At 67.7% G+C, this 53,877-nt stretch carries 58 protein-coding genes and 2 pseudogenes (2 of these 60 running past the window's edge); 34 read left to right on the forward strand and 26 right to left on the reverse strand.

Annotated elements, in window-relative coordinates; translation table 11 throughout:
• A protein-coding gene (locus ACE3T8_RS08085) for a TonB-dependent receptor (RefSeq protein WP_374608302.1) crosses the window boundary here: on the reverse strand, positions 1-1,449 show its 5' portion. It extends 1,041 nt beyond the left edge of the window; only the first 1,449 of its 2,490 coding nucleotides appear in the window; it begins with the start codon at positions 1,447-1,449; the stop codon falls past the left edge of the window.
• 44 nt (positions 1,450-1,493) lie between these two features.
• Positions 1,494-3,521: a sulfotransferase gene (locus tag ACE3T8_RS08090; protein ID WP_374608304.1), complete on the reverse strand. Its 2,028-nt coding sequence runs from the start codon at positions 3,519-3,521 to the stop codon at positions 1,494-1,496.
• A gap of 145 nt (positions 3,522-3,666) precedes the next feature.
• On the opposite strand from ACE3T8_RS08090, the gene ACE3T8_RS08095 reads away from it, so the two are divergent.
• Positions 3,667-3,963, forward strand: a complete 297-nt coding sequence (locus tag ACE3T8_RS08095) for a hypothetical protein (protein ID WP_374608305.1) — start codon at positions 3,667-3,669, stop codon at positions 3,961-3,963.
• A 6-nt stretch (positions 3,964-3,969) separates the two neighbouring features.
• Here the strand turns inward: ACE3T8_RS08095 and ACE3T8_RS08100 are convergent, their stop codons facing one another.
• Entirely contained in the window at positions 3,970-4,851 is an 882-nt protein-coding gene (locus ACE3T8_RS08100) for a DUF2785 domain-containing protein (protein WP_374608307.1), read from the reverse strand.
• A 138-nt stretch (positions 4,852-4,989) separates the two neighbouring features.
• On the reverse strand, positions 4,990-5,343 hold the full coding sequence (locus ACE3T8_RS08105) for a GFA family protein (RefSeq protein WP_374608308.1): 354 nt from the start codon (positions 5,341-5,343) through the stop codon (positions 4,990-4,992).
• A gap of 94 nt (positions 5,344-5,437) precedes the next feature.
• On the opposite strand from ACE3T8_RS08105, the gene ACE3T8_RS08110 reads away from it, so the two are divergent.
• The 3 genes from ACE3T8_RS08110 to ACE3T8_RS08120 all read left to right on the forward strand — a co-directional run bounded on the left by ACE3T8_RS08110 (position 5,438) and on the right by ACE3T8_RS08120 (position 9,324).
• The gene (locus ACE3T8_RS08110; RefSeq protein WP_374608310.1) at positions 5,438-7,639 is read left to right on the forward strand and encodes a M1 family metallopeptidase; all 2,202 of its coding nucleotides are present in this window, start codon (positions 5,438-5,440) and stop codon (positions 7,637-7,639) included.
• Between the two features lie 10 nt (positions 7,640-7,649).
• On the forward strand, positions 7,650-8,543 hold the full coding sequence (locus tag ACE3T8_RS08115) for a hypothetical protein (protein WP_374608312.1): 894 nt from the start codon (positions 7,650-7,652) through the stop codon (positions 8,541-8,543).
• A gap of 82 nt (positions 8,544-8,625) precedes the next feature.
• On the forward strand, positions 8,626-9,324 hold the full coding sequence (locus ACE3T8_RS08120) for a PleD family two-component system response regulator (RefSeq protein ID WP_374608314.1): 699 nt from the start codon (positions 8,626-8,628) through the stop codon (positions 9,322-9,324).
• A gap of 75 nt (positions 9,325-9,399) precedes the next feature.
• On the opposite strand, the gene ACE3T8_RS08125 is transcribed toward ACE3T8_RS08120, so the two are convergent.
• A complete protein-coding gene (locus ACE3T8_RS08125) occupies positions 9,400-11,049 on the reverse strand; it encodes a serine hydrolase (protein WP_374608316.1) in 1,650 nt (549 codons plus the stop codon).
• Between the two features lie 128 nt (positions 11,050-11,177).
• Between ACE3T8_RS08125 and ACE3T8_RS08130 the strand changes: the two genes are divergently transcribed.
• From ACE3T8_RS08130 to ACE3T8_RS08145, 4 genes and pseudogenes are all read left to right on the forward strand, one after another.
• Positions 11,178-11,615, forward strand: coding sequence for a VOC family protein (locus ACE3T8_RS08130; protein WP_374608318.1), 438 nt, complete (start codon positions 11,178-11,180; stop codon positions 11,613-11,615).
• Positions 11,612-12,457: pseudogene (locus ACE3T8_RS08135) on the forward strand (DUF72 domain-containing protein). The gene ACE3T8_RS08130 and the pseudogene ACE3T8_RS08135 overlap by 4 nt, the downstream one beginning before the upstream one ends.
• Before the next feature lie 95 nt (positions 12,458-12,552).
• Positions 12,553-13,524 (forward strand): aldo/keto reductase, encoded by a 972-nt coding sequence (locus tag ACE3T8_RS08140; protein WP_374608320.1) that lies wholly within the window; start codon positions 12,553-12,555, stop codon positions 13,522-13,524.
• 7 nt (positions 13,525-13,531) lie between these two features.
• Positions 13,532-14,830 carry an NTP/NDP exchange transporter gene (locus tag ACE3T8_RS08145; protein ID WP_374608322.1) on the forward strand — a complete coding sequence of 433 codons (1,299 nt, stop codon included), beginning with the start codon at positions 13,532-13,534 and terminating at the stop codon, positions 14,828-14,830.
• A 49-nt stretch (positions 14,831-14,879) separates the two neighbouring features.
• Here ACE3T8_RS08145 and ACE3T8_RS08150 read toward each other — a convergent pair whose 3' ends face one another.
• On the reverse strand, positions 14,880-15,254 hold the full coding sequence (locus ACE3T8_RS08150; protein ID WP_374608324.1) for a TfoX/Sxy family protein: 375 nt from the start codon (positions 15,252-15,254) through the stop codon (positions 14,880-14,882).
• A gap of 31 nt (positions 15,255-15,285) precedes the next feature.
• On the opposite strand from ACE3T8_RS08150, the gene ACE3T8_RS08155 reads away from it, so the two are divergent.
• The 3 genes from ACE3T8_RS08155 (at position 15,286) to ACE3T8_RS08165 (ending at position 18,556) form a co-directional block, all read left to right on the forward strand.
• Positions 15,286-16,236 (forward strand): DMT family transporter, encoded by a 951-nt coding sequence (locus tag ACE3T8_RS08155; protein ID WP_374608326.1) that lies wholly within the window; start codon positions 15,286-15,288, stop codon positions 16,234-16,236.
• 66 nt (positions 16,237-16,302) lie between these two features.
• Positions 16,303-17,913 (forward strand): AAA family ATPase, encoded by a 1,611-nt coding sequence (locus tag ACE3T8_RS08160; protein WP_374608327.1) that lies wholly within the window; start codon positions 16,303-16,305, stop codon positions 17,911-17,913.
• Between the two features lie 4 nt (positions 17,914-17,917).
• Entirely contained in the window at positions 17,918-18,556 is a 639-nt protein-coding gene (locus ACE3T8_RS08165) for a general secretion pathway protein GspB (protein ID WP_374608329.1), read from the forward strand.
• A 3-nt stretch (positions 18,557-18,559) separates the two neighbouring features.
• On the opposite strand, the gene ACE3T8_RS08170 is transcribed toward ACE3T8_RS08165, so the two are convergent.
• Positions 18,560-18,934, reverse strand: coding sequence for a VOC family protein (locus ACE3T8_RS08170; RefSeq protein ID WP_374608331.1), 375 nt, complete (start codon positions 18,932-18,934; stop codon positions 18,560-18,562).
• A gap of 62 nt (positions 18,935-18,996) precedes the next feature.
• On the opposite strand from ACE3T8_RS08170, the gene ACE3T8_RS08175 reads away from it, so the two are divergent.
• From ACE3T8_RS08175 to ACE3T8_RS08200, 6 genes are all read left to right on the forward strand, one after another.
• Positions 18,997-19,215, forward strand: a complete 219-nt coding sequence (locus ACE3T8_RS08175) for an RNA-binding S4 domain-containing protein (RefSeq protein ID WP_374608333.1) — start codon at positions 18,997-18,999, stop codon at positions 19,213-19,215.
• Between the two features lie 84 nt (positions 19,216-19,299).
• Positions 19,300-19,818 (forward strand): RNA polymerase sigma factor, encoded by a 519-nt coding sequence (locus ACE3T8_RS08180; RefSeq protein WP_374608335.1) that lies wholly within the window; start codon positions 19,300-19,302, stop codon positions 19,816-19,818.
• A gap of 41 nt (positions 19,819-19,859) precedes the next feature.
• A complete protein-coding gene (locus ACE3T8_RS08185) occupies positions 19,860-20,507 on the forward strand; it encodes a hypothetical protein (protein WP_374608337.1) in 648 nt (215 codons plus the stop codon).
• Positions 20,508-20,649: 142 nt separating this feature from the next.
• On the forward strand, positions 20,650-21,846 hold the full coding sequence (locus ACE3T8_RS08190; RefSeq protein ID WP_374608339.1) for an acyltransferase family protein: 1,197 nt from the start codon (positions 20,650-20,652) through the stop codon (positions 21,844-21,846).
• A 41-nt stretch (positions 21,847-21,887) separates the two neighbouring features.
• On the forward strand, positions 21,888-22,496 hold the full coding sequence (locus ACE3T8_RS08195; RefSeq protein WP_374608341.1) for a hypothetical protein: 609 nt from the start codon (positions 21,888-21,890) through the stop codon (positions 22,494-22,496).
• A gap of 106 nt (positions 22,497-22,602) precedes the next feature.
• Complete coding sequence (locus ACE3T8_RS08200; protein ID WP_374608342.1) at positions 22,603-23,313, forward strand: alpha/beta fold hydrolase; 711 nt, start codon at positions 22,603-22,605, stop codon at positions 23,311-23,313.
• A 76-nt stretch (positions 23,314-23,389) separates the two neighbouring features.
• On the opposite strand, the gene ACE3T8_RS08205 is transcribed toward ACE3T8_RS08200, so the two are convergent.
• Positions 23,390-24,628 carry a hypothetical protein gene (locus ACE3T8_RS08205; RefSeq protein WP_374608344.1) on the reverse strand — a complete coding sequence of 413 codons (1,239 nt, stop codon included), beginning with the start codon at positions 24,626-24,628 and terminating at the stop codon, positions 23,390-23,392.
• 127 nt (positions 24,629-24,755) lie between these two features.
• Between ACE3T8_RS08205 and ACE3T8_RS08210 the strand changes: the two genes are divergently transcribed.
• Positions 24,756-25,889 carry a sterol desaturase family protein gene (locus ACE3T8_RS08210; RefSeq protein ID WP_374608345.1) on the forward strand — a complete coding sequence of 378 codons (1,134 nt, stop codon included), beginning with the start codon at positions 24,756-24,758 and terminating at the stop codon, positions 25,887-25,889.
• Here the strand turns inward: ACE3T8_RS08210 and ACE3T8_RS08215 are convergent.
• Genes ACE3T8_RS08215 through ACE3T8_RS08225 form a run of 3 tightly spaced genes read right to left on the reverse strand, consistent with a single transcriptional unit; the run spans position 25,865 to position 27,810 of the window.
• Positions 25,865-26,287: a hypothetical protein gene (locus ACE3T8_RS08215; protein ID WP_374608346.1), complete on the reverse strand. Its 423-nt coding sequence runs from the start codon at positions 26,285-26,287 to the stop codon at positions 25,865-25,867. The genes ACE3T8_RS08210 and ACE3T8_RS08215 overlap by 25 nt on opposite strands.
• Positions 26,242-27,069 (reverse strand): hypothetical protein, encoded by an 828-nt coding sequence (locus tag ACE3T8_RS08220; protein WP_374608348.1) that lies wholly within the window; start codon positions 27,067-27,069, stop codon positions 26,242-26,244. The genes ACE3T8_RS08215 and ACE3T8_RS08220 overlap by 46 nt, the downstream gene beginning before the upstream one ends.
• Before the next feature lie 60 nt (positions 27,070-27,129).
• Complete coding sequence (locus ACE3T8_RS08225) at positions 27,130-27,810, reverse strand: GNAT family N-acetyltransferase (protein ID WP_374608350.1); 681 nt, start codon at positions 27,808-27,810, stop codon at positions 27,130-27,132.
• A 112-nt stretch (positions 27,811-27,922) separates the two neighbouring features.
• Between ACE3T8_RS08225 and ACE3T8_RS08230 the strand changes: the two genes are divergently transcribed.
• The 3 genes from ACE3T8_RS08230 (at position 27,923) to ACE3T8_RS08240 (ending at position 29,606) form a co-directional block, all read left to right on the forward strand.
• A complete protein-coding gene (locus ACE3T8_RS08230; protein WP_374608351.1) occupies positions 27,923-28,279 on the forward strand; it encodes a DUF1428 domain-containing protein in 357 nt (118 codons plus the stop codon).
• Between the two features lie 50 nt (positions 28,280-28,329).
• The gene (locus ACE3T8_RS08235; RefSeq protein ID WP_374608353.1) at positions 28,330-29,010 is read left to right on the forward strand and encodes an MliC family protein; all 681 of its coding nucleotides are present in this window, start codon (positions 28,330-28,332) and stop codon (positions 29,008-29,010) included.
• Positions 29,011-29,081: 71 nt separating this feature from the next.
• Positions 29,082-29,606 (forward strand): hypothetical protein, encoded by a 525-nt coding sequence (locus ACE3T8_RS08240; protein WP_374608354.1) that lies wholly within the window; start codon positions 29,082-29,084, stop codon positions 29,604-29,606.
• A 9-nt stretch (positions 29,607-29,615) separates the two neighbouring features.
• Here ACE3T8_RS08240 and ACE3T8_RS08245 read toward each other — a convergent pair whose 3' ends face one another.
• The 3 genes from ACE3T8_RS08245 to ACE3T8_RS08255 form a co-directional block, all read right to left on the reverse strand.
• Positions 29,616-30,713 carry a DUF1615 domain-containing protein gene (locus ACE3T8_RS08245; protein WP_374608355.1) on the reverse strand — a complete coding sequence of 366 codons (1,098 nt, stop codon included), beginning with the start codon at positions 30,711-30,713 and terminating at the stop codon, positions 29,616-29,618.
• A gap of 60 nt (positions 30,714-30,773) precedes the next feature.
• Positions 30,774-31,277 carry an MgtC/SapB family protein gene (locus ACE3T8_RS08250; protein ID WP_374608356.1) on the reverse strand — a complete coding sequence of 168 codons (504 nt, stop codon included), beginning with the start codon at positions 31,275-31,277 and terminating at the stop codon, positions 30,774-30,776.
• A 71-nt stretch (positions 31,278-31,348) separates the two neighbouring features.
• Positions 31,349-32,779, reverse strand: a complete 1,431-nt coding sequence (locus ACE3T8_RS08255) for an MATE family efflux transporter (RefSeq protein ID WP_374608357.1) — start codon at positions 32,777-32,779, stop codon at positions 31,349-31,351.
• A 175-nt stretch (positions 32,780-32,954) separates the two neighbouring features.
• Between ACE3T8_RS08255 and dbpA the strand changes: the two genes are divergently transcribed.
• From dbpA to ACE3T8_RS08280, 5 genes are all read left to right on the forward strand, one after another.
• Positions 32,955-34,337 carry an ATP-dependent RNA helicase DbpA gene (dbpA, locus tag ACE3T8_RS08260; protein WP_374608359.1) on the forward strand — a complete coding sequence of 461 codons (1,383 nt, stop codon included), beginning with the start codon at positions 32,955-32,957 and terminating at the stop codon, positions 34,335-34,337.
• Positions 34,338-34,412: 75 nt separating this feature from the next.
• Positions 34,413-34,754 carry an ArsR/SmtB family transcription factor gene (locus ACE3T8_RS08265; protein WP_374608361.1) on the forward strand — a complete coding sequence of 114 codons (342 nt, stop codon included), beginning with the start codon at positions 34,413-34,415 and terminating at the stop codon, positions 34,752-34,754.
• A complete protein-coding gene (locus tag ACE3T8_RS08270) occupies positions 34,751-35,239 on the forward strand; it encodes an ArsI/CadI family heavy metal resistance metalloenzyme (protein ID WP_374608363.1) in 489 nt (162 codons plus the stop codon). The genes ACE3T8_RS08265 and ACE3T8_RS08270 overlap by 4 nt, the downstream gene beginning before the upstream one ends.
• A 25-nt stretch (positions 35,240-35,264) precedes the next feature.
• Positions 35,265-35,759, forward strand: a complete 495-nt coding sequence (locus tag ACE3T8_RS08275) for an arsenate reductase ArsC (RefSeq protein ID WP_374608365.1) — start codon at positions 35,265-35,267, stop codon at positions 35,757-35,759.
• Positions 35,756-36,436, forward strand: coding sequence for an aquaporin (locus tag ACE3T8_RS08280; RefSeq protein WP_374608367.1), 681 nt, complete (start codon positions 35,756-35,758; stop codon positions 36,434-36,436). Before ACE3T8_RS08275 ends, ACE3T8_RS08280 begins: the two co-directional genes overlap by 4 nt.
• Here the strand turns inward: ACE3T8_RS08280 and ACE3T8_RS08285 are convergent.
• Positions 36,422-37,093 (reverse strand): annotated as a pseudogene (locus tag ACE3T8_RS08285) (MBL fold metallo-hydrolase); the annotation flags it as partial. The gene ACE3T8_RS08280 and the pseudogene ACE3T8_RS08285 sit on opposite strands and share 15 nt — an antisense overlap.
• 48 nt (positions 37,094-37,141) lie before the next feature.
• Complete coding sequence (locus ACE3T8_RS08290; RefSeq protein WP_374608368.1) at positions 37,142-38,122, reverse strand: hypothetical protein; 981 nt, start codon at positions 38,120-38,122, stop codon at positions 37,142-37,144.
• Between the two features lie 129 nt (positions 38,123-38,251).
• Between ACE3T8_RS08290 and ACE3T8_RS08295 the strand changes: the two genes are divergently transcribed.
• The gene (locus ACE3T8_RS08295; protein ID WP_374608370.1) at positions 38,252-38,602 is read left to right on the forward strand and encodes a hypothetical protein; all 351 of its coding nucleotides are present in this window, start codon (positions 38,252-38,254) and stop codon (positions 38,600-38,602) included.
• A gap of 33 nt (positions 38,603-38,635) precedes the next feature.
• On the opposite strand, the gene ACE3T8_RS08300 is transcribed toward ACE3T8_RS08295, so the two are convergent.
• The 3 genes from ACE3T8_RS08300 to ACE3T8_RS08310 form a co-directional block, all read right to left on the reverse strand.
• Positions 38,636-39,115, reverse strand: a complete 480-nt coding sequence (locus ACE3T8_RS08300; protein ID WP_374608372.1) for a hypothetical protein — start codon at positions 39,113-39,115, stop codon at positions 38,636-38,638.
• A gap of 226 nt (positions 39,116-39,341) precedes the next feature.
• Complete coding sequence (locus ACE3T8_RS08305) at positions 39,342-39,992, reverse strand: DsbA family oxidoreductase (RefSeq protein WP_374608373.1); 651 nt, start codon at positions 39,990-39,992, stop codon at positions 39,342-39,344.
• Positions 39,989-40,876: a RimK family alpha-L-glutamate ligase gene (locus tag ACE3T8_RS08310; protein WP_374608374.1), complete on the reverse strand. Its 888-nt coding sequence runs from the start codon at positions 40,874-40,876 to the stop codon at positions 39,989-39,991. The genes ACE3T8_RS08305 and ACE3T8_RS08310 overlap by 4 nt, the downstream gene beginning before the upstream one ends.
• A gap of 168 nt (positions 40,877-41,044) precedes the next feature.
• On the opposite strand from ACE3T8_RS08310, the gene ACE3T8_RS08315 reads away from it, so the two are divergent.
• The gene (locus tag ACE3T8_RS08315) at positions 41,045-41,914 is read left to right on the forward strand and encodes a bile acid:sodium symporter family protein (RefSeq protein ID WP_374608375.1); all 870 of its coding nucleotides are present in this window, start codon (positions 41,045-41,047) and stop codon (positions 41,912-41,914) included.
• Between the two features lie 27 nt (positions 41,915-41,941).
• Here the strand turns inward: ACE3T8_RS08315 and ACE3T8_RS08320 are convergent, their stop codons facing one another.
• Entirely contained in the window at positions 41,942-42,448 is a 507-nt protein-coding gene (locus tag ACE3T8_RS08320; protein WP_374608377.1) for a YgjP-like metallopeptidase domain-containing protein, read from the reverse strand.
• Between the two features lie 74 nt (positions 42,449-42,522).
• Between ACE3T8_RS08320 and ACE3T8_RS08325 the strand changes: the two genes are divergently transcribed.
• Both ACE3T8_RS08325 and ACE3T8_RS08330 read left to right on the forward strand, forming a co-directional pair.
• The gene (locus ACE3T8_RS08325) at positions 42,523-43,077 is read left to right on the forward strand and encodes a DUF2058 domain-containing protein (protein WP_374608379.1); all 555 of its coding nucleotides are present in this window, start codon (positions 42,523-42,525) and stop codon (positions 43,075-43,077) included.
• A 108-nt stretch (positions 43,078-43,185) separates the two neighbouring features.
• Complete coding sequence (locus ACE3T8_RS08330; protein WP_374608380.1) at positions 43,186-44,784, forward strand: SDR family NAD(P)-dependent oxidoreductase; 1,599 nt, start codon at positions 43,186-43,188, stop codon at positions 44,782-44,784.
• A gap of 43 nt (positions 44,785-44,827) precedes the next feature.
• On the opposite strand, the gene ACE3T8_RS08335 is transcribed toward ACE3T8_RS08330, so the two are convergent.
• Together ACE3T8_RS08335 and ACE3T8_RS08340 are read right to left on the reverse strand one after the other, a co-directional pair.
• Positions 44,828-45,046 (reverse strand): polyprenyl synthetase, encoded by a 219-nt coding sequence (locus ACE3T8_RS08335; RefSeq protein ID WP_374608382.1) that lies wholly within the window; start codon positions 45,044-45,046, stop codon positions 44,828-44,830.
• A gap of 54 nt (positions 45,047-45,100) precedes the next feature.
• Positions 45,101-46,444 carry an MFS transporter gene (locus ACE3T8_RS08340; protein WP_374608383.1) on the reverse strand — a complete coding sequence of 448 codons (1,344 nt, stop codon included), beginning with the start codon at positions 46,442-46,444 and terminating at the stop codon, positions 45,101-45,103.
• 183 nt (positions 46,445-46,627) lie between these two features.
• Here ACE3T8_RS08340 and ACE3T8_RS08345 point away from each other — a divergent pair, with 183 nt between their 5' ends.
• The 3 genes from ACE3T8_RS08345 (at position 46,628) to ACE3T8_RS08355 (ending at position 48,404) form a co-directional block, all read left to right on the forward strand.
• Positions 46,628-47,707 carry a hypothetical protein gene (locus ACE3T8_RS08345; RefSeq protein WP_374608385.1) on the forward strand — a complete coding sequence of 360 codons (1,080 nt, stop codon included), beginning with the start codon at positions 46,628-46,630 and terminating at the stop codon, positions 47,705-47,707.
• 66 nt (positions 47,708-47,773) lie between these two features.
• Positions 47,774-48,181: a hypothetical protein gene (locus ACE3T8_RS08350; protein WP_374608386.1), complete on the forward strand. Its 408-nt coding sequence runs from the start codon at positions 47,774-47,776 to the stop codon at positions 48,179-48,181.
• Complete coding sequence (locus ACE3T8_RS08355) at positions 48,138-48,404, forward strand: DUF2256 domain-containing protein (RefSeq protein ID WP_374608387.1); 267 nt, start codon at positions 48,138-48,140, stop codon at positions 48,402-48,404. The genes ACE3T8_RS08350 and ACE3T8_RS08355 overlap by 44 nt, the downstream gene beginning before the upstream one ends.
• A 27-nt stretch (positions 48,405-48,431) precedes the next feature.
• Here the strand turns inward: ACE3T8_RS08355 and ACE3T8_RS08360 are convergent, their stop codons facing one another.
• The 4 genes from ACE3T8_RS08360 to hutU all read right to left on the reverse strand — a co-directional run bounded on the left by ACE3T8_RS08360 (position 48,432) and on the right by hutU (position 53,394).
• On the reverse strand, positions 48,432-49,115 hold the full coding sequence (locus ACE3T8_RS08360; protein WP_374608389.1) for a GAF domain-containing protein: 684 nt from the start codon (positions 49,113-49,115) through the stop codon (positions 48,432-48,434).
• A 148-nt stretch (positions 49,116-49,263) separates the two neighbouring features.
• Positions 49,264-49,980, reverse strand: a complete 717-nt coding sequence (locus tag ACE3T8_RS08365) for a hypothetical protein (protein ID WP_374608390.1) — start codon at positions 49,978-49,980, stop codon at positions 49,264-49,266.
• 97 nt (positions 49,981-50,077) lie between these two features.
• A complete protein-coding gene (locus ACE3T8_RS08370) occupies positions 50,078-51,733 on the reverse strand; it encodes an SWIM zinc finger domain-containing protein (protein WP_374608392.1) in 1,656 nt (551 codons plus the stop codon).
• Entirely contained in the window at positions 51,730-53,394 is a 1,665-nt protein-coding gene (gene hutU / locus ACE3T8_RS08375) for a urocanate hydratase (protein WP_374608394.1), read from the reverse strand. The genes ACE3T8_RS08370 and hutU overlap by 4 nt, the downstream gene beginning before the upstream one ends.
• Before the next feature lie 103 nt (positions 53,395-53,497).
• Between hutU and ACE3T8_RS08380 the strand changes: the two genes are divergently transcribed.
• Positions 53,498-53,877: the start of an ectonucleotide pyrophosphatase/phosphodiesterase gene (locus tag ACE3T8_RS08380; RefSeq protein ID WP_374608396.1), read on the forward strand. The gene runs 841 nt beyond the window's last position; 380 of the gene's 1,221 nt are visible here — the first part of the coding sequence; the start codon lies at positions 53,498-53,500; the stop codon falls past the right edge of the window.

A 53,877-nucleotide genomic window follows, 5' to 3' on the forward strand; every position in this document is an offset into this window, starting at 1 on the left:
GAACACCGCCTCGTCGCGGTCCTTGCGCTGCTGCGCGGTCAGCCAGATGGTGTCGTCCCAGCCGTTGACCTGGATGTCCGACGACAGGCCATCGACCTTGTAGCGCTGGAAGATGTCGTGGCTCTGCTGCTGCCAGAACAGGCCGGCGACCATGCGCAAGCGGTTCTCCTGCGGCGAGGACACGCGCAGTTCGTGGCTTGTGCGCTTGTAGCCATCGGTAGCCTGGATGTACTGCGCTGGGCTGACGAACGTCGACGGATCGCAAGTGAAGGTGTCCAAGTCGATATCGCCGCAGAAATACGCGCCGTAGCCGGCCAAGGTGTCGTACCAGAAACCGTAATCGCTGTAGTCGGATTCGGAATCGACGTCGCGCTTGAGCTGCGAGAACACGTAGGTCAGGTCGAAGTTGCCGATCTTGCCCTCGACCGTCAGTGCCGCCTGGTGCCAGCGGTCGTCGGAGGATTCGGGGTAGAAGTGCTTGACCGCCATGTCGCCGCTGGCCACGTCGTAGCCCATGGCCGGGTTGCCGGTGTTGGGGTCGATGCCGGCGCTGCCGTAGGCCTTCTGCTTCTGCGCGATCAGCTGCGGGGTGATCGTCCAGTTTTCGTTGAGGTTGAAGCGCAGCGCGCCGCGCAGGCCCATGGTGTCGGCGGTGTTGTAGTCGTCCTCGGCCACGTCCGCGTTGTCGTCGGTGATGCCGGAGGTCGGATAGGTGCGGGTGCCGCGGATGTTGTCCACGTAGCCGGCGTCGTGCTTCTGCCAGCCGACCAGGCGCACCGCCGCGCGGTCGCTGACCGGGATGTTGACGAAGCCTTCCAGCACGTGGCCGAAGCCGCCGCCGTCGATGCCGTTGGCTTCCACCGAATAACCGGCGGAGAACGCCTCGGGATCCGGCTTGCGGGTGATGATGCGCACCGTGCCGGACTGCGAGCTGGCGCCGTACAGGGTGCCCTGCGGGCCGGCCAGGGCCTCGACGCGCTCGATGTCGTACATGTGGATGTCCAGGGCGCCCTGGATCGTGGTGATCGGCTGGTCGTCCAGGTACATGCCGGCGCTGGGTTGCGAACCGGAGTGGTTGCCGTCGCCGCCACTGGCGACGCCGCGCATGTACACCTGCACGAAGCCGGGGCCGGAGAACACGCCGCCGCCGGCGGTGCCGTAGGTCAGGCTGGGGATCAGCTTGGCGTAGTCGTCGAAGTCGGAGATGTTCTGCTGCTCGAGCTGGGTATTGCCCAGCACCTGCAGGCTGATCGGCACCTTCTGCAGGTTTTCCTCGCGCTTCTGCGCGGTCACCGTGATCGTGTCGAGGGTGCGCGCGTCCTTCTTCTCGCCATCCTGGGCGGCGTCCTGCGCCCAGGCCTGCGGCGCGCACATCACCATCGCCACCGCGACTGCCAGCGGCAGGCGGCGGAGCGGACTGGGCGGGACGGTCTTGCGGTTGCTGTACATGGTTTCTTCCCCGGGTTGGTGGCTGCGAATGACGGTGGTCCGCCTTATGGTTGTGGAACGCCCGGCGGCGGTGCCGGGTAATGCTGCAATGCCGGGCCGAGCGCTGTGGCCAGCGGCTCGAGCCAGGGCTCGAAATGCCGCCACTGGTCCAGCCCCTCGCGGTAGATCGGCTGGCGCACCTGCTCGGAACTGGCGGTGCGCACCGGGCGGTCGTTCTCGAAGAAGCGCAGGCAGCGTTCGTCGAAATCCAGCCCGCAATAGTCGAGCAGCGCGCGCACCTGGGTTTCGGTGTCGGCCACCATGTCCTCGTAGATGACGCGATGCACGCGGCCGGGCATGACCGCGTCGAAATGCGCCATCAGCGCCACGTAGTCGGCGTAGTAGCGCCCCATGTCCCCGAGGTCGTAGCTGAAGGCCTGGCCGCGGGCGAAATGCTGCTTGAAGTTGGAGAAGCAGCAGGCCATCGGGTGGCGACGCGCATCGACGATCTTCGCGTTCGGCAGGATCAGCTGGATCAGGCCGACGTGGGCGAAGTTGTTCGGCATCTTGTCGATGAAGAACGGCCGGCCCAGCTTGCGCTGCACCCGCGAGGTCTCCAGGTAACGCTGGCCCAGCGCGCGGAACTCGATCGGATCCAGTTGCTCGACGATGTCGTGGTACGACGTGATTTCCGGCTGCGGGGTGCGCGCGCGCAGGTCGCGCACGATCGCGATCAGGTCGGGCAGCTCCATCGTCGCCTCGACCTGCGGGTGGCTGGACAGGATCTGCTCGACCAGGGTCGAGCCCGCGCGCGGCATGCCGACGATGAAGACCGGTGCCCGATCGGGATCGCCGCTGCCGGCGCGTTCGCGGAAAAACGCCGGCGTGTACACCGACTGCGCGCGGCGCCGGCGCTGGGTGGTCTGGCCGGCGTCATAGGGCAACTGCTTGCGACGAAGCAGGTTGCCTTGCCGGTAATGGGCAAACGACGCCTGGTAATCCCCGGCATCTTCCAGCGCCTTGCCCAGCGCGAACGCCACCTGCAGGCGCTGCTCGTCGGCCAATCCATTGCGTTGCAGTTGCGCCTGCATGGCGGCGATGTCGTGCGCATCGAAGCGCATCGTCTTCAGGTTCGCCAGGCTCCACCACGCGCTGCCGAACCCGGGGTCGATCTCCAGCGCGCGCCGGTAGGCCGAAATTGCCTGCCCCGTCTGTCCCTCGGTCTTCAGCGCGTGCCCCAGGCTCATCCACACGCGCGCATCCTTCGGCCGCTCGCGCAGGATCGCTTCGTACAGGCGGATCGCGTCGCCGTAGTCGCCCAGCTTGCCCAGCACCACGGCCTTCAGGTTGCGCAGCCCCTGGTTGTCGGGATCGTCCGCAAGCAGCGCATCGATCTCGACCAGGGCCTCTTCGTGGCGATTGCCGCGGTCGAGCATCAGTGCGTAGTGGTGGCGCGCCATCGCGAAACCCGGCGCCAGTTCCAGGCAACGTTGCAGCAATTCGATCGCCTGTTCGTTGCGGCCGACCCGCGCAGCGAGTTCGGCCAGCATGCGCAGCGCTGCGACATCGGTCGGGAATCCACGCAGGCGGTCGCGCAGGACGGCTTCGGCCTCCGGCAAGCGACCGCCCGACAGGGCCGCGCCGGCGGTCAGCAACTGCGGGTCTTGCCCACCGTTGCGTGCGTGCGCCAGATAGGCGTGCGCCGCGCCTCCGCGATCGCCGGCCGCCTCCAGCAGCTGCGCCAGGTACAGCCACACCCTGGGCAGGCCGGGTTGCAGGCGTGCCGCCTGCGCAAGTGCGTTGCGCGCCGCCTCTGGCTGCCCGCGCGCCAGCAACGCCAACCCGAGCTCCATCCACACACGCGGCGCCGCGGGCTGTTCGGCGGACAGGGGCTGCAGGACGTCGATGGCTCGCCCGGGATCTCCCAGTGCGTTATGCGCCATCCCCAGCAGCAGCCGTGCGCCCGGCTCGCCGGGCGAGGCATGCAGGATCTGCCGCGCCTGTTCCGAGGCCATCAACGGGTCGTGTTCGAGCATGCGCATGCCATGCGCGAGCGCGGCCTCCACGCTGACGGTCGCTGCGGTGGCGCTCATCGGACCCCTGGGCTGTTTGGGTGGGCCGCGCCCCCCGACACGACGCATCCAATCTACCCGCGGCCATGCGCCAGCGTCCAGCGCCCTCACCCCGCCTTCCCCCCTCGCCGCCTAGCCTGCGCTTCCCCCGAAGGAAACCACGCCCATGCCCCTGTTGCGCATCCGCCTGACCGGCAGCGAGGACGATGTCCGCGCGATCTCCAACCTGTTGCAGAGCCTGGACGGCATCGAACACGTCGAGGAGGTCGCCGACCTGATGCCACGCATGGACGATGCCGATTCCAGCTCGGCCGGCCTCAGCGACCTGCGGGGTCCGGACGCGCACGAGATCGAGATCGACGCACCCAATCCCTCCACCGCCCGCCGCGTGCGCGAGGCCGTGGAGGCACTGGCCTTCGACCTGGACGTCCTGGTCGAGTTCGAGGACGACGACGAAACCTGATGCCGGCTAGCCGCCGAGCAGGGCCTTCGCGACCAGCGGCTTGAGCGTGCGCAGGGCCTCGTTCTGGCTCGCATCCGCCTGGATGTAGAGCGCGGACAGGAACGCCGTGAGGTCATGGCGGCGCGCTAGCCATGCGGCGTCGCCAGCGGCCGGCATCGGCCCAAGGCGTGCCACCAGGCTCGCCAGCCATGCCTGCCAGTCGGCCTCGACCAGGACACCGCGGCGGGCGATGTAGGCCACGGGCTGCACCAGCCGGTCGGACTCGCCGAACACGTAGGCATGGCCGGACGCCGGCACCGCCTGCAACGCGACCACATCGAGGATCCGGCGCAGCTGCGCCGCCTCCAGCGCCGGGTTCAGCGACAACTGCAGCAGCCAATCGGCGCCGTGGGCCACGCCGTGGCGCCAGCCGATGCCGGGCTCGAAACCGCGGTAGTCCTGCACCGTCCCCAGGTACGCGGTCGCACGCGCCAGCATCGCCTCGCGCTCGGCCGGCTGCATCCATGGCGCGACGCGATCGGTGCGCGCCACTTCGGCCAGCACCAGCGCGGCGAAGGCACGCGACACGCCTTGCGGATCCGGCCCATCGAGCCGCGCGAACAGGGCATCGCGCACGCGGCGCAGGAACGCGGCATCGAAATCGCCCGCGCGCATCCAGTGCTGCAGGGCCTCGTAGGCGATGCCGTCGCGCAGCAACGGGTCGGGATCGCCCAGGCAGTCGACCAGTCCCATCGCCAATGCCTGCTTGCCGGCTGGATCCGCCACCGCGAAACCCGCTGCCTTCAAGGCCTGCAATCCCGCCCTGCCCTGTCCCGCTGGCGGGCAGGCCGCCAGCGCCGGCGCACAGGCCAGCAGGATCAACCCCAACCACCAACCGCGCTTGCGCATCGCCCGACCCTTTATGTCCCGTGGTGCCCGCCATCTACGCATGCCGACCACCGTTGCGGCAATGACCGAAACCGGCGGAACGCGCGGCGGCAACCGCCGCCCATCACCAGATGGAGAAGGCCATGCGTGGACGCATGGTCAGAGGCTGGCGCCGTCGTACGGGATCACCGAGAGGCTGGCCAGGTCGACATCAGGCAGGCAGCGCACATTGACCGCGACGGTCGCCTCGCCGGTCTTCGGATGCGTGCCCTCGCCGAACGGGCCGATGCCGCAGACCGGGCAGAACCGGTGGCGGATCGCATGCTTGTTGAAGCTGTAGCTGGCGATGTCGTCGTCCGCGGTCTTCAGGACCATCGCGCTGCGCGGGAAGAACGCCAGCAGGTGGCCGCGGCGACGGCAGATCGAGCAGTTGCAGTCGATGACCGTGTCGATGTCGCCTTCCAGGGTGAACGCGATCGCGCCGCAATGGCAGCTGCCTTCGTGGAGGGTCATTGCTGGGCTCCGGTTCGTGACTGCCGGTATGTTGCCACGCCCCCCCGGATCGCACACGCTAGGGATTCTGCTTCGCTCCCGCCGGACCCAGACCATGCACAGATCCCGTGCCGCCGTCGTTTTGCTTGCGCTCAGCGCCGCCCTGGCGCTGCCCTCCAGCGCGCAGTCGCCTGCCACCTCGCCTGCCTTGCCCGCGACCACCGGCGCATGCCCGTCGATCCCGCTGGCCGGCGCCGATGCCGGTGCCGTGCGCGTGCCCAGCGCGGCCGATGCCTGGGGTGGCCCGCGCACCGGCAAGGAAGCGACGCTGTCGAACCGCACTGTGGCGTATTCGATCGATGCGGAGCTCGACCCTGTCAAGCACACGATCACCGGCAAGCAGGCGCTGACCTGGCGCAACCGCAGCGCGCAACCGGTGTGCAGCCTGTACGTGCACCTGTACCTCAACGGCTTCGACGGCCCCGGCAGCACCTTCATGACCGAACAGCGGGCCAGCGAGAGCGGCTTCCGCAGCAACGTCGACACCAAGGACGGCGAGTTCGGCTTCATCCGCCTGGACAAGGTTCTGCAGGACGGCGCAGCCACGAAATGGACCTTCGTGCAACCCGACGGCGGCCCGAAGACCGACCGCAGCGTGGTCCGCATCGACCTGCCGCGCCCGGTCGCCGCGGGCGCCACCACCACGCTCGACATCGACTTCTTCGACCAGTTGCCGCGGGTGGTCGCGCGCACCGGTTACTACGGCACCTTCCACCTGGTCGCGCAGTGGTTTCCCAAGGTCGCGGTACTGGAACTGGCGGGCGAGCGTGGTGCCACCGCGCCGCGCTGGAACGCCCACGAATTCCACCTGCACAGCGAGTTCTTCGCCGACTTCGGCAGTTTCGACGTACGCCTGACCGTACCCAAGGGCTACACCGTCGGCGCGACCGGTGCATTGACCGGCAAGCCCGTGGAGAAGGCCGGCAAGGTCACCCATCGCTACGTGCAGCACGACGTGCACGACTTCGCCTGGACCACCGACAACCGCTACGCCAAGCCGCTGGTGAAGACCTGGAACGGGCCGAACGGGCCGGTGCAGGTCAAGGTGCTGTACCCGCCCGACTACGCTTCGAATGCGGAGCCGGTCATGCAGGCGACGCTCGATTCGCTCAAGTACTTCTCCGACACGCTCGGTCCCTATCCCTACGGCACCGTCACCGCCGTGGTCCCGCCGTACGGCGCGGACGAAGCCGGCGGCATGGAATATCCGACCTTCTTCACCGCCGACAGCACGCGCCAGGTCGAACCGGGCACGCTCGGTCGCTTCGCCCTGGACTTCGTGACCGTGCACGAGTTCGGCCACGATTATTTCTACGGGATCCTGGCCTCGAACGAATTCGAGGAACCCATGCTCGACGAGGGCATGAACGAGTACTGGGACCAGCGGATGATGACCGCGCGCAAGCAGGACCTGCACCTGACCCTGCCGTTCCTGCGTGCGCTCGGGATCGGTACCACGCTGACCCCGTTCGACATGGAGCGGATCGGCGCCAGCCTGGGCGACCCGGCCGACGCACTGGGCGACAACAGCTGGTCGCGCCTGTCCAGCGGCAGCTACGGCACGGTCTATTCGCGCACTGCCACGGTGATGCGCCAGATCGAGGCCATGGTGGGCACGCCGGCAATGGAACGCGCGATGAAGCTGTACTACGAGCGCTGGAAGTTCCGCCACCCGTCGCTGGCCGACCTGCGCGAGGCACTGGCCGAGGGCACCGGTCGCCGCGACATCGTCGAAGCCAACTTCGACGCCTTCATCTACGGCACCGGCCGCGTGGACGACCGCGTGGAGAGCATCCAGAGCCGCGAACTGCTGCCGCAGCCGGGCTACTGGTCGCATGCCGGCAAGCAGGTGCTGATCGGCAGCAAGGCGCTGGACAAGGCGATCGAGGATCGCCGCCGCGCGTGGAAGGCCAAGCACCCGAATGCGAAGGAGTGGGAAGGCGCCTTCCCGTACAAGACCCGCGTGGTGGTGCGCCGCGACGGCCAGGCGGTGCCGCAGGTGCTGCGCGTGCGCTTCGCCGACGGCAGCCACCGCGACCTGCCGGTGACCGCCACCGGCAGCTGGCAGCGCTTCGAGTTCGTCACCGCGTCCAAGGCGGTGTCGGCGCAACTGGATCCCGACGACCTGATCCGCACCGACCTGTCCGAGCTCAACGACAGCCGCACCGTCGAGGCCGACGGCAGCGCCGCGCGCCGCTGGTTCGGCGACTTCACCTCGCTCCTGCAGTCGCTGTTCGCGCTGCTGTCCTTCGTCTGAGGCGCACACCATGTCCTCCACCCGACCGACTTCGCTTCCCGTCCGTTCCGCCATCGGCGACGGCCTGCGCGGTGCCCTGCAGTGGCGCCTGTGGCTGCTGTGGATCGGCGCCAGCCTGGGCTGCGCGCTGATCGCCGCCCTGCCCACCTGGAACTGGCTGGCCGAAGCGCTCAACCATTCGGTACAGGCCAGGGCCATCGCCAATGGCGAAGCGCCGACGCTGCTGCTCGACCTGCTGCTGTCGCGCAATGCCCCGCACGGCGTGCTCGGCGAAAGCACGATGATCGGCGCGATCCTGATGCTGCTGTTGTCGCCGCTGCTGGCCGGCGCCACCCTGACTGCGATCCGCTCGCGCAGCCGTCCCGGTTTCGGCGACCTGCTGCGCGGCGCGCTGTCCGAATACGGCCCGCTGCTGCGGATGCTGCTGTGGTCGGCGATCCCGCTGGGCCTGGCCCTGCTGGTGATGTCGGTGATCATCGGCGCCAACGAATCGGCGCACGAAGACGCGATCGTTGGTGCGGGCCTCGACACCGGCCGCACCGTCGCCTTCGTCGTTGGCGGCGTGCTGTTCGTGCTGGCCCATGCCAGCCTGGAGGCCGGCCGCGGCTGGCTGGCCGCCGATGGCCGCCTCCGCTCCGCCCTCAAGGCCTGGTGGCGCGGCCTTAAGCTGCTGTGCCGGCGCCCGGTGGCGGTGCTGCTGGCCTGGCTGGCGACCACCCTGCTCGGACTGGCGCTGGCGCTGCTGTTCGCCTGGTTGCGCCAATTCGCCGGCGGCGCCGGGCTGGGCGGCTTCCTGCTGGCGATGCTGCTGGGTTGCGGCATCGCCGCGGGGCTGGCCTGCGGCCGCATCGCCCGCCTCTACGCGATGGCCGCGCTGGCTGCGGACCAGCACGCGCGCCGCTGATCCCGGGCTTGCCTCCCACCCCGGTCCGTCGGGGCGGGCCGTTCGGTTAAGATTGTCCACGAGCCAAACCAGGGGGAACGGCGTGGCCTTCTTCGATCTTTTCAAGCGCAAGCCGGCCGCCAAGCCGGCGAGCAAGCCCTTCGTCATGCCGCCCGGGCTGGTGCCGAACCAGGCACCGGTGCCTGCACCCGCCGCGCCGCCTGCCGCGCGCGAACCCGCCATCCCGGCACCCGTCGAGCTGCCTGCCGACGTCCAGTCCGAGGCGGCCCAGGTTCCCGCGGAACCCGCCCAGCCCGACCACGACGGCCCGGAACGCCGCGAACGCAACCGCCGGCACGCGCGCCCCGGCTTGCGCGTGCTGGTCATCGACGATTCGCCGACCATCGTCGCCCTGCTCAAGCGCATGCTGCAGCAGAACCAACTCGTGGTCCTGGAAGCCTTCGACGCCGAAAGCGGCATCGAGATCGCCCGCAAGGAAGTGCCGGACCTGATCTTCCTGGACATCGTGCTGCCCGGGATGGACGGCTTCAACGCGCTGCGCACCCTGCGCCGCGACCCGATCACCAAGCACCTGCCGATCATCATGATCAGCGGCAACGCACAGGCCACCGAACAGTTCTACGTGCAGCGCATCGGCGCCGACGACTTCATGAAGAAGCCGTTCTCGCGGGCGGAAGTGTTCATGCGCATCGAGGCCCTGCTGGACGCGGAGAACATCCCGCGCCACGGCAGCAAGCCCGGCACCCGCGCGGAAGCGGCGGCCGCGGCGGGCCAAGGCTGAATCGCCGAAAAAGGGGTCATAGCGAAGTTTCCTGACCTGCTTTTCGCAATGCGCGCAACAGAGCCGGCAGGAAATTCACTCTGACCCCTTTTTGACCGGCACCAGCCGCAGGTCCTGGAAGTCGAAGCTGAAGTCGGTCAGCGGCGAGATCGGCTCCATCCGCATTTCGCGGATGTGGCCGTCGGCATCGAGGCTGAAGTTGACGAAGGCATCGGCATTGAGGCCGCGGTCGCGCCAGCGCACGATGAAGCTGTCGTGCTGCCAGTGCTCGATGTCCCCCAGCAACTCGGCGGTCTTCGCGAACTGCATTTCAAGGCCCTTCGCGCCCTGCCGCACCAGCACGTCGCCGTACCACGGGTCCCGGTAGGTACCGGCGTACTTCGCCAGCGCCAGTGACGGCTTCGACGCGGCATCGCGCGCGGCCACGTGCTTCTTCCAGTCTTCGTCGGCATTGCCCTGTGCGCGGGCGAACGACTCCGCATACGCCTGCAACCAGTCGTTGCCGCCGCGGCCCAGCATCATGTCCAGCGCTTCGTAGGTGATCGCGTGGAAGGCCTGGCCGATCTCGCCGCTGGTCAGCACCACCACGCCGAGTTTCTCGCCCGGCACCAGGGTCAGCCGCGAGACCTGCCCCGGCCAACCCCCGGTGTGCCAGACCAGCCGCTCGCCGGCATAGTCGGACAGGTTCCAGCCCTGCCCGTAGCCCATGAAGTTCGGCACCATCGGCGCCAGTCCCGGGATCGACGGCTTGCCGACCGGGATCGGGGTCAGCACCGTCCACATCTCGCGCTGGCGGGCCTCCGAGAACAGGCGCTTTGCGTTTTCTCCGCTGCCGGAGATCACGCCACCGGCCAGTTGCAGGCGCATCCACTTCGACAGGTCGTGCACGCTGGAATACAGCCCGCCCGCGCCCGACACGTTGCGCCAGCTGGTCACCCCGACCGGGCGCAGGTCCTTGAAATCGAACTTGGCATGGCCGGTCGCCACGTTGTCGCCGCGCTTGAGGTCGTCGCTGTTGTAGCGGGTCTCGGCCATGCCCAGCGGCTGGAAGATGCGGCTGTCGAGGAATTGCTTGAACGGCATGCCGGACGCTTCTTCCACCACAAGTTGGGCCACGCCGAACAGGATGTTGTCGTAGGCGTACTGCTCGCGGAAGCCGCCGGTCAGCGGTACGTCCTTGAGGCGTTCGGCGACCTCGCGCGTGGAGTATGTCGTGGTCGGCCAGTACAGCAGGTCGCCCGCACCCAGGCTCAGCCCACTGCGGTGCGCCAGCAGGTCGCGGATGCGCATCTCGCGGGTGACGTAGGGATCGCTCATGCGGAACCACGGCAGGTGGTCGATGACGCGATCCGTGGTCTGCAGCTTGCCCTCGTCCTGCAGCATGTTCAGCGCCGCCGCGGTGAACGCCTTGGTGTTGGAGGCGATGGCGAACATGGTGTGCGCGTCGACCTTGGCCGGCTCGCCGAGCTTGCGCACGCCGTAGCCGCGTTCCAGCACCACCTGCCCGTCCTTGACGATCGCCACCGCCACACCGGGTACGTCGAACTGCTTCTGCACCGCGGCGACGAAGGCATCGAAGCGCGCCAGCCGCGCCGCATCCGGCAACGGCGCAGCGAGTGGCGCCAGGGTGTCGTCGACGCGGATCGGCGGCGGTGCCTGCTGCGCCTGCGCGGGTGCCCCCGCAAGCACGACGGCCAAGGCGATGGCGAGAGGAAGCAGGCGCATGCGGAATCCTTCGTTGGCGATTCCGCGAGTATCACCAGCATCGCGGATGGCGTCGATGGCCACAGGTCACGCCCGCCGGCATCGCGCGGGCGATGTACCCTCGCGTTTCCCGCACGTGGAGCATCGCCATGTCCCAGCCCGCGAACACGACGTCCACCATCATTCCCTGCCTGCGCTACCGCAACGCGCTGGGCATGATCGACTGGCTGTGCGATGCCTTCGGATTCCAGGAACACGCCGTGTATGCCGACGGCGACACCGTCCACCATGCACAACTGGTGTTCGGCAAGGGCATGGTGATGCTGGGCTCGACCAGCAATGTCGGCGAATGGGGCAAGGCCATCGTGCAGCCGGAAGACATCGGCGGCCGCGAGACCCAGAGCGCCTGCGTGATCGTGGCCGACGCCGATGCGCACTACGCACGTGCGGTCGCCGCCGGCGCGACCATCGCCATCGACATCGCCGACCAGCCCTATGGCGGCCGCGGCTACGCCTGCAAGGATCCGGAAGGCCATTATTGGTGGTTCGGCAGCTACGACCCATGGGCGGAACCTGCGCAGGCATGAGTCTGTTCCCGGCACCCGACGACTGGACCGCGCAACGGGTCGATGCCATCGACGGCATCCGCACCGGCATCGGCGGCTGGACGTACGCGCCGTGGCGCGACAATTTCTATCCGAAGGGACTGGTGCAACGACGCGAGCTGGAATACGCCAGCCGGCACCTGAGCTGCATCGAGATCAACGGAACCTACAACGGCGCGCAGAAACCGGCGACGTATGCGAAATGGCGCGACGAAACGCCCGAGGGTTTCGTGTTCTCGGTGAAGGCGCCGATGCGGATCATGCAGTCGAAGGCGTAGGCGAAGACCGGCCCGCAAATCGAGGACTTCATCGGCGGCATCAGTGAGCTCGGCAACCGGCTGGGTCCGCTGCTGTGGCAGTTCGATGCCGGACTGACGCTGCAACACGATTCGTTTGAAGCGTTCTGCGAATTGCTTCCACGCGAAGCCGACGGCCGTCCGCTGCGGCATGTGCTGGACGTGCGCGATGCGGCCTTCATCGATGCCGATTTCATCGCGCTGGCGCGCAGGCATGGTGTCGCCACCGTGTTCACCGACTCCCCTGAACATCCGTCGTTCGCAGATGTGACCGCCGATTTCGTCTACGCGCGGCTGATGCGTGCCCGCAGCGAAATCGCCACCGGCTATCCGCTGGACGAACTCGATGCATGGGCGGCACGCGCACGCCTGTGGACACGCGGCGAGGAGCCGGACGACCTGCCGAAGATCGTCGACAGGGCAGCACCCTCGCAACCGCGCGAGGTCTTCATCCAGTTCATCAGCGCAGCCAAGGAACGCAACCCGGCAGCGGCGACGGCCTTGTACGCCATCCTCGCGCGCAGCTGATCCCTGTCGGAGGGCATGTGCCGTCCGGCACTTCGCCACGCCACAGGCTTGACGGCACCTTGTGCAGGCTCGAGGTCACCCCGGAGGAGCACGCCATGAACACCCGCCGGCAGTTCCTGACCCGCGCCGCGCTGGCCAGCGCCGCCCTCGCCGCGATGCCGCTGGCCGCCTGTGCGCAGGAGCGCCCCGAAACGGCACGCCCCAAGCCGACCGGCGCGATCGCGGGCCGCGTACCGCTGGGCGGCGCATTGATCGCGCGCGCCATTCCGTCCACTGGCGAATCGATCCCGACGATCGGCGTCGGCACGTCCGGCAGTTACGAGGTGCCGCTGGATTCGGCCGAATTCGCTGCGCTGAAGGATGTGCTGAAGGTGTTCTTCGCCGGCGGCGGCAGCGTCATCGACACCTCGCCGAATTATTCCAATGCCGAGGACGTGGTCGGCGCCCTGTTGGCCGAAGGCGGCTGGCGCGAGCGCTGCTTCCTGGCCACCAAGCTCGCGGCCGACGATCGCGCCGCGCTGGAAGCGCAGTGGGCCGACTCGCTGCGCCGGCTGCGCACCGGCAAGGTCGAACTGCTGCAGGTCCACAACCTGCGCAACCTCTCCCAGGCCCTGCCGTATGCGCGCGAACTGAAGGCGCAGGGCAAGACGAAGTACATCGGCCTGACCCACTTCCGCGACAGCGCGCATGCCGAGCTGGCCGGGCTGATGCGCAAGGAAAAACCGGACTTCGTGCAGATCAACTATTCGGTGTCCGCGCCGGCGGCGGCGAAGACGGTGTTCCCGGTCGCGCGCGAACTCGGCATCGCGGTGATCGTCAATCGCGCCTTCGACGACGGCAAGCTGTTCGCGCGCAGCAAGGACATGCCGCTGCCGGGTTGGGCCGCGGAGATCGGTGCGACCTCGTGGGCGCAGCTGTTCCTGCGCTTCACGATCAGCGACGAGGCGGTGACCGTGGTCATCCCGGCCACCGGCAAGCCGGAACGACAGGCGGACAACCTCAAGGGCGGCATCGGCCCGTTGCTGAGTGCCGCGCAACACGCGGAACTCGTCGCCTTGTTCGGCTGAGACGACGATGCAGAAACGCCTGGCCCAGCTGTTCAACCTCCGGCGCGGCGAACTCGCGCCGGTACTGGTCGCCGGGCTGTTCTTCTTCTGCATCCTGACTGCGCTGCAGATGCTGCGCCCGGCGCGCGACGCGCTGGGCATGGAGCGCGGCATCGACAGCATCCGCTGGCTGTTCATCGGCACCGCGGTGGTCACCTTGCTGGTGAATCCCGTGTTCGGCTGGCTGGTCAGCCGGCTCAGGCGCCTGCAGTTCATTGGCGCGACGTACGGCTTCTTCGCGTTGAGCCTGGCCGGGTTTTGGGGCTTGCTGGTGTTCGCGCCCGGTGTGGTCGGCGCGCGCAGCGGGCAGGTGTTCTACGTCTGGTTCAGCGTGTTCAACCTGTTCGTGACCATGGTGTTCTGGGCCTTGCTGGCCGATCGCTTCAGCAGCGAACAGGGCAAGCGCCTGTTCGCGCTGATCGCGGTGGGCGGCACGCTGGGGGCGATCTTCGGGCCATGGCTCGCATCGCAGTTGGCGGAGCCTCTGGGCACGCCCGCATTGTTGCTGGTCGCCGCGGGTTTCCTTCTGCTGGGCATCACGCTGGCGTGGTGGCTGGTACGGATCGTTGGCGACCGCGAGGCCACATCGACGCAGGTTGCCGAGGCACGCGACGACGAACAGCGCATCGGCGGCAGCGCCTTGGCCGGGCTGCGCGCAGTCTTCGCATCCCCTTACCTGATGGGCATCGCCGGCTACGTGCTGACAATGACGATCGTCGCCACCTTCGTCTACTTCAGCCGCCTGCAGATGGTCGCCGCGGCGGAGAGCGACCTCGATGCGCGCACCGGCCTGCTGGCCAACATCGACATGTGGACGCAGCTCGCGGTGCTGCTTTTGCAGCTCACCCTCACCGGCCACATCATCCGCCGCTTCGGTTTGGCCTTCGCGCTGGCCTTGCTGCCGATCGCCAATGCGCTGGGCTTCATCGGCCTGGCGATCTTCGGGTCATTCGCTGCGCTGGTGCTGCTGGAAGCGCTGAACAAGGCCGTGCAACGCGGACTCACCCGGCCCGCGCGCGAAGCGCTGTTCACCGTGATCAGCCGAGAAGACAAGTACAAGGCCAAGGCCTTCATCGACACCTTCGTCTATCGCAGCGGTGACGTGGCCGGTGCGCAGGTGGAAGGCCTGCTGGGGCGGCTCGGCATGGCGTTGGGCGGATTGGTGAGCGTGGTGATCCCGTTGGCGCTGGCTTGGGCGATGCTCGGGATCTGGCTGGGGCGGGCGCAGGCGCGCGAGGCGGCCGAGCAGAAAATGGGGTCAGAGTAGATTTTGCGCGGATGGATTTCTGCTCCCCAAGCATCTCGCGCGCAAAACTCTACTCTGACCCCATTTTCCTGTTCGATGCCTTCCGCTTCTTCGACTTCGGTTTCGGCTTCCGCAACGCCGCCTCCCACGCACGTTGCGCCCACGGCCGGAAATCCTGCGGCGAATCCAGCGCCTCGTCCGGCACCGTCCAGTAGCTCATCGGCACCGCCTTGCCCTTCGCCTCGTACACGAACGGCGCGCTGCCTTCCGCCTCGAAGGCCGCGCGGGTGGCGTCGTCGACCTTCAGGTACAGGGTCTCGTCGATGACGATCGCGAGGATCACGCCGTCGCGGTACACGCCATGCCCGCCGAACATCGCGCGCGTGGTCACCGGCGCGAAGGCGGAAAAAAGATCGTGCAGGTAATCGAGGTACTCGCGGCCCATGGTCTCGCCTCCGTCCGGCGATAATGCGCGCATGAGCAACCGTGACACCACCCGCGCCCTGTGGCAGATCCACCTGTGCGTGCTGCTGTGGGGCTTCACCGCGATCCTGGGCAAGCTGATCACCCTGCCGGCCCTGCCGCTGGTGTGGTGGCGGATGCTGATCGTGGTCGCCGCGCTGGCGCTGTTGCCACGGGTCTGGCGCGGGGTGCGGGCGATGCCGCTGCGCGCGCGCTGGGCGTATGCCGGGATCGGCGCGCTGGTCGCGCTGCACTGGCTGACCTTCTACGGCGCGATCAAGCTGTCGAATGCCTCGGTGGCCGCGACCTGCATCGCCTTCGCCACCCCGATGACCGCGCTGGTCGAACCGCTGCTCACACGGCAACGCTTCCAGCCGCGCGACCTATTGCTGGGGCTGGCCTCGCTGCCCGGCATCTGGCTGGTGGTCGGCGGCGTGCCCGCGGGCATGCATGCGGGCATCGTGGCAGGCGTGGTGTCCGCGTTGTTCGTCGCCCTGTTCGGCACGCTCAACAAGCGCATGGTCGATGGCGGCGATGCGCTCACCGTCACCGCACTGGAGCTCAGTGCCGGCACCTTGACCCTGACCCTGCTCGCGCCGTTGATGCCGATGCTCGTGCCCGCCTTCGCAGGCCCGCTGCTGGTGCTGCCCACCGGGATGGATGCGTTCTGGCTGGTCGTGCTGGCGCTGGCCTGCACGCTGTTCCCGTTCGCGCTGTGCCTGGTCGCGCTGCGGCATCTGTCCGCATTCACCGCGCAGTTGTCGGTGAACCTGGAGCCGATCTACGCAATCGTGCTGGCCGCAATCCTGTTCGGCGAGCAGCAGGAACTCGGCGGCAAGTTCTACGCCGGCGTGGCGATCATCCTGGGCGTGGTGTTCGCGCAGGGGCTGCTGGCCGGCAAGCGCAAACCGCCCGTGCACCCGGAACAGGCGGCGATCAGCGAAACCCACCGGATCGCCGACTGAACGCCGCGGTTCGCGTCGCGGCCCGCGTCGTGGCAGGCTAGCCGCTTCCCCGTCGACGCCCACCGCATGTATCTCGGCTACTACGGCCTGCACGAAGCGCCGTTCTCGATCACCCCGGATCCGCGCTTCGTCCATCTCAGCGAGCGCCACCGCGATGCCCTGGCGCACCTGCTGTTCGGCATCGACAAGGGCGGCGGCGGCGGCTTCGTCCAGCTCACCGGCGAGGTCGGCACCGGCAAGACCACGCTGAGTCGGCTGCTGCTGGAACAGTTGCCGGACAACGCGCGCATCGCGCTGGTGCTGAACCCGCGACAGAACGCGATCGAATTGCTGGAGACGATCTGCGAGGAATTGCGGATCGACATCACCGGCAAGCGCGGTTCCGCGAAGGCGCTGGTCGATGCCCTCAACGTCTACTTGCTCGATGCGTATGCAAAGGGCCTGCGCGTCGTGCTGCTGATCGACGAGGCGCAGAACCTGCCGGCCGACGCCTTGGAGCAGGTGCGCCTGCTGACCAACCTGGAAACCGACACCCAGAAGCTGCTGCAGATCCTGCTGCTCGGCCAGCCGGAACTGCGCACGATGGTCGCGCGGCCGGAACTGCGGCAGTTGGCGCAACGCATCACCGCGCGCTTCCACCTGACCCCGCTCGACGCCAAGGAAACCGCGGTCTACCTGCGCCATCGCTGGCGGGTGGCCGGCGGCACCCGCTTCCCGTTCGATGCCGCGGCAGTACAGCGCCTGCATGCGCGCGCCGGCGGCGTGCCGCGGCTGATCAATGTCATCGCCGAACGCGCGCTGCTGGCGGGGTATGCACGCGATGCCACCAGCATCGACGCGAAACTGGTCGATGCCGCCGCGGATGAAGTCCTGCCGCCGGTGCTGGCGCGGCGCAGCTGGCCGTGGCTGGCGGGCGCGGCGGCGCTCGTCGCGATCGCGCTGGCCGCTGGCTGGGCCTGGCGCAGCCGCACTGCTGACTCGCCCGCACAGGCGCCGAAGACGACAGCCACGGCAGCGTCGGCGACGACGGTCTTGCCCGCGCCACTTCCCGACGCCGAAACGCTGGATGTCGCCGCCCTCGTGCAACTGCTCGGCGCGACCGGCGATACCCCGCTGCCGGCCTGGCAACACCTGCTCGGCCTGTGGTCGTTGCCCGCGGACGCAATCACCGTCGATCCGTCGGGCCCGTGCACGCCGAGCGCGCAGGCCGAGGTGCATTGCGTGCAGGGTCGTGCGCGGCTGGACACCCTGCTCGCGTTGGATCGCCCGATCCTGCTGCGCCTGCAGGACGGTCGCGCGCGCGCATGGGCGGTGCTGCTGGGTGCGGACGCACGCAAGGCACGCCTGCGCATTGGCTCGCGCACGATCGACCTCGACCGCGTGCTGCTGCAGTCGCGCTGGAACGGCGACTACGCCGGCCTGTGGCGCGGCCCGGCCGTGCTGGCGAAGCCGCCGCGGCTGGACAGCACCGGCGCGGCGGTCGACTGGATCCGCCAGCGCCTGTCGCCTACCGGCAATGTCGTGCCCGGCGCGCCCTACGACGAGGCGTTGCGTGCGTCGGTGCGCCAGTTGCAGGAAGCGCGCGGCCTGCCCGCGGACGGCATCGCCGGCCCGCTCACCCTGATGGCGTTGGCCGACGATCCACCGGGCCCGCGCCTGCTTCGCGTCCTGGACTGACCCGATGTCGCTGATCCTCGAAGCCCTGCGCAAATCGGAAGCCGAACGTCGCCGCGGCAACACGCCCGACGTGGCGATGGAGCTCCCGCCTGCGCCTTTGCGCACGCGCAACGCTGCGCCCTCGTGGTTGTGGCCGGTCGTGCTGCTCGTCCTCGCGATCGCCGCGATTGCGTGGTGGCTGGCGACGCGCGGCGATGTCGCCGAGCCGGCCACGCCGGCCATCGCCGCCAATCAGGAAACAACGGCGTCGCCTGCCGCAGTGCCGGCCGTCGTGCCGCGCCCGGTTGCGACGGCACCGGTCACGGAGACGCCCGTCGTTGCAACCGAGTCGCCGACGCGCGAAGCCGCTGCCGCACCGATCGCCGCAACTCCGCCACCAGCACCGGCGCCCGCACGCGAACTCCCGCCGCCGCAGGCGCCAATCCTTCCTCCATCCGCGCCAGTGCCCGCCACCACCTCGATGAGCGGCGTGAAGCTGAGCATGCACATGTGGGACGCCGCGCCGGACAAGCGCTTCGTCATCCTCAACGGCCAGCGCATGGCCGAGGGCGACCGCAATGGCGACGTGCAGGTCGTGGCCATCGAGCGCGACGGCGTGGTGGTGGAACGCGACGGGCAGCGCGCGCGCGTCGCGCTGCCCTGACGCTTATTGGCCCATGCAGCAGCAGTTGAGCTTGTTGCCGTCCAGGTCGCGGAAGTAGGCGGCATAGAAGCCCGGGAAGCGTTCGCCTGGCGCACCTTCATCGGTGCCGCCGAGTTCCAGCGCCTTCGCGTACACCGCATCGACCTGTTCGCGCGACGTCGCACCGAGAGCGACCATGCAGCCGTTGCCGACCGTCGCCGCCTGCTTGTCGAACGGATAGGTAATGCCCAGGCCTGCGCCGTGCTCCGAGTTGCCCCAGGCGATGAAATAGTCGGGCTCCTCCATCTGCCGCTTCGCGCCGAGCGGCGCGAGCACACTGTCGTAGAACGCGGCGGCGCGTGGCAGGTCCGTGGTGCCGAGGGTGGCGTAAGCGAGCATCGGGATTCTCCGGCTGGAAGGAGCCGCAGCCTACACCCGGTGGCGGGCGGTATGCTGGGCGCATGCAGACACTCGATTTCGAACTGGACCGCGACTTCGTCGAACTCAACCAGCTGTTGAAGCTGGTCGGCCTGTGCGACAGCGGCGGTGCCGGCAAGCAGCTGGTCGCCAGCGGCGCGGTGCAGGTGGATGGCGCGATCGAGCTGCGCAAGACCGCGAAGATCCGCGCCGGGCAGCAGGTTCGGGTCGACGATGTGCTGATCCGGATCGTGGCCAGCTGAATTTTTTTCAGGACGGCGTGTGAGATTCCCCGCGTCGCTGCGAATCATGGTCTCGAAGGGCGCGATGGACGCGTCGGGGACACCATGGAGACCATCGCCACCATGACCGGGCTCGGCCACCAGCAGGCGTTTTCCGCATTGCTGCAGCAGCATGCCGGCATCGTGTTCAAGGTCGCCAACACCTACGCGCGCCTGCCGGAAGACCGCGCCGACCTGGCCCAGGAAATCGCCGCCCAGCTCTGGCATGCGTGGCCGAAGTACGACAGCGCGCGCAGTTTCAGCACCTGGATGTACCGGGTCGCGCTGAACGTCGCGATCAGCCATGTGCGCGTGCAGTCGATGCGCAATCGCCACGACGCCGTGCCGCTGGACGACGCCCTGCACGATGTCGCCGACACCGGCGCCATCGACCACGAGAGCGACCAGCACCTGCGCCTGCTGCAGGGCTTCATCGCCCGGCAACCGCCACTGGATCGCGCGTTGCTGCTGCTCTACCTCGAAGACCGGCCGCAGCGCGAGATCGCCGAGATCCTGGGCATCAGCGAAGCCAATGTCTCCACCAAGGTCGGGCGGCTGAAACAGCGCCTGCGCGACGAACTCTGAGCCGATCCGGCATCGAACCGAACCAGACAATGGACATCACGATGGAACTCGACGACATCAAATCCGCATGGCAGGCGCTGGACGCGCGCCTGGCCCGCCAGGACGCACTGCAACTGGAACTGCTGCGCGGGCAGAAGCAGGCGCAGGCGCGCCGCAACCTGCGGCCGCTGGTGTTCGGCATGGCGCTGCAGGCAGTGCTCGGCCTCGGCCTGGTGCTGCTCGGCGTGGGTTGCTGGCGGCAGAACCTGGACGTGCCGGGCCTGCTGGTCGCCGGCATCGCCCTGCACGCGTTCGGCGTGCTCCACATCGCCTTCGCCGGCATCGTCACCGGACTGGCGACGACCCTCGACTATGCATTGCCGGTGCTCGCCATCCAGAAGCGCCTGCGCCTGCTGCTTCGCGTGCAGGTGTTGAACTCCAACCTCTGCGGCGCGCCGTGGTGGGTGCTGTGGGTGCTGGTGGTGATCGGCTTCGCCGGACTCTCGCCACAGGCCGGGCAGCTGGAAACGCCGACCTGGATCTGGATCAGCCTGGCCATCGGCATCGTCGGGACATTGGCGACCTGGTGGTGGTCGGCGCGCGGCACTCGCGGGGCACGCGATCCGCTGGCGCGCATGGACGACGGCGCCGACGGCATCCGCCGCAACCTGCGCGTCTACGACGAGCTGGAACGCTTCGAGCGGGAGTAACCGCGCCAGCGGCCTGAGCGCGTCGATCACGACGCCCCGCCTTCTTCTGGGCCGCGTTGCCGGCCTCCACCCATGAACCCCGGCCTGTCGCACGCCATCGCGTGCGGCATGGCCGCGCACATCCCGAACAACGGAGAACGCGATGCAAACCACGCTTGCCCACCCACCCCGCGAACGCCTGCACGGACTGGATGCCGTGCGCGGCATCGCCCTGCTGCTCGGCCTGGTCGTGCACGCCAGCATGTCCTGGATTCCGGGGGCGCAACACTTCTGGGTCGTCAGCGACGCCTCGCCCGGCGAATTCGCCGGCCTGCTGTTCTACGTGCCGCACATGTTCCGGATGCTGCTGTTCTTCCTGGTTGCCGGCCTGTTCGCGCGGATGGCTTGCGAGCGGCTGGGCACCCTCGCTTTCATCCGCGATCGCGCGCGCCGCATCGCGATCCCGCTGGCCTCGCTGTGGTTCCCGATGTTGATGACCATCGTCGCGGTCATTGCCTGGAATGCCTGGCTGGTGAACAACGGCAGCATGCCGCCTGCGCCGCCGACGCCGCCGCTGTCGCCGCGCAACTTCCCACTGACGCACCTGTGGTTCCTGTACGTGCTGCTGCTCTGCTATATCGCCGCGCTGGCGCTGCGCGCAACGCTCGGCCGCAGCGCATTCGTGCAACGCGCGGGTGACGCCTGCGTGCCACTGCTCGCATCGCCGGCCGGGCCGCTGCTGCTTGCATTGCCGTTGGCCGCCGCCCTGATTACCCATCCGAAATGGTTCGCATGGTTCGGCATTCCCACGCCCGAACAGTCGCTGTATCCCAGCCTGGCCGCGTGCGTCGCCTTCGGCAGCGCGTTCGCCTTCGGCTGGCTGCTGCATCGGCAACAGGCGCTATTGCAGCGCTGGGCATCGCACTGGCCGTTGCATCTGGCCATCGCGGTGTCGGCCACCGTCGGCTGCGTGCTGCATGTCGGGCTTGCACCGAAACTGGTGCCTGCAACGCAGGACATCGCGACCGTCGGCTACGCGATCGCATACGCGCTCGCCGGCTGGAGCTGGACCTTCGCCATCCTCGGCCTGGGCCTTCGCTTCCTGTCCGGCCACAGCCCGGTCCGGCGCTACCTGGCCGATGCCTCGTACTGGATCTATATCGCCCACCTGCCGCTGGTGATGGCCATGCAGCTTGCGATGTCGCGCGTCGACTGGCCATGGATCGTCGAGTTCCCGATCGTGCTGGCAGTGGCGATGTCGCTGCTGTTGCTCAGCTATGACGTGCTGGTGCGCAACACCTGGATCGGTGGATGGCTCAATGGCCGGCGCAAGCCGCGCGGGCTGGAAGCGGCGCGTTGAGACGGCACCATGCGACGTCGACCTCAAGGGAATCCATGCGCATGATCCAACCTCGCCATTCCGCCGCCTTGCTGATGACGGGCATCCTGCTGCCGCTCGTCGTGCTGATCATGCATCCCACCGGCCACGAGCTCGCCGACGATCCGGACGGACGCATGCGGGCGGTCAACACCCTGGTGCATGGCATCGCCATCGCCTGCCTGCCCTTGCTGGCAACCGGCCTGGCCGGACTGTGCGCGTGGCTGCGCTGGCCGGCGACTGCATCGCTGGCCTTCGCCGTCTACATGGTGTCCGGCATCTGCAACCTGGTCGCGGCGATGATGAGCGGCTTCGTTGCGCCGCGCCTGCTGTCGGGTGGCGCAACGCCGAATGCCTCGCTGCTGCACTTCACCCACGACATCAACCAGGCGTTCGCGACCAGCGCCGTCGTCGCGGCCGGCATTGCCTTCGTGCTGTGGAGCCTGGCGCTGCATCGTCGCGGCAGGACATGGCTTGCGGCGCTGGGCGTGGTGATCGGCATCGTGCAGGTGACCGGCATCCTGTCCGGCCTGCTGCAACTCGACGTCAAGGGCATCTTGCTGGCGACGGCCTTGCAGGCTGCATGGCTGTTGCCGCTGGCATGGACGCTGCGCCTGACCTCCAAGGAGTGAGGTGATGCCTGTTCGCGGTTTCCCAGCTCTATCGCTTGTCCTGCTACTGGCTACCACCGCAGGAGCAAGCGCAAACGGGCCTCGATCGACACCAGGATGAGACATCATGAAATTCCATGAGCTCGGCAACAAGGCAGGCGTTCCCCTCGTGTTTTTCATGGGGACGCCGCAACGGGGCGAAGCCGGCAGCGAGTTCTCCGGACTGGCGAAGCAACTCGATGTCCGGCTGATGTGCCCGACGCGCCCGTGGTACGACGGCGACGACTGCGAGCCTTCATTCGAGATCTGCAGCCAGCGAGCCCTGCAGTACCTGGATGCCAACGGCATCGACCGGTGTCATGTCATGGGTGGCAGCGGTGGAGGGCCATTCGCTCTCCACTTCTCGTCCAACAACCCGGACCGGGTGAAGGCGTGCTATCTGCTGGCCTCCATGGGCACGCCGGAGACGTTCACTCGCACAGTGACGTCGCCGCCAACCCTGCAACTCCTCGAACTCTTCGGCACGAACAGTTACGAGGACGCCATGGAAACGCTCGGCACATGGGGTCTTCCGCCTGATCTTGCGCATGGCGCCTGGGGTGACTTCGAGGTGCTTCTGGGATCATGGGACTCGATCCCTTGCGCCAACGCACCGATGGTTTACATCCATCACGGCGAAGATGACGAGAATGCGCCCATCCAGAGCATCCGGGATCTTGTTCGCCTTTTGCCCAGGCACCAGTGGCGAGTCTCGGAGCAGGCCAGCCACGCATCACTGGCCCACGATGAGGCGTTCACCGCGTTGAGACGCATTTTTGCCGAGGTCGGTCGGCGCTGAGGATTCGCTCAACCCGGAACATCTTCGTTCAGTTGAACGGAAACGCGGCATCGAACGTGCGCTTCTCCAACCTGCGTCAGCGTGCGATCTCCAGCGACGCATCCTCGCCATCGTCGGCCGCAGCTTCATCGGCGGCCAGCGGGTCGGGATCGTCGCCGGCAGACGGTCCGGGTTGGGTCGATGCGGCATCCACGGCGGGCGCAACGCTGGCCACGTTCGGGGCCTTGACACGGCCCGCACCGGCGGGCGGCGGATCGGGCATCGGCACAGTCGGTTCCGGCATGTCCTGCGGCACGCGCGGCATCAGGATCGCGCCATCCAGTTCAGCCATCGGACTTTCATCCGCGCATTGCGCACCGGGGAAGCCGAACTGGCCGCGCAGCGCGAGCCCGCACTGGTTGATCTGGTCGATGTCCTGGGTTTCCCCCAACGCGCCCTGCGCGCACTGCGCGTCATAGGCGCGGCGGAAGGCGTCGCGGCGCTGCAGGAAATCGGTACCGCAACGGCGCGCCAGGCGGATCCGGTTGAGGTCGTCCTCCACCGCATTCGCACCGGAGAGCCCGTACTGGTCGAGCTCGTCGACGGTGAGGATGCGCAGGGTGCGATTGGGCACCGTGGTCATCAGGTCGTAGACCTTGTCGGACGCGCCATTGCGCTCCAGGTAGTTGCGCAGCTCGTCGCTGACCGTGCGCAGTTCCTCGCCGAGTTCCTTGCGCGAGGTCGCGGACGAGCGCAGGCGGATCATCCGGTGGATGCCGACCGGCCCGGCGATCACCCGCATGTCGCCCGCCGCCAGCAGCAGCACGCAGGCGCTGTGGCAAACGGAATCGCCGCGCACCCAGATCGTCCAGTCGTTCTCGCCGATGGCGTCGCCGGCGCGGATCGCGGCTTCGACGTGGCCACCGGCGGAGTCGATGTCGAGGATGCGCTTGCCGATGCCGAGGTCGCCGGCCACCTTGCCGCTGCGTTCCATCAGCGCGGCGAAGCTGGCGGTGACCTTGCCCTTGTAGCGCAGCCGCAACAGGCCAGTGCCGCGGCAGTCCTGAAGGCTGCGGCGCAGGTCTTCATACGCCAGCGACAACAACGGCCGGCCGCCACCCAGGGTGTAGTCGGCGCTGCAATCGACCCAGGCATCGCCGGCCTCCAGCCGCACCGGCGACCAGTCGATCGCATCCTGCGGCTTGCGCTGCACCACCGGCCCGGTGCCCAGCTCCGCGTCCGCATTCGCGTTCGCGCTGGTCAGGGTCGGCTCGGATTGGCGGCTGCAGGCACTACCCAGCAGGCAAAGCGCGATCAGGATCCAGTGGAGGCGCATCGAACCGTGGCGGCGGGGGGGATGCCCCAGTCTAGGGCGCATTCGGGCCGATGCGCGGAACCGGCCATGAACTGCCCATTGCGGGCGCGATGTTGTCGGCGATGCGGTCGCCCGCTACGGTGCCGCGATGACTGCGACCATCAACCCGCGCCCGCGCCGCTCCTGGCTGGCCCACCTCTCCGCCGGCCTCGGGCTGTCGGCGCTACTCGGGGTGCTCTGCTTCCACTTCCCGGAGCTGTTGACCAGCCGCGATTTCCGCGCGGTCTACAGCGAGGCCTTCGCACGGCACCTGTTGCTGTTCGGACTGGTCGCGGCCTTTCTCACCGGCACCTTCGCGATCCTGCGCGGGCGCAACCGGCGGGTGGCGATGCTCGGGGTCGGCAGCGCGGCGCTGGCGGTGCTGCTGGGCGGGGCCACCGTGCACTTCGACGCGATCGACTCCACCCCGTTCTCGCTGGGGCTGGACTGGTTCGTGATCTCGCTGTTCTTCTCGGCACTGGTATTCATCCCGATCGAGCGGATGCTGCCGGTGCGGCCGCTGTCGCCGCTGCGCGCGGAGTGGCGAACCGACCTGGCGTATTTCTTCATGGGTCATGTGCTGGTGCAGTTCATCCTGATCGCGGTGACCGCATCGACCAGTACCGTCGCCGCGCTCGCGGCGTTCCCGTCGGTGAAGGCCGCGATCCAGTCTTTGCCGGTGTGGGCGCAGTTCCTGCTGGCGGTGTTCGTGGCCGACCTGGCGCAGGCGCTGCTGCATCGCGCATACCACAACACGCCCTTGCTCTGGCGCTTCCACGCCGTGCACCACTCCACACGGCGGATGGACTGGCTGGCCGGTTCGCGCATCCACCTGCTGGAGATCGTGCTGACCCGCAGCGTGGTGCTGTTGCCGCTGGTGGTGCTCGGGTTCGCGCCGGCGGCGGTGAATGCCTACGTGATCCTGGTCGGCCTGCAGGCGGTGCTGGCGCATGCCAACCTGCGGCTGGATTTCGGCTGGCTGGAACAGGTGCTGGTCACGCCGCGCTACCACCACTGGCACCACGCGCGGCAGGCCGAGTACATCGACGTGAACTACGCGATCCACCTGCCGCTGGTGGACCGGTTGATGGGCACCTTCAAGTTGCCGCCGCGCGGCGAATGGCCCGCCGAATACGGCGTGATGAAGCTCGACACCGTGCCGGTCGGCTTCCTCGCGCAGGCGCGGATGCCGTTGTCGCGCAGGAAGACCTACGACGATTACGTGGGCCGCGACGACGCCTGAGCCTCCCCGCGCGAGGCCGCCAGCCGTGCCTGCACGAACCCGAGGTTGCCCGCGACCTGCGCGCGCATCGCCGCGGCCTTCTGCAACACCTCCGCGCGCAAGGCCAGGCCGGCGTCGACCTGCGCCCTGGCGCGGTCGACAATGGCGTCGACCTGGCCAGCCAGATTCCCCGCATCGAACACGGGTTCATCGGGATGTAGCTGCTGCATCAACGTCGCCATCGTGTGCGTATTGGCGCCCATCGCCACCAGCGGCGTACCGCCGGTCGCGGCGAAGATGCCGGGATGCCAGCGACCGCCCACGTGCACGCGCGCGTTGCCGAGCACATCGATGCCCTGCAGGACCGGCAGGTTCAGACCGAGCTGCGGAAAGCCGGTCGCCGCTTGCACCTTGCGCATGATCGCGGCATCGATCTCGCACGGCGCGACCAGCACCACCTGCGCGACGTCTTCCGCCAGTCGCTTGCACAAGGCCACGAAGCCCCCGCAGGATCGTCGCCCTGCCCGGTGCCGACGAAGGCGGAACTCGCACTCACGGTGACGTAGGGTTTGCCGGCATCGAAGGCGGCGCTGCGATCCGGCCAGGCGTTGAACTGGCCAGGGCGGCGGGCCAGCGCACCCCATGCCTGGAGCGGTGCCGGCGTGGCGGTCCAGCCCACGTCGGCGAACTGCACGAACGCGGCCTGCGGCACCAGCGCGCGATACGCGGCGGCGGACACGTCCTCGCGGACCTGCACTTCGTCCAGCAAGGGCAGCACGCGCGCTACCATCTCGGCCAGCGCGGGCTCCGACAGGTCCAGGGTCAGGTTGGCCAGCACCACCGGCTTGGCGAAGACGACCTTGGCCAGGTAGGCGAGCATCAGCAAGCGCCGCCCCTTCATGGCGCCGGGGCGGATGAAGTTCTCGCCATTCATGAACAGCAGCTCGCAGCCGGCGAGCAGCGGCAGCACCCGCTCCAGCCCCTGGCTGCGGCCATCGCGCACGGCCTGGGCGATGACGAGCAGCTCCTGCCATGTCCGCGGCACCGGTACCGTCGGGTCGTCGCGGAAGAACCAGCGGCTGCCCAGGCTGCGCAGGCGCACGCCCTCCAGTGCGCCAAGCGCATCGCGATACCAGTCGCCCATGAAGCGGCAGCCCCAATTGGGGTGGTCGGCGGTGTCCGGGGCGTAGAGGAGTTTCATGCGGGCACCTTCGCCCATGCGTCCGCAGCGCACAATCCCTCGAAACTTGCGATGCCGCGATCAGCCTCTCCGCAACGCGAAGAACCCGATGTCCCGGCGCAGGCGATAACCCATCTGTTCGTACAACCCGCGTGCGCGCGCATTCGCGTACGCGACGTGCAGGAACGGCTTGTTGCCTTCCTGCAGCGTCCGATTGCTGAGGTACGCCGTCAGTCGCCGCGCGTACCCACGGCCGAGGAAATCCGGGTGCGTGCAGATCGCGCTCATCTCGCGGTGCCCGGGGGCACCCAGCCGCTCGCCGATCATCGCCGCCAGCCGGCCCTCCATGTACATGCCGAAATAGCGGCCCAGTTCCATCGTGCGTGGGCGGAAGTAATGCGGATAGACCAGTGCGGTCAATGCGAGCACATCGGCGCGATGGGCATCGCCAAGCTCGACGATGCCTGGGCCGTCGATGACCGGCAATTCACGGTCGCACTGCATCTGCGCCAGGTCGGCGAAGCGTTCGATCGCCCAGCCTTCCGGCACGGCCGCAGGCGCGACGCCGAGCAGCAGCACGCTGTCGCCTGCCGGCACCAATGCCACCAACGGATCGGCCAGGTCGAGAGTGGGATGGGGGATGCCCAGGAACGGGGCGACGTCCGCCGGATAGCGCTTCACCTCGCCCGCCTGCAGGGCGATGCCGGCATGCAGGCTGCCCAGCGCCGAGAAGAACGGGTTGTCGAGCGGGTGCGCCGTCATCCCGGCAGTGTGCCGATCACGGAATCTTTCCGCCACGCTGTCGAAACTGTGCCTGCGCATTCGTCATGGTCATTGCGGCACCCATCCACGCCCGCCAACAACGGAGAACGCCATGAGCTACATCGACGGTTTCGTGATCGCCGCCCCCACCGCCAGCCGACAGGAGGTCATCGACTACGCCGCCCGCTTCGACCCCATGTTCCTGGAGTTGGGCGCGCTGCGCGTGGTCGAGTGCTGGGGCGTCGACGTGCCGCACGGCACGGTCACCGACTTCCACCGCGCCGTGCAGGCGAAGGACGATGAAACCGTGATGTTTTCGTGGATCGAATGGCCGGACAAGGCGACCCGCGACGCCGGCATGAAGCAGATGATGGAAGACCCGCGGATGGAGGCGGCCAACCCGATGCCGTTCGACGGCAAGCGGATGATCTTCGGCAGCTTCGAGAACGTGCTCGACCTCAGGGCCTGAGCCCCGCAAGCCCGCGTTATGCTGGCGGCTCCATCCCCCGGAGCCGTCCCATGACGCGGTCATCGTGGCTGTTCGCCAGCGCTTTCCTCCTGCTCGCGGGTTGCAAACCGGCCGCCGAGCCGACGGCTCCCGCGAGCGCGCCTGCTTCGCCCGCGACATCGACGACTCCCGCCCAGCTTGATGCCGCGGCGCCTGCCACCGCAACGGCACCGCAGACCGCCACGCCAAGCTTCGACTGCACCAAATCGCCCAGCGAATTCGAGCAGATGGTCTGCAACGACCCGGTGCTGGCCGCGCTCGACCGGCAGTTGGCCGATACCTTCGCGCAGGCGCTGGCCAGGGCCAGCGACAAGGCGACCCTGCAGGCCAGCGAACGCGGCTGGATCAAGGGCCGCGACGAATGCTGGAAGGCCGACGACAAGCCGGCCTGCGTGCGCGAAGCCTATATCGAGCGGATCGTCGATCTGCACATCCAGCAAGGGCTGGTGGTGATCCCGTCCGCGGTGGAGTACCGCTGCGACGACAACAGCAAGCCGTTCACCGCCACCTTCTACAACGACGAGCCGCGCGCCGTGGTGTTGACCTGGGGCAACGACCAGGCGATCGTGCCGGCCGCGGTGAGCGCCAGCGGCGCACGCTACGCCGCCGATGGCGTGGCGTTCTGGGAACACCAGGGCGAGGCCCGCGTGGACTTCTACGGCAACAAGCTGGTGTGCAAGCCTGCGAAGTGAGGGGGCACTGTGCGGCCGCCACCACCCGCTGCTTCCGTTGAGCATCCACGGGAGCAACGTGAGTCCCGCGGATGAAGCAACCAGACAAGACACCATCGAACGGAACGGGTGGTCTCGCGGGCATGCGCGAGCAAGCCGGGATGTTCATCTACCTGTTCTTCGGCATCCACATGCTGATGTTCGGGCTGTCCGGCTTCTTCATGGCGTATTCGTCCGAGGCGCCGGACCTGACCTTCCTGTACATGCACGGCGGCATCGCCATCGTGGTGTACATGGTGTTCTACCTGGTGATCTTCGGCCGCGACCAGGTGGGCTGGATGCTGGTCAACGCCGCGCTCGGCATCCTCGGCATCCATGCGCAGATCGGCTGGATCCTGGCCCGCTTCGACAAGCGCATCGAGGACTACCCATGGCAGGTCCACGTCATCCCGTTCCTTTACTACATCCTCTACACCTTCCTGCTGCGCCAGTTCCTGATCGACGCCACCCGCAGCCGCAGCAATCCGCAACGCAAGCGCCTGGTCGATGCCGCTTACGTGGTGTTCTCGCTGCTGGTGTACGGCGTGATGCTGTGGCGACTGCAACAGGCGGCATGAACCGGCACGTCAGCGCGCCATGCAGGCCTTCCAGCGCGACTCCACCCGACCGGCGAACCACGCCGTGGTCAGCTTGCGGGTGATCTTGGGGCTCTCGAGCGCGATGTCCGGCACCCGCGCGCGCGGCACCGGCTTGCCGCTGCCCTTGCGGTCGGCGATGGCGAACACCGCGCGATACAAGGCCGTGCCTTCGAAACCGGCACTGTCGCCGCGCTTGAGGTCCGCGCGGATCGCCGCGGCGTCCATGCCGAGCAGCATGTCGATGCTGCGCAATGCGGCTTCGGTCGCACCGGGCTTTTGCATCGACGCACCGGGCGTGAGCAGGTCGCCATCGCGCACCAGTTTCTTGCCGCTGGCGATCGCCGCGGCCTGCTGGAACGCGGCATTGCGGCTGGCATGCCAACCCGCGTTGAAATCGGCGAAGCGATAGAGCGGCGTGTCGTAGTCGGCCGGGTAATCCAGCAGGTGCTTGATGCCGAAGTACAGCCCGCCGCGACGACTGAAGACCTCGTGGCGGATCGAGCCCTCCACGGTGTACGGATAGCCACGCGCGTGGCGCTCGGCGAAATCCACCCGCACCTGCATCGGCCCGCCGGTGCGCACCGGATTCAAACCGGCCAGCAACTTGCCGCTGCCCAGGGGCAGGCGCGCCACCATCTCCTCGAACAATTCGCTCATCTCGCGCTCGCTGCGCAGGGCCTGCAGGCGCTCGGCATAGGTGCGACCATCCGGCGCGCGCAATTTCAGCGCCGCATCGATGGCAAATTCCGGGACGTGTTTGGCCGCGGCGCGGTGCTTGATCTCGGCGATGGCGATGCCGCCCAGGCCGGGCACCGCCGGGTCGGCACGATAGGTCGACTCCTGCTCGACCACCGCCAGCACCGCGCACAGGTTGGCGGTGCTGGGCTCCAGTTGCTGCGCCGCGAATGCGGCCTGGATGTCGCGCGCCCAACCATCGCGGTCATGCAGCGTCGCCGGCAACTTGCGCAGCAGTTCGGCCTGCACCTGCTCCGGCGTGCGCTGCGATTCGCAGCCGGCGAGGCTGGCGATGCCGAGGCACAGGGCGAGCAGCGCGGGGATTCGATGGCGTCGTTGGACGTGCGTCATGCGGCGCTGCCGGCGGGGTTCGGCAGAGGCTAGCAAAGCCACCTGAATGGCTACCTCCCGCTACGCCGACGGGTCGTCGCGGGCGGCGCGTCCACGATGCGACGGCGTGATCCCGATCACCTTGGGCACGGCCCCCACCACCAGCCGGGCGACCACCGCGGTGACCAGCGCCACCATCTCCTGGCCGATGCCGGCGGCCATGCCGATCGCGGCGGTCATCCAGATGCTCGCCGCCGTGGTGAGGCCCTCGACGCGGGATCGGTCGCGGCTGTGCAGGATCGCGCCGGCACCGAGGAAGCCGATGCCGGACACGATGCCCTGCATTACCCGGGTGTTGTCGTTACCGCCGATGCCGGCCAGCGTCGGCGCGAGCACGAACAGCGCCGAGCCGACCGCGACCAGGATATGCGTCTTCAGGCCCGCGGCGCGCCCCTTCTGTTCGCGCTCCCAGCCGATGATCCCGCCCAGCACCGCGGCCACCAGCACGCGCACCACGATCACCGTCAACGTCGCCGCATCGGGCAACGCCAGCTCCGCGGCCAGCGCTTGCAGCACCTCGTCCATGATCAAACTCCACCAACTCCTGGCCGCATCCAACCATGCGCGGTGTCATGGAGACGTCATCGCGCGCGCCGCTAGACCTGCGTCGTCTTCCAGCGCCCGCGCGAGAATAGCCACAGGGTGAACAGGCCCACCGACGTTTCGGAGACGAACACCGCCCAGAACACGCCGGTTTCCTGCAGTCCCAGGTGCAAGGCCAGCACCCAGGCCAACGGGATCTGGATCAGCCAGAAGAACACCACGTTGATCCAGGTCGGCGTCTTCGTGTCGCCGGCGCCGTTGAAGGCCTGCACGCTGACCATCCACCAGCCGTACACGAACAGCGAATACGAGAGTATCCGCAGCCATTCCGCGCCGATGGCGATCACGTTCGCGTCCGCGCTGAAGATGCCGACGATCTGCCGCGGGAACGCGAAGAACAGCACCGCGATCAGCAGCAGGTAGGCCATGTTGTACCAGCCGATCTGCCAGACCGAGGCCTCGGCGCGCTCCGGCTGCTGCGCGCCCAGGTTCTGCCCGACCAGCGTCGCCGCCGCATTCGACATGCCCCAGGCCGGCATCATCGTGAACATCATCACCCGGATCGCGATGGTGGCACCGGCCACCGCCTCGCTGCTGATGCTGGAGAGGATGCGCATGAGGAAGATCCACGAGGTCATCGCCACCAGCATCTGGCCGACGCCGCCCAGCGAGGTGCGCACGATGTTCCACAGCACTGCACCACGCCACGCGAGTTGCGAACCCAGCACGCGGATGTGCTGGCCGCCGCGGAAGAGGATCCACAGCTGCATCAGCACGCCCACGCCGCGACCGATGTTGGTGGCGATCGCCGCACCTTCCACGCCCATCGCCGGTACCGGCCCCCAGCCGAAGATCAGCAGCGGATCCAGCAGGATGTTCAGGCCATTGGCCACCCACAGCACGCGCATCGCGATGGCGGCGTCGCCGGCGCCGCGGAAGATCGCGTTGATCACGAACAGCAGCATGATCACCGCGTTGCCGCCCAGCATCCATTGGGTGTAGCGGTAGCCGTGCTCGATGCTCCACGCATCCGCGCCCATCAGCCGCAACAGATCCTGCGCGTAGACGATGCCGACGACCGCGGGGAGGATCGACACCAGCAGGGCGACAATGATCGCCTGCACCGCGGTCACTGCGGCTTCCTCCTGCTTGCCCTCGCCGACGCGCCGGGCGATCACCGCGGTCACCGCCATCGCCAGCCCCATCGCGACCGAGTACAGCAGGAACAGGTAGCTCTCGGTCAGCCCGACCGTGGCCACCGCCGACGCGCCCAGCTTGGCCACGAAGAAGATGTCGACCACCGCGAAGGTCGATTCCAGCACCAGCTCCAGCACCATCGGCACCGCCAGCAGGAACACGGCGCGCCGCAGCGGGATCTTCGTGTAATCCGCATTGGTGCCGCGGATCGCGTCGCGCAGGCTGGCCCACAGGGATTGCGCGGCGAGGTCGGTGGCGGGCGTGTCCTGCGAGGGTGTCGGCTGCATGGCGCCTCCTTGCGTTCGGGCGGATGTTACCTGCGACGAACGGCGGAGACCGGCTTCGACACGTCGAAATGGGGTCAGAGTGAATTTCGTGTCGATCTGTTCGGTTTCGCAACAAGGGCGGTCACGAAACTTCACTCTGCCCCCATTTCGGCCCTGCGCCTGCGATCATGCGCGCATGACCACGCCCACCACCTTCGCCGACCTTGCCCTCGATCCGTCCCTGAAAGCGGGCCTGGACGCACTCGACTACACCACGCTGACCCCGATCCAGGCGCAGGCCCTGCCCGCCGTGCTCGAAGGCCGCGACCTGATCGCGCAGGCGCCGACCGGCAGCGGCAAGACCGCGGCATTCGGGCTGGGCCTGCTGCAGGGCATCGACGCCACCGCCACGCGCACCCAGGCCTTGGTGCTCTGCCCCACCCGCGAACTCGCCGACCAGGTCGGCAAGCAGTTGCGCAAGCTGGCGACCGGCATCGCCAACCTGAAACTGTCGGTGCTCTGCGGCGGCATTCCGCTGGGTCCGCAACTCGCCTCGCTCACGCATGCGCCGCACGTGGTGGTCGGCACGCCCGGCCGCGTGCTGGAACTGGTGCAGAAGGACGCGCTGGACCTGCGCAAGGTGCGCACGCTGGTGCTGGACGAAGCCGACCGCATGCTCGACATGGGCTTCGACGAACCGATCCGCGCACTGGTCAAGCGCACGCCCAAGGAGCGGCAGACGCTGCTGTTCTCGGCCACCTTCCCGGACACGATCCGCACCCTGGCCAAGGCGATGCTGCGCGAGCCGCTGGAAGTCAGCGTGGACGGTGGCGCGCAACCGGCGGCGATCCGCGCGCATTTCTTCGAGGCCGATGCCGCGCGCCGCGCACCGCAACTCGCCGCGCTCTTGCTGCAGTTCAAGCCGGAATCGACGGTGGTGTTCTGCAACATGCGCCGCGATACCGAGGAAGTCGTCGGCTCGCTGGCGCATTACGGCTTCACCGCGCTCGCCCTGCACGGCGACATGGAACAACGCGATCGCGATGAAGTGCTGGTGCGTTTCGCCAACCGCAGCTGCAGCGTGCTGGTCGCCAGCGACGTTGCCGCGCGCGGGCTCGACATCGACGACATCGGCGCGGTAGTCAACTACGAGCTGCCCACCGATGCCGATACTTACCTGCACCGGGTCGGCCGCACCGGCCGCGCCGGTCGCGATGGACTGGCGCTGAGCCTGGTCGCATCGGGCGAACGCAATCGCGTTGCATTGATCGAGGAACGCCAGGGTGCACCCATCCGCTACGAGCGCATCGCTGCGCTCGAAGGCCAGCCACGCGACGTGCCGCAGGCCGCGATGGCGACCCTGCGCATCGACGCCGGCCGCACCGACAAGCTGCGCCCCGGCGACATCGTCGGCGCGCTGACTGGCGATGCCGGTCTGTCGAAGGACGCCATCGGCAAGATCGACGTGTTCGCCACCCGCAGCTATGTCGCCATCGCCCGCCACCAGGCCAACCACGCCCTGGCGCAACTGCGCGCGGGCAAGATCAAGGGCCGCAAGTTCCGGGTGAACAAGCTCTAGCGGATTCCCGCTGCTCGAATCGGCATCGATGCGATGCCGGTTGCAATGATTCCATATTTCTGGACATATGGAATCATGGACACCGGCACCGCTCTTTCCGCACTCCGCGCGCTGGGTCACGAATCCCGCCTCGCAGCGTTCCGCCAGTTGGTGCAGGCCGGCCCCGACGGTCTGTCGGTCGGCGAACTGCGTGAGCACCTGGCGTTGCCGCCCGCCACGTTGAGTGCGCACCTCAACGTGCTGCGCGCCGCCGGCCTGGTCGACGACGAACGCGAGGGCCGGGTCATCCGCGTGCGCGCGGACTATGCGCGGATGAACGCGCTGCTCGCCTATCTCACCGAGAACTGCTGCGCCGGTACCGCGGAATGCGGGCTGGCCAGTGCCTGCACGCCACGCACACCAGGAGCCAAGCGATGAACCGTTTCCACGTGCACCTCAACGTCGCCGACCTCGGCGGCAGCATCCGCTTCTACAACGAGTTGTTCGGCGCCGAACCCGTCGTGCGCAAGCTCGACTACGCGAAGTGGATGCTCGAGGACCCGCGCATCAATTTCGCGATTTCCAATACCGGCCGCGCGCCCGGCATCGATCACCTTGGCCTGCAGGTGGACAGCGGCGAGGAGCTGGCGGCGCTGGGCCAACGGCTTCAAGCGGCGGGCGGCACGCTGGTGCCGGAACATGCCACCGTCTGCTGCTACGCGCGCTCCGACAAGACCTGGACGGAAGACCCGCAGGGCACGCGCTGGGAAACCTTCCACACCTTCGGCGAGGCCACCACGTACCACGCCGGCGATGCCGCCTGCGCCACCGATGGCGCGTCGTGCACGCCCGACGTCCGGGCGATGCAACCGATGACCGACAAGACCGCGTCCTGCTGCGCCCCGCAGTCCGGCTGCTGCTGACCCATCCCCCACCGACGACGCCCCAATGCCCACGACGCCCTACAACATCCTGTTCCTGTGCACCGGCAACAGTGCCCGCAGCATCCTGGCCGAAGGGCTGATGAACCAGCTTTCCGAAGGTCGCTTCCGCGCCTTCAGCGCCGGCAGCCAGCCGATGGGCCGGGTCAATCCGCTCGCGCTGGAAACCCTTCATAAACTCGGCTGCGATGCGAGCGGCATGTCCAGCAAGAGCTGGGACGTGTTCGCCGACGCCGATGCGCCGAAGATGGATTTCGTCATCACCGTCTGCGACAACGCCGCGGGCGAGGCCTGCCCGTACTGGCCCGGCACGCCGATGACCGCGCACTGGGGTTTCCCGGATCCGTCGCACGTCGAAGGCGACGATGAGGCCCGTCGCAATGCATTCGCGAAGACGGCGCAGGCCATCAGCCATCGCCTGCGGCTGTTCCTGTCGTTGCCGATGGACAAGCTCGACCAGCTCTCGCTGCAGCGCGAGCTGCGCAGCATCGGCAGCGCATGATCGCCCTGCACCGCCGGCTGCTGGCCGAGGCGCTCGGCACCATGCTGCTGCTCGCCACCGTGGTCGGTTCCGGGATCATGGGCGTGGCCTTGTCGAACGGCAATGACGGCATCGCCCTGCTCGCCAATGCCGGTGCCACCGCCGGCATGCTCTACGTGCTGATCATGGTGCTGGGCCCGATTTCCGGCGCGCATTTCAACCCCGCCGTCACCCTGGCAATGCGCCTGCGTGGCGAGATCACGTCGGCGCATGCGATCGCCTACATCGCGGTGCAGGTGCTGTCAGCGATCGCCGGCGTGCTGCTGGCGCATGCGATGTTCGAGCAGCCGCTGCTGCAGCCCGGCACGCATGCACGCAGCGGCGGTGCGCAATGGCTGAGCGAAGGCGTGGCGACCTGCGGCCTGCTGCTCACCATCCTGCTCGGCACACGCCATCGAGCGAACGCGATCCCGGCGCTGGTCGCCAGCTACATTTTCGCCGCGTACTGGTTCACCGCGAGTACCTCGTTCGCGAATCCGGCAGTGACCCTGGCGCGTTCTCTGACGCAGAGCTTCGCCGGGATCCGCCCGCAGGACGTGGTCGGTTTCGTGCTGGCGCAACTGGCTGGCGCGTTGGTCGCGCTCGCCATCGCACGCCTGCTGCTGGCGCGTGGCGACGTGGTTTCAGCGCGCAGCTGATTCCACCGCGACCACCGACCGCCACCAGCGTTCGCCGGCATGCGGCGCATCGATGCCGATGCGTTCGCCCATGATCGGGGTGGCGATGCCGATGCCGCGTTCGTCGCCCAGTGCAAGCACGCGTTCGAACGGCTCGAACCACGGATGCATCGACAGGTCGAAGGTGCCGTTGTGGATCGGCAGCAGCCAGCGACCACGCAAGTCCTGGTGCGCGCGCACGGTTTCTTCCGGCTGCATGTGCACGTAGGGCCACTGCACGTTGTAGGCACCGGTCTCCATCAGGGTCAGGTCGAACGGGCCGAAGCGCCGGCCGATCTCGGCGAAGCCGTCGAAGTAACCACTGTCGCCGCTGAAGAACACCCGGCGCTCGCCGTCGTCGATCACCCATGAGCCCCACAGCGTGCGATTGCCGTCGCGCAAGCCGCGCCCGGAGAAATGCTGCGCAGGGGTGAAGGTCAAGCGCACGCCCGCGACCTCGGTGCCCTGCCACCAGTCGAACTGGCGGATCTTGTCCTTCGGCACGCCCCACTCGATCATGCGGTCGCCAACGCCGAGTGGCGCCAGGAATACCTCGACCTTGCCGGCCAGCGCCTGGATCGCGGCCTTGTCCAGGTGATCGTAGTGATCATGCGAGAGCAGCACGCCGCGGATCGGCGGCGAATGCGCGGCAGCGGTTTCGACATCCGTCGTCGCGCTTGCCGCGGGTCACGCCAACGGCAGGTCGCTGTCCGCACGTGCCATCGCATCGTGCAGGGCGCGCACATGCTCGGCCTTGGGGTCGATGCGCGCCGTGTCGCCGAGCGAGCCCAGGTAGCAGCACGCGGCATGGCCTCTCGATCGCTGCTCGTAGCCTGCGATCCATGCCAGGCGCTCCGGCAGGTTCGCCTGTTCCGCCGACCAGGCCGCGACCGGCGGGCGGATGCGCTGGTCGATGCCGATTCGCCACGGCTTCGGCGTGAGCCGCGCGCGGAAGCAGCGCTGCACCTTGCACATCACCGTGTACAGATGATCCGCCTGCAGCGCGGAGAACAGCAGCGCGGCATCGGCATCATCCGGCTGGAAAGTGCGGTGCATCGCCAGCACGCGCAAGCCGGCCGGCGTGCGATAGATGCGCAGGTGCCACTCCGGATGCGCGGCGCTGAACGCCTCCACCAATGCCAGCGCTCGCACCTCGGCACCACCATCGCGATCGAACACGGCCTGCTGCCGGCGCAACCAGAACCGATTGACCGCCCACACGCCCAGCATCGCCAGCGCCACGCCGGCGACCCAATGCCATGCGAGCAAGCCGACCGCGAACCCGACCGCCGCGATGATCGCCAAGCCGCCGATCGAGACCACGCAGCCCGATGGCCGCTCGGCCAGGTCGACATCCGCGAACAGCACGTCCGGGGTGTTGAGGCACAGCGCGCCGTAGCTGTTGCGGGTGATCACCACATCGCCATGCCGGGCTACGATCTGCTCGCGGATCGGCACCCCGGCGACGCCGTAATTGGTGCGCAGTTCTCGCCGTGGCAATCGCGCGCCGGCGAGGATCGCGTCCAGCGCCTGGCGGGCGCGCGCATTCGCATGCGCCTGCGCGGCGTCCACGCTTTCATCCGACCAGCCGTAGCGGCGGACGGTGATGGGACGGCCCTTGTGACGGGCCTGTTCGCGGGCTTCGGCCCAGTATTCCGGCACGATCATGCAAGCCAATCCCCGATGATTGCGGCCTGCCGATTGTGCCCGAGCACGCCACCCCCCACAGTGGCCGCCACTGCCATGGCTGGGTTTCCGCTACCCTCGCAGGCGCATTCCAACGACAGGCAGCCCCCGATGCTGAGCTGGATCCGCAACTGGCTGTACGCGCTCGCCCTGCTGGGCGGCTTCATCGTGGCTGCGTGGTGGTTCGTGCAGCAGACCAGTTCGTACACGCGACTGGACACCCTGATCCACAAGCATCCGGTGGTCATCGGCGAAATCGGCAAGGTGGCCTCGATCAAGCTGCCGCTCTTCGGCTATGGCCTGGACGTGAACGACGGCCGGATCGATCCGGATTTCAATGTCCACGTGACCGGCAGCAAGGGCGAGGCCACGGTGCGCGCCGCCTTCGTGGACGGCGCGATCGCCGATGCCCATCTCATCACCGCCGAGGGCCACACGATCCCGTTGGTCGTCCCGCGCTGAACGCCGGCGCGCAGGCGCCGACGCGAGGTGCGTCTACGGGCTGCCGCCGGCGACGAACAACGACGGCTGCGAATGCGAGGGCACGCTGTAGGTCCGCCCCTGCACCGGTCGCGACACCAGTTCCAGTACCAGCCCGTAGTCCTCCAGCGACGCTGCACCCGTCGCGGGGATGGTCAGCGTCTGCGCCGGCAGCGAGACCGTTTCGTCCCCCTGCGGCATCGAGCGGATCTTCACCGGGTCGGAGCAGCCGGCAGGCTCCCATGGCGTGTCGGTGGCCTTGCGCGCCAGGCAGACGCGGTAGGTGGTGTAGGGAATCGTGCTGGGGTTGGCCGGCTGGTCCGCGACCTGCACGCTGCCCAGGCGAACCCGCAGCCCATCGCCATCCTGCGTCACCACGCCCGTTGCGTTGACGACGACCGGCCATCGCGCGTCATCCTGGCGGAAGGTGACCGGGAATTCCGCGGTGGAACCAGCGCCCACCTGCAATGTCGCAGCGATCAGGAACGTCAGCATGCCTACCCTCCCCAAGGGTGATCATCGATGACGGATGGATCGACGATCCCTCCGTGCCCGCGTCATGACCGCAACTGTCCGTGGGTCATGACGCGATGGCATGTCCTTGATACCGGGAATGTCCCGCGGTGTCTTGCTGCAGTGCGGTGTGCGGAAATGGCATATGGGATGCGCCGATGCGCATACCGCAATGCGCGCATTCACATCCGCACGATGGAACGCCGGATCAGCCCGGCAGGCCCGCCGCGATCTCGCGCAAGGCACGTTCGAACACCTCGACCGGCTGTCCACCGGACACCAGGTGCTTGCGTTCGATGATCACTGCCGGCACGCCGTTGATGCCGTTGCGGGTGAAGAACCGTTCGGCCTCGCGCACCTCGGCCGCGTATTCGTTCGACGCCAGGATCGCCTGCGCGCGCTCGGCTTCGAAACCGGCACCGCCCGCGATATCGACCAGGGTGGCGTGGTCGGAGACGTTGCGGCCCTCGCTGAAGTAGGCCTGCAGCAGCGCGTGCTTGAGCGCGCGCTGGCCGCCTTCGATGCCGGCCCAGTGCAGCAGCCGATGCGCGTCGAAGGTGTTCCAGATCCGGCTGCGCGCGTTGAAGTCGAACACGAAGCCCAGCGCCGCGCCGCGCGCGCGGATGCGTTCCTGGTTGTCTGCAAGCTGCGCCGGGTCCATGCCGTACTTGCGCTGCAGGTGTTCGCCGATGCCCTCGCCTTCCGCCGGCAGTTGCGGGTTCAGTTCGAACGGCTGGAAATGGAGTTCCGCCGCGACCGCGCCCTGGGTGCGCTGCAGCGCCCGCTCCAGCGAGACCAACCCGATCGCGCACCATGGGCAGACCACGTCGGACACGATATCGATGCGCAGGGTTTTCATGGCGTCACTCCATCGTCGAGGGATGCGCGCAGCGCGCGGGCGAAGCCGTCGCCTTGCGCCGGGTCGCTGTCCAGGTAGAAATCGGGTTCGATCAGTTCGGCTTCCATCAGCAGCCAGCGACCATCGGCATCCGGCACCACGTCGATGCGCGCGTACAGCAGCGGTGCATCGATCGCGGCCAGGACCTGCCCGGCCAGCGCGACCGCGCCGGCAGGTGGCGCATCGAGCACGCAGTACACACCGCCGAATTCCTCCTGCACGCGGAACTCGCCCGGCACCGGGCGCTTGTTCACCACATGGCTCAACACGCCGCCGAAATACAGCAGCGAGGTCTCGCCTGCGGTTTCGATGGTCGGCAAATATGGCTGCACCAGCATCACGGTGCCGTCGATCGGCGCGATGGCATCGCCGCGCCGCACGCGCACGGTCTTCCATGCGCCGCCGGAGATCGCCGGCTTCACGATCAATTCGTCCGCGCCGGTATCGTCGAACATGCGCTCGATCACCTCCTGGCGCAGCGCGTCGGTGAAGTCGGTAGCCGGGATCGCGATGCCGCGTGCGGCGAGTTCGGACAGGTAGCGCTTGTCGGAATTCCACGCCAGCACGTCGGCGGGATTGGCCAGCGCGATGCCCTCCCGCTGCCAGGTCGCGCAGGCACGCAGCCAGCGCGCATGGTCGAAGTGATAGCCCCAGGCCAGCAACGGCAGCACCCGCGCAAAGCCGCGCAGACCACGCGCGTCATCGACATGCGAGGTCCACGGCACCGGCACCGCGGCGATGCCGACGCGATCCAGCGCGCGCTGCAGGCGGCCGAGCACCGTGGGCCACAACGTGCCGTGCGAGGCCTCCGCCGGATCGGGCGTGAGGATGGCGATCTCGGTCATGGCATTCGCGCGCGGGAAGGACAGCGGCCATTATCGGCGGCCATGCCCGCGACCGCGAGCGCGCCGCGTACTTGCGGCACGCGGGGCCGACACGCGATCCTGCCCCGGGATGCGCGGCATCCGACCATGGCCGCAACACGGCCCGCACGCCACGCTAGGGTTCCACCGATGCAGTCATCGTTGTTGACCAACCTGCTGTTGCCGCTCGCGCTGGGCGTGATCATGCTCGGGCTTGGCCTGGGCCTGACCCTGGCGGACTTCCGCCGGGTCGCCCGCTATCCGCGCGCAGTGCTGACCGGACTGTTCCTGCAGACCGCGGTGCTGCCGTGGGTTGCGCTTGGCCTGGCCCTGCTGTTCAAGCTGCCGCCCGAACTCGCGGTGGGCCTGATGCTGCTGGCGGCCTCGCCCGGCGGCGCCACCGCCAACATCTACAGCCATCTCGCCCGCGGCGACGTAGCCCTCAACATCACCTTGACCGCGGTCAACAGCGTGCTCTGCCTGCTCACGCTGCCGCTGATCCTCAACCTGTCGCTGGAATTCTTCCTGGGCAGCGGCCAGTACGTGCCGCCACCGGTGCAGAAGATCGTCGAGGTCGCGGTGATCATCCTGCTGCCGGTCGCCTTCGGCATGCTGGTCCGCGCCCGCGCGCCGGCCTTCGCCGCGCGCATGGAGAAACCGATCCGCCTGCTCTCCGTGCTGGTGCTGGTGTTGCTCATCGTGGCCGCGGTGGCCAAGGAATGGCGCACCCTGTTGCAGTTCTTCGCCAGCATCGGCATCGTCTGCCTGCTGTTCAACCTCGCCAGCATGGCCACCGGCTACGCCGCGCCGCGCGCACTGAAGCTGCCACGCAAGCAGGCGATCGCCATCGCCATGGAAATCGGCATCCACAACGGCACCCTGGCGATCTTCATCGCCCTCAACGTGCTGCAGAACGCGACGATGTCGATTCCCGCCGCGGTCTACAGCCTGCTGATGTTCTTCACTGCCGCGGCGTTCGCGTGGTTCGCGGCGCGACGCGGGCAGGATGGCGACGCCTGAGAGCCGCGTGCCCGCAGGCGCGCGCCCTCAATCGCCGGGGCGTGGCCCCGCTTCCAGGTGCGTCAGGTAGAGCCGCAGGTCGAACTCCAACTGGTGGTAGTCGGGTGCCATGTGCGTGCAAAGGCGATAGAACGCCTTGTCGTGTTCGGCTTCCTTCATGTGCGCCAGCTCATGCACCACGATCATCTTCAGGAACTCGGCGGGCGCGTCGCGGAACACGCTGGCGATGCGGATCTCGCGACTGGACTTGAGCCGGTCGCCGTGCACGCGGTACTTGGTCGTGTGTGTTCCCAGCGCATCCTTCATGACCTGCAGCTTGCCGTCGTACAGCACCCGGCCCAGCGGCACCGACTTGCGCAGGTGACGATCCTTGAGGTCCTGCACGTAGTCGTAGAGCTGGCCGTCGTTGCGGATCGCATGCGGCTGCTCGTACTTCGCCGCCAGCATCGCGCCCAGCCGGCCTTCCGCGATCAACGCATGCACCCGCTCCAGCACGTGCGGCGGGTAACCGGCAAGGTATTTCAGGGGCGTCATGGCTGGCAGGCTGAATGGGGGCTCAGGGGACGGCAGGTATGATGGCCCGCAAACCCACGATAGAACACCGCAGCATGGCCAAGCCGAACCCGCTCCAGGAACAACTGCTCAAGGCGGGCCTGGTCAAGAAATCCAAGGTCTCCGAGGTCGCCCGCGAGCAGCTCAAGGCGAAACACGGCAAGGCACCGGCGGCCGCCACCGACATCCAGCTGGACGCGGAACGCGCGCGCGCCGAAAAGGCAGAACGCGACCGCGCGCTGGAAAGCGAGCGCAAGGCCAAGGCACGCATTGCGGAACTGGCCGCACAGGCGCGGCAGATCATCGCCGACAAGAAAGTGCCGCTTACCGGCGAGATCGAATACCGCTTCACCGCCGATGGCGCGATCCGCACCCTGCTGGTCGATGAGGCGCTGCGCAAGCAGCTGGCCTCCGGCGCGCTGGTGATCGCCCGGCAAGGCGACCGCTACGAACTGCTGCCACGCACCGCCGGCGACAAGGTGCGCGAACGCGATGCGAGCCTGGTCGTGCTCGACCACGGCCAGGCCGCAGGCAACGAAGCCGCGGTGTCGACCTCGGAAGACGATGCGTACTACGCGCAGTTCCAGGTGCCCGACGACCTGGTCTGGTAACCGCGCAGTCGCGCCGCCGTAGCCTGCCCGCACGCCGGGCATCGACCGACGCGCGCCTCGCGTCACCCTCATTCCATCGCCCATGCGGCGCGCAACACGGACCTGTCCTTGAACACCACCGCGACACCGAATCCCGACCACGCAGCGGCCGTCACCCACGACGTCGCGACTCCGGACAACCGCCTGCAACCCGCGCTTTCGTTGCTCGACGCGATCATCGCCGACCGCGACGTGCTGGAGGCATGGCCGGCAGCGGATCGCGAACGCCTGCTGCAGGCGGTCGCGCTGGTCCACCACCCGGAACCGCGCGCTCGGCGGCGCAAGTCGAAGGACCTGGCCCGCGAACGTGCGCAGGAAAAGGCGCGTGCGACCGAGGCTCTGCTCGACCAGACCGGCATCCGCACCCTGCGCCGCAAGCCGGTGTTCACCACGCCGAACTATTTCCCGCCGCAGGCGCCCGGCCTGCACGACCCGCGCAACAACGCCTCGGATCCGGTCGCCCACAACGAGTCGCCGGAACTGCTGCATTGCTATGTCTGCAAGCAGAAGTACACGCGCATCCACCACTTCTACGACCAGTTGTGCCCGGCCTGCGCGGACCTGAATTTCTTCAAGCGCACCGAGACCGCCGACTTGCGCGGGCGCGTGGCGCTGCTCACCGGCGGGCGCGTCAAGATCGGCTACCAGGCCGGCCTGAAACTGCTGCGCGCGGGCGCGTCGCTGATCGTCACCACCCGCTTCCCGCGCGATTCCGCCGCGCGTTACGCCGCCGAGCCGGATTTCGGCGAGTGGGGCGACCGCCTGGAAGTGTTCGGCCTGGACCTGCGCCATACGCCCAGCGTGGAGGCGTTCTGCAGCGAGCTGCTGGCCACCCGCCAGAGCCTGGACTTCATCATCAACAACGCCTGCCAGACCGTGCGCCGCCCGCCCGCGTTCTACGCGCACATGATGGAAGGCGAAACCGCCGCGCTGCATGCGATGCCCGCCGACGTGCGCAAGCTGCTGGGCAATTACGAAGGCTTGCGCAGTGCCGACCTGCTCCCCGGTGCGGATGCGACCGCACTGCAGGCCAGCCGCAGCGAGATCGCTGGTGTCGCCGGCCTGGTGCGTGCCGCGGAACTCTCGCAGGTGCCGCTGCTGGCGGATGAACTGCTGGGCCAGGCGCATCTGTTCCCCGAAGGCCGCCTCGACCAGGACCTGCAGCAGGTAGACCTGCGCGGGCGCAATTCATGGCGTTTGCAGATGGACGAAGTGCCGTCGGTCGAGTTGCTGGAAACCCAACTGGTCAACGCAGTCGCGCCGTTCATCATCAACGCGCGGCTGAAGCCGCTGATGCTGCGCACGCCGGAACGCGACAAGCACATCGTCAACGTGTCGGCGGTGGAGGGCCAGTTCTATCGGAACTTCAAGACCACCAAGCATCCGCATACCAACATGGCCAAGGCCGCGCTGAACATGATGACGCGCACCGCGGCCGCCGATTACCACGGCGACGGCATCCACATGAACAGCGTCGACACCGGCTGGGTGACCGACGAGGATCCCGCCGAGATCGCCGCGCGCAAGATCGTGGAGGAGCGCTTCCACCCGCCGCTGGACATCGTCGATGGCGCGGCGCGGATCGTCGATCCGATCATCCACGGCTTCAACACCGGCACCCATGTCTGGGGCCAGTTCCTCAAGGACTACGCGCCGACCGATTGGTGAAGCGCGGCCAACGCCGCATCCAAGCAGCGCTGGAGGGCAGGCCTCAACCCTTCAGCCCGGCCACGATCTCCGGCACGTCCAGGCCGATCTCCAGTTGCACGCGCACGTACTCGCGCTCCTTGCGCGTGAGGGTGCGACCGATCTCGATGCGCACGTCCTCCGCCTGCAGGATCTTCATGATCCGCGGCAACGCCGAGCCGATCGCGTCGGGGCCGTAGCCGGCTTCGCGCAGGGCGGCCTTGATGAGTGCTTCAGCGTCCATGGCGGGTCCGGTTGATCGTGGGAGGTGCATTGTGCCCCGTGTGCTGAAATGGGGTCAGCGCAGGTGCGTCTCGTCCGCATGGTCCAGCCAGTTGCGGCCCTTGTTCTCCAGGAAGAACACGTACACCAGCAGCGATACCGCGATCACCGCGGTGGCATAGAGGACGAACGTCTCGACATGATCACTGCGCAAGCTGGCCTGGTAGAGCAAGGGCGCGGTGCCGCCGAACGCGGAATTGGCCAGCGCGTAGCCCAGGCCCACCCCCAGCGCTCGCACATGCGTCGGGAACAGCTCCGCTTTCACCACCGCGTTGATCGAGGTGTAGCCGGTGAGGATGACGAAGCCGAGCGCCAGCACGCCGAAGGCGTGCAACCAGCCGGTCTGCTGCGGCAGGTGCAGGACCAGGAACCAGGTGTAGAGCACGCCGCCGATGCCGAAGAACACCAACAAGGTCTTGCGCCCCACAAGATCCGACAACCAGCCGCCCAGCGGCTGCAGCAGCATCAGCACGCTCAGCGCAACCAGGTTGATCACGGTGCCGGTCAGCACGTCGCCGCCGGCGAACTGCGCCTGCACCATCTTCGGGCCGATCACCGAATACGTGTAGAACGCCAGCGTGCCGCCCGCGGTGATCAGGAAGCACAGCAGCAGCGGTCGCCACTGGTGCACGAACAATTCGCGTAACGACCCGCTCTTCGCTGCCTTGCCGGTGCGCGCGGCTTCGATCGCTGCGGCATCCAGCGATTCGTCCATCGAGCGCCGCAACCAGAACACCACGACCGCCGCGATCCCGCCCAGTCCGAAGGCCACGCGCCAGCCCCAATCGGAGATCTGTTCCGGTGTCAGCCATTGCAGCATCAGCAGTAACGTGGCCTGCGCCAGCACATGGCCGCCAACCAGGGTGACGTAGTGGAACGATGAGAGGAATCCGCGACGCCCGGGGATCGCGGCCTCGGACATGTAGGTCGCGCTGGCACCGTATTCGCCGCCGGTCGCGAAGCCCTGCAGCAGCCGCGCGAACAACAGCAGCAAGGGTGCCGCGATGCCGATCGTGGCCACTGTCGGTGTGACCGCGATCAGCAGCGAGCACACCGCCATCAGCGTCACCGACACGGTCAGCGCCAGGCGCCGCCCATGGCGGTCGGCGAAGCGGCCGAAGTACCAGGCCCCGATCGGTCGCATCAGGAAGGTCATCGCGAAGATCGCCCACACGTACAGCGTGGCGTTCCTGTCGTCCGCCGAGAAGAACTTCGCCTCGAAGTACGTCGCGAACACCGAATAGACGTAGACGTCGTACCACTCGACCAGGTTGCCGGCCGAACCCTTCAGCGTGTTGGAGATCGAGCGGCGCAGGTCGCCCGGGGCACTGTCGGCGTCGCGGGTGTCGGCTGCGGGCATGCGGGGATGATCGGGGGGCGTGGCGCGAGGATAGGCGATGCCAACCCGCATCGCTCGCTCCGTCCATGCCGTATTGAGGGACGCACCGGCCTCATCGCCTACTGCCAACGTGGCCTGCACACAGCGCTTGCTCTGGTTTGAAGTCGCGGCATGCCGCATCGGGCGGCCTTGAGGGGACTTTCCATGAAGACTCGCCACTATGCATTGGCGCTGAGCGCGCTCGCGCTTGCCGCCGCAAGTTTTGCCGCGAACGCGGCCATCGTGTTCCAGAACCTGGGGACCAGCGCACCACCGGCTAGCATCGCCGGTCGCAGCATGTTGCCATTCAACCAGGCTGCGCAGGAAGCAATCCCGAACTACACGAATGGAATCTCCGTGATTCCCGGAAGTCCCGTTCCCGGAAACTTGAGCATCAGTCCCGCTGCTTACAGGCTCACGCCTGGAGACGGATGGGGCGGCAGCGGGATCTGGGGGCGCGGTTATGTCGGGCCGGTTTTCCACTCGTCCCAAGGACCGATCACGCTGACGCTCCCGGCGAATGCACGCGCATTCTATTTCTACGTGCAGCCAGCCACGTATGGAACCTGGAACGTCACCGCCACGACGAACTCCGGCGCAACCTCTGGCGCGGTGTCCGTCGACGTGTACGACGAAACCGGTGCGGCCAAGGGGTTCGCCTTCTACAGCACGGCGGGCGAAACGATTACCTCGATCACGATCTCGAACGATTCTCAGAATACCGGAGGCGCGGTCGCGGAGTTCGGGATTTCCACCGCAAACGGTGCCACCACCTGCGCCAGCGAGGGCTACACCGGCACCAAGCTGCTGTGGTGCCAGAACATCTGCGAGAAGGGATACACCGGCGCCCAGCTGGATACCTGGATCCACCGCTGGATCAATCGCTACCGCGACCTGCCCTACTGCGCGCAGGAAGGCGGCGGCGAGGAACCGCCGCCCCCCCGCCGCAACAGCCGGCCTGATACCGAGGCAACCAGCAACAGCACAAGGCCGGCGAATGCCGGCCTTGTCGTTTCCGGGGCGCGCAATAACGCTGTCAAAAAGCAAAAGGAGCAGGCGAACCTGCTCCTTTTGCCTTGGCCGTCCTGGCCAACCGCCCTGGTGTGGGCATCCTGCCCGCGGTTCCAACTGACTGTGGGGATGAACAAGGTGGCCGTCCCTGGCCACGCCGCGGCTGTCCCCGCTCGCGCGTGTACGCGACGCGAAGACACGATGCGCCATCGCTGCTTCGCTTCAGCTGCATGAACGGGTTTCATCGGCCTCACCCACTGCGATCGGTAGCATCCGGGCATCCCCCGCACCAGGATCAGCATGCCGATTCGCATCTACACCACCGCACCCGCGCGCAATCTCCTGGACGACCGACCCTTCGGCATCACTGCTTGGACGGACGACACGCACGCAGCCGAGGTCTACGCGATCGTGCTGCTGCCCGATGGCACGCCGGTGCTGCGGGGCCATGAAGTCTCGCTCACCTCCGTCGACATCGAGGGCGGCCGCGAACATGCGATGCGCCTTCACCTTGGCCGGTTGTGGGCCACGCTGTCCGACATCGACTGCCCGCCGCTTGACCAGTTGCTGGAAGAAATCCCGGTCGAGGAATTCGCGCTGACCCAGATCGGGAAATCGTCCATCCGTGGTGTGGTGGCGCAGATCGCTCTGGAGACGCAGTCCGATGAACTGGCGAACGCGTTCGCGGCCTTCCCGCGCACCAGTTAGGAATTGCGCCGGGGCGGTGCATGCGTCCCTCGCTTCGGCGGAAAATCGAACCGAGCCAGGCACCGGATCCCACGTGCATCGCAAACCGCATCTGCCGACCAAGACCTGCCCGGTGTGCCAGCGCCCGTTTGCGTGGCGCAAGAAATGGGAGCGGGCGTGGGAGTCGGTGCGCTATTGCAGCGAGCGGTGTCGGCGACATCGAAGCGGGGACGTCGCGCGATGATCGGGCTGCTGTCGCTGCGCCGATCCGTCAGGCCGGATGCGCCGGTGCCAGGATGGACTCGAGCAAGGCGCTCAACCGTTGCTCCATCGCGGCGCGCACCGGCGGACGCAGGGCCTCGGCCTGCAAGCGCACGGGCTGCGCGTAGATGTTGAAGGTCTCGCGCATCTCGTCCGGGTCCCGCGCGGCGTCGCGGATCACATCGGCCATGAGCGACAGACGGGTGATGCGCTGGGCGACGGTCTCGGCCAGCTCGTCCATCCCGCTTTCCGGCGACAGATAGCGGGACACTTCCGACATCAGTTCGGTCACATCGTCCGAAACGATCCGCGGCTCGAAGTCGAAATGGCAGAGGCTGCCGAACACCACGCCATCGTCGCCGATCAGCGGTACCCCGCAGTAGGACTGCACGGCTTCGCGGGCGGGATGCCGGACGATGCGGCCGTCCTCCAGCGATCGAGTGACGAGGAACGCATTCTTCGATTCGCGCACGATCCCGCAGTACGACGCACCTTCCGGCACCACCAGCAGGGCTTCCGGCGCATCCGACTCGCGATCGAAGATCGCCAGGTTGGCCGCCCCCGTGGCGGTGAACCGGTAGACCGCGGTGAACCGATAGCCGGTGGTGGCATTCAACTCGCGCAAGGCCTCGTTGATCTGCAGGCTCTGCAGCAGGTAGCGGAGGCGGTCGGGCACCAGGGCGTCGATCATCATGCAATGCCTCCTGGAAGGAGCGGCGGGGCTCCGGGTCGGACGGATCGAAAGCGTCGGCGTAGTGTGGGCGCGCGTCGTTTTGCGCACAACAGGAAAACGGGTCGGGTGGATCAGGACACCCTGCCCCCCTCCACGTCTTCGCCGTCGCTCACTCCCACTCGTCGTCCAGGCTGGTGGAGGCACCGAAGCCGACGACCTCCAGCAACGGTGCCAATGGCGGAATCCGCGGGTCATCGCTGGGGAAGTACGAGTCGCGCGGCAGCTTGGCCTTGTCGGTCGCGGGCGCACCCGCACGTAGGCCGAGCCTCACGTCGAAGTACATGCGCTCGCCCTCCTCGACATCCAGCTTGCCCAAGGTGGCGTCGTCGCCGATCGCGGGGCTCCACTGGTCATGCGCCGTGCCCGTCCCGTCCTGGTCGAAGCCGCTGAACCCGAACGGCTTGCCGTTGCGTTCGCGCAGCTCCGCGAACGACATGCCGACATGCACGCCGCCCTTGCCGCGCCAGCGCGATACCCGATCGCGGACCTCGATGCTGCGTAATTGATCGAGTTTTTCGCAGTCGTAGAAGAAGGCATGCGCGCGGCACGCGGGATCGTCGGGGAACAGGATCACTTCGCAATGGTAGGCATCGGCAGCCGGCATCACCTTGCGGAGGTTGTCGGTGCCGAAGCGGGCCTGCAGGTCGGCCAGGGATGTGCCTTGGGAAAACGTGCCGGGTAGTTGCCAGTCTTCGGCCTGCGCTGCGGCAGGTGCAGGCAGCGGTTTCGCCTGCGCTGGTTCTTGCGCATGGACGACGGGCGGCACCGGCAAAAGCGCAAACGCGGACGCGAGCAGCACGTTGCGAAGCTCACCGGTTCTCGCCATGTGCTTCTCCTGGACGTATTGCGAACAACGCCAGCCGCCAAAAGACTCGGTCACAGGTGGTGAGGAAGGATGACCAAACAACATCCTTGCGATGCGGCTACAGCCCAGCTTCGTCGAGCATCTCCAACAATCGACGCTTGCGCGCGTGAGTAGCGCGCACCATCGCCACGAAGTCGAGCAATCGACCGGAACGCTCACATCTTGCTGCTTTTGCCAGTAGCCCCACCAGACCCTTGTAATCACTGGGGCTTCGCAAACGACCTTCTTGCCCCTGCGCAAGACGCAGGTAAAACGATGAGGCCGCCGCGGGCTGGGACTTCTGCAGGCGATCAGCAAGCTTGCGCAGGGCGAACGACTCTACCGACTTCTCGTGTGCAAGCGCGATGGCAGCGGCGATATCACCGTCGTGCATCAGCAGTTGCATGCGCTGCCCCGCCAGTTCGCCATCTTTTTCGGTGACGAATGCAAGCGCCTTTTCCCGCCACTGCGGCCATGCCGCACCGGCATGCAGCCTCAAGGCATCCCAGCGATCCTGGTCGGGTTGGTGGTGGAACGCGGCCCAGACCTGCTCCAGCGCTTCGTCGCCCAAGCCGGCATCCAGCAGGCACTCAGCCAGTGCGACTCGCAGTTCCGACGCCTTCGGAAACCGTTTGACGGCGCTCTCCGCGAAGGCCATGGCTTCGCGAGCACGTCCAGCTTCGCGAAGGCTCGCCACCACCCTTACATGGTTACGCGGCATCGAGAGGTCGCGCCGCAGCACACGCTGCAACAGCTCGAAATCATGCAAGCAGTGGGCCAGCGCTTCGACGAGCGCACATACCTGAAACCCGGCATCGTCCCAGCCGCCTCGCTTGATCGGTGGCAGCCGCTCGAACGCATCCACGGCAAGTTTGGTGTAGGCCACCTGTCCCGGCGCACCCAATGGCTCCCAATAGTCGATGATCGGCAGCAGCCCCCAATGATCCTGCGACTGCAACGTCCACAAGGACTTGGCAAGCACCTTGCCTGGAGGTTGCGCGCAGCAGGCTTGGGCATGCAGCACTGCAATCGCCGCCATGCACTCGCCCACCGCTCCTTCCGAGTCGTCCACGCGTTCGATCACCTTGAAAAGCCGCTTCAGTGCGTATTCGCACAGCACACGACATTCCGCCGGGTCGCGCTGCAGAACATCGCCGAGCAGATCGATGACGGCCATCAGCCGATGGGCGTACTCCAGGGTCCGCCGATAGTCCATGAAGCTGCCGGTGGAGAGGGCTTTTGCCAGCGCTTCCCGCATTGCACTCGGTTCGCTGGCGGCCTGGTAGAGCCGCAAGCGCTTTTCGGTCTCCCGATCGTCGTGCGCCAGTGCAATCAACCAGTCCGCCAAACGCTGCGCCGGCTGCGCGCGCAGGAAGTCCGCCAGATGACCGGTCCCCGCCGCCACGCGCTTTCGTCCGCGATCCGAAGCGATCGTCGCCCGTGCGCGAGGAGCATCGCCCGTGCGCGCCACAAGCACAGCTGCGACCAGGTGTTTGCACAGAGCGCCGCCGTCCGCCGCTGGACAAGCGCAATCCCAATGCCAAGCGCCATCGAGCCGCTTGAACCACAGACGGTAGATCCGGCTGCCGTGAGCCTCTCCGACCAGCGCGTCAGCAGACACCTGCGACAGCGAGATCGCGCCACCCTTGACGTAGCCGATGCCACGCTTGTACGCGCCCTCGCCGGCGATATCCCGCAGCCACGCTTCGTCGGGGAATTCAGCGCAAAGGCTCATAGCATCGGCAAGTCAAGTCCCATCTCCCGCGCACACTCCTTCGCGATCTCGTAACCCGCATCCGCATGCCGCATCACCCCGGTGCCGGGGTCGTTCCACAGCACCCGCGCGATCCGCTTGTCGGCTTCCGGCGTGCCATCGCAGACGATCACCACGCCGCTGTGCTGCGAGTACCCCATGCCCACGCCGCCGCCGTGGTGCAGGCTGACCCACGTCGCGCCACCCGCCACATTCAACATCGCGTTGAGCAACGGCCAGTCGGACACCGCGTCGCTGCCGTCCTTCATCGCTTCAGTTTCGCGATTGGGCGATGACACGCTACCGCTGTCGAGGTGATCGCGGCCGATCACCACCGGCGCCTTCAGTTCGCCGTTGCGGACCATCTCGTTGAACGCCAGGCCCAGCTTGTGGCGCAGGCCCAGGCCGACCCAGCAGATGCGCGCCGGCAGGCCCTGGAAGCTGATGCGCTCGCGCGCCATGTCCAGCCAGTTGTGCAGGTGCGCGTCGTCGGGGATCAGTTCCTTGACCTTGGCGTCGGTCTTGTAGATGTCCTCGGGATCGCCACTCAGCGCGACCCAGCGGAACGGGCCCACGCCGCGGCAGAACAGCGGCCGCACGTAGGCGGGCACGAAGCCGGGGAAGTCGAACGCATTCGTGCAGCCCACGTCCTTCGCCATCTGCCGGATGTTGTTGCCGTAGTCGACGGTGGGAATGCCGGCGGCGTGGAAGGCGAGCATGGCCTCCACGTGCACGCGCATCGACTGCTTGGCGGCATCGCGCACGCCATCCGGATTCGCCTTCTGCTCGACAAGCCACTGTTCGACCGTCCAGCCGATCGGCAGGTAGCCGTGCACCGGGTCGTGCGCGCTGGTCTGGTCGGTCACGCAGTCGGGGCGCACGCCGCGACGCACGAGCTCCGGCAGGAGTTCGGCGGCGTTGCCGAGCAGGGCGATGGATTTCGCTTCGCCCGATGCGGTGTACTTCGCGATGCGCGCGAGCGCGTCGTCGAGGTCGCTCGCCTGCTCATCGACATAGCGTGTCTTCAGGCGGAAATCGATGCTGGTCTGCCGGCATTCGATGTTGAGGCTGCTCATGCCCGCGAGCGAAGCCGCCAATGGCTGCGCGCCGCCCATGCCGCCGAGTCCTGCAGTGAGCAGCCATTTGCCGGTGAGGTCGCCGCCGTAATGCTGGCGACCCATTTCCACGAAGGTCTCGTAGGTGCCCTGCACGATGCCCTGGCTGCCGATGTAGATCCAGCTGCCGGCGGTCATCTGCCCGTACATCATCAGGCCCTTTTTATCGAGCTCGTGGAAGTGTTCCCACGTGGCCCAGTGCGGCACCAGGTTGGAGTTGGCGATGAGCACGCGCGGCGCGTCGGCATGGCTGGGGAACACGCCGACCGGCTTGCCGGATTGCACCAGCAGGGTTTCGTCGTCGTTGAGGTTCTTGAGCGATTCGATGATGGCGTCGTAGCAGTCCCAGTCGCGCGCGGCGCGGCCGATGCCGCCATAGACCACCAGCGAGGTGGGGTCTTCGGCCACTTCCGCGTCCAGGTTGTTCTGCAGCATCCGGAACGGCGCCTCGGTCAGCCACGACTTGCAGGTGAGCGTATTGCCGCGTGGGGCACGGATGACGCGGGACGGATCGTGACGGCTGGACATCGGCATGGCTCCTGCAAGCGAAGCCGCGATTATCGCACCGGCACCCGGCCCGACTCAGCGGTATGGAAGCCGAGGTGTCACCTGCCTCCGCTATCATCGGCGCATGGCTTTCCTGCTCCGCGGCGCACTGCTGGCGCTGCTCCTCCTCGTCCAGGGCTGCGCCACCACGCGCGCGCCCGACGCCGCGCCGACGGTGGTGCTGGTCTCGATCGACGGCCTGCCTGCCGCGGTCCCCGGCAGCGGGCGCATGCCCGCGCTGGACGGCATCGCCCGCGAAGGCGTGCAGGCGGCGTGGCTGCAGCCGAGCTACCCCACCCTGACCTTCCCCAACCACTACACCCTGGCCACGGGCCTGCGCCCGGACCGCCACGGCATCGTCAACAACAACATCAACGACGCCGTGCTGGGGCGCTACGTGTCCAAGCAGGCCAGCGCGCGCGATGGCCGCTGGTACGGCGGCGAGCCGATCTGGGCCACCCTGCA

This window comes from Thermomonas sp. (assembly GCF_041919455.1).
In the GTDB taxonomy this organism is placed as follows: domain Bacteria; phylum Pseudomonadota; class Gammaproteobacteria; order Xanthomonadales; family Xanthomonadaceae; genus Thermomonas.

Coding starts and splice junctions, on each gene's coding strand:
- ACE3T8_RS08090 (WP_374608304.1), bottom strand. CDS start 3,521: ATGAGCGCCACCGCAGCGACCGTCAGCGTGGAGGCCGCGCTCGCGCAT.
- ACE3T8_RS08095 (WP_374608305.1), top strand. CDS start 3,667: ATGCCCCTGTTGCGCATCCGCCTGACCGGCAGCGAGGACGATGTCCGC.
- ACE3T8_RS08100 (WP_374608307.1), bottom strand. CDS start 4,851: ATGCGCAAGCGCGGTTGGTGGTTGGGGTTGATCCTGCTGGCCTGTGCG.
- ACE3T8_RS08105 (WP_374608308.1), bottom strand. CDS start 5,343: ATGACCCTCCACGAAGGCAGCTGCCATTGCGGCGCGATCGCGTTCACC.
- ACE3T8_RS08110 (WP_374608310.1), top strand. CDS start 5,438: ATGCACAGATCCCGTGCCGCCGTCGTTTTGCTTGCGCTCAGCGCCGCC.
- ACE3T8_RS08115 (WP_374608312.1), top strand. CDS start 7,650: ATGTCCTCCACCCGACCGACTTCGCTTCCCGTCCGTTCCGCCATCGGC.
- ACE3T8_RS08125 (WP_374608316.1), bottom strand. CDS start 11,049: ATGCGCCTGCTTCCTCTCGCCATCGCCTTGGCCGTCGTGCTTGCGGGG.
- ACE3T8_RS08130 (WP_374608318.1), top strand. CDS start 11,178: ATGTCCCAGCCCGCGAACACGACGTCCACCATCATTCCCTGCCTGCGC.
- ACE3T8_RS08140 (WP_374608320.1), top strand. CDS start 12,553: ATGAACACCCGCCGGCAGTTCCTGACCCGCGCCGCGCTGGCCAGCGCC.
- ACE3T8_RS08145 (WP_374608322.1), top strand. CDS start 13,532: ATGCAGAAACGCCTGGCCCAGCTGTTCAACCTCCGGCGCGGCGAACTC.
- ACE3T8_RS08150 (WP_374608324.1), bottom strand. CDS start 15,254: ATGGGCCGCGAGTACCTCGATTACCTGCACGATCTTTTTTCCGCCTTC.
- ACE3T8_RS08155 (WP_374608326.1), top strand. CDS start 15,286: ATGAGCAACCGTGACACCACCCGCGCCCTGTGGCAGATCCACCTGTGC.
- ACE3T8_RS08160 (WP_374608327.1), top strand. CDS start 16,303: ATGTATCTCGGCTACTACGGCCTGCACGAAGCGCCGTTCTCGATCACC.
- ACE3T8_RS08165 (WP_374608329.1), top strand. CDS start 17,918: ATGTCGCTGATCCTCGAAGCCCTGCGCAAATCGGAAGCCGAACGTCGC.
- ACE3T8_RS08170 (WP_374608331.1), bottom strand. CDS start 18,934: ATGCTCGCTTACGCCACCCTCGGCACCACGGACCTGCCACGCGCCGCC.
- ACE3T8_RS08175 (WP_374608333.1), top strand. CDS start 18,997: ATGCAGACACTCGATTTCGAACTGGACCGCGACTTCGTCGAACTCAAC.
- ACE3T8_RS08180 (WP_374608335.1), top strand. CDS start 19,300: ATGGAGACCATCGCCACCATGACCGGGCTCGGCCACCAGCAGGCGTTT.
- ACE3T8_RS08185 (WP_374608337.1), top strand. CDS start 19,860: ATGGAACTCGACGACATCAAATCCGCATGGCAGGCGCTGGACGCGCGC.
- ACE3T8_RS08190 (WP_374608339.1), top strand. CDS start 20,650: ATGCAAACCACGCTTGCCCACCCACCCCGCGAACGCCTGCACGGACTG.
- ACE3T8_RS08195 (WP_374608341.1), top strand. CDS start 21,888: ATGATCCAACCTCGCCATTCCGCCGCCTTGCTGATGACGGGCATCCTG.
- ACE3T8_RS08200 (WP_374608342.1), top strand. CDS start 22,603: ATGAAATTCCATGAGCTCGGCAACAAGGCAGGCGTTCCCCTCGTGTTT.
- ACE3T8_RS08205 (WP_374608344.1), bottom strand. CDS start 24,628: ATGCGCCTCCACTGGATCCTGATCGCGCTTTGCCTGCTGGGTAGTGCC.
- ACE3T8_RS08210 (WP_374608345.1), top strand. CDS start 24,756: ATGACTGCGACCATCAACCCGCGCCCGCGCCGCTCCTGGCTGGCCCAC.
- ACE3T8_RS08215 (WP_374608346.1), bottom strand. CDS start 26,287: ATGCGCAAGGTGCAAGCGGCGACCGGCTTTCCGCAGCTCGGTCTGAAC.
- ACE3T8_RS08220 (WP_374608348.1), bottom strand. CDS start 27,069: ATGAAACTCCTCTACGCCCCGGACACCGCCGACCACCCCAATTGGGGC.
- ACE3T8_RS08225 (WP_374608350.1), bottom strand. CDS start 27,810: ATGACGGCGCACCCGCTCGACAACCCGTTCTTCTCGGCGCTGGGCAGC.
- ACE3T8_RS08230 (WP_374608351.1), top strand. CDS start 27,923: ATGAGCTACATCGACGGTTTCGTGATCGCCGCCCCCACCGCCAGCCGA.
- ACE3T8_RS08235 (WP_374608353.1), top strand. CDS start 28,330: ATGACGCGGTCATCGTGGCTGTTCGCCAGCGCTTTCCTCCTGCTCGCG.
- ACE3T8_RS08240 (WP_374608354.1), top strand. CDS start 29,082: ATGAAGCAACCAGACAAGACACCATCGAACGGAACGGGTGGTCTCGCG.
- ACE3T8_RS08245 (WP_374608355.1), bottom strand. CDS start 30,713: ATGACGCACGTCCAACGACGCCATCGAATCCCCGCGCTGCTCGCCCTG.
- ACE3T8_RS08250 (WP_374608356.1), bottom strand. CDS start 31,277: ATGGACGAGGTGCTGCAAGCGCTGGCCGCGGAGCTGGCGTTGCCCGAT.
- ACE3T8_RS08255 (WP_374608357.1), bottom strand. CDS start 32,779: ATGCAGCCGACACCCTCGCAGGACACGCCCGCCACCGACCTCGCCGCG.
- dbpA (WP_374608359.1), top strand. CDS start 32,955: ATGACCACGCCCACCACCTTCGCCGACCTTGCCCTCGATCCGTCCCTG.
- ACE3T8_RS08265 (WP_374608361.1), top strand. CDS start 34,413: ATGGACACCGGCACCGCTCTTTCCGCACTCCGCGCGCTGGGTCACGAA.
- ACE3T8_RS08270 (WP_374608363.1), top strand. CDS start 34,751: ATGAACCGTTTCCACGTGCACCTCAACGTCGCCGACCTCGGCGGCAGC.
- ACE3T8_RS08275 (WP_374608365.1), top strand. CDS start 35,265: ATGCCCACGACGCCCTACAACATCCTGTTCCTGTGCACCGGCAACAGT.
- ACE3T8_RS08280 (WP_374608367.1), top strand. CDS start 35,756: ATGATCGCCCTGCACCGCCGGCTGCTGGCCGAGGCGCTCGGCACCATG.
- ACE3T8_RS08290 (WP_374608368.1), bottom strand. CDS start 38,122: ATGATCGTGCCGGAATACTGGGCCGAAGCCCGCGAACAGGCCCGTCAC.
- ACE3T8_RS08295 (WP_374608370.1), top strand. CDS start 38,252: ATGCTGAGCTGGATCCGCAACTGGCTGTACGCGCTCGCCCTGCTGGGC.
- ACE3T8_RS08300 (WP_374608372.1), bottom strand. CDS start 39,115: ATGCTGACGTTCCTGATCGCTGCGACATTGCAGGTGGGCGCTGGTTCC.
- ACE3T8_RS08305 (WP_374608373.1), bottom strand. CDS start 39,992: ATGAAAACCCTGCGCATCGATATCGTGTCCGACGTGGTCTGCCCATGG.
- ACE3T8_RS08310 (WP_374608374.1), bottom strand. CDS start 40,876: ATGACCGAGATCGCCATCCTCACGCCCGATCCGGCGGAGGCCTCGCAC.
- ACE3T8_RS08315 (WP_374608375.1), top strand. CDS start 41,045: ATGCAGTCATCGTTGTTGACCAACCTGCTGTTGCCGCTCGCGCTGGGC.
- ACE3T8_RS08320 (WP_374608377.1), bottom strand. CDS start 42,448: ATGACGCCCCTGAAATACCTTGCCGGTTACCCGCCGCACGTGCTGGAG.
- ACE3T8_RS08325 (WP_374608379.1), top strand. CDS start 42,523: ATGGCCAAGCCGAACCCGCTCCAGGAACAACTGCTCAAGGCGGGCCTG.
- ACE3T8_RS08335 (WP_374608382.1), bottom strand. CDS start 45,046: ATGGACGCTGAAGCACTCATCAAGGCCGCCCTGCGCGAAGCCGGCTAC.
- ACE3T8_RS08340 (WP_374608383.1), bottom strand. CDS start 46,444: ATGCCCGCAGCCGACACCCGCGACGCCGACAGTGCCCCGGGCGACCTG.
- ACE3T8_RS08345 (WP_374608385.1), top strand. CDS start 46,628: ATGAAGACTCGCCACTATGCATTGGCGCTGAGCGCGCTCGCGCTTGCC.
- ACE3T8_RS08350 (WP_374608386.1), top strand. CDS start 47,774: ATGCCGATTCGCATCTACACCACCGCACCCGCGCGCAATCTCCTGGAC.
- ACE3T8_RS08355 (WP_374608387.1), top strand. CDS start 48,138: ATGAACTGGCGAACGCGTTCGCGGCCTTCCCGCGCACCAGTTAGGAAT.
- ACE3T8_RS08360 (WP_374608389.1), bottom strand. CDS start 49,115: ATGATGATCGACGCCCTGGTGCCCGACCGCCTCCGCTACCTGCTGCAG.
- ACE3T8_RS08365 (WP_374608390.1), bottom strand. CDS start 49,980: ATGGCGAGAACCGGTGAGCTTCGCAACGTGCTGCTCGCGTCCGCGTTT.
- ACE3T8_RS08370 (WP_374608392.1), bottom strand. CDS start 51,733: ATGAGCCTTTGCGCTGAATTCCCCGACGAAGCGTGGCTGCGGGATATC.
- hutU (WP_374608394.1), bottom strand. CDS start 53,394: ATGTCCAGCCGTCACGATCCGTCCCGCGTCATCCGTGCCCCACGCGGC.